This is a genomic window from Shimia aestuarii, from assembly GCF_900114635.1.
In the GTDB taxonomy this organism is placed as follows: domain Bacteria; phylum Pseudomonadota; class Alphaproteobacteria; order Rhodobacterales; family Rhodobacteraceae; genus Shimia; species Shimia aestuarii.
In genome coordinates this window covers 1,110,508-1,165,170 of record NZ_FOTQ01000001.1, presented here as the reverse complement: position 1 = coordinate 1,165,170, position 54,663 = coordinate 1,110,508, and the positions used below count along the sequence as shown (strand labels likewise).

The window sequence follows — 54,663 nt, the reverse complement described above, 5'->3', positions numbered from 1 at the left end:
TTGTAGAGGGTTTCGTTTGAGGCGCGTGCCTGTTTCGCGATGCCCGCCATGGAGGTCCCGCCATAGCCCTTGGTTTCCAGAACCGCGTAGGCGGCGGTTTCGATTTGTTGCTGACGGATCGAGCGTTTTTCGTCGCGCATTTTTTTCCCCGGCTTGTTGACAGAAACCGTAACGACAATTACGGATATGTGCAACCGTAATACAAAATACGCTTTTGAAGGAATCGATATGACAAAATTTGATCGTCACACCATCGCCGCGCTTGTGGCTCTGATCCTGTTGCAGCTCATCATGCTGTCGGCTCTCTATGCGGGCATCCGCCCGCATCCGCCCATTGCGACGCCGTTGTTCGGCATTGCGCCTTTCCTTGGGGCGGCGATGGCCATTGCGATTGGCGCGATTATCGTGGGGCCGTTGACGGACACGGCGGGGAGAGGTCTGAGCCTGCTGGCGGCGCTGATGGCGCTGGTGTCCTTTGGACCGCAGAAATACCTTGATGCACAGTTTCCGCTGATATGGCCCGCCGTGATCCTGGGGCAGATGGCCACGGTGGTGATCTTTGTGCGGGTTTTCATGGCGCGCCGTGGAGAAGCCACGCACGCAAACGAGGTGCGGGTGTAATGGCGCGCTTGCTGGTGGTCCTGTCGGTGCTTTCCCTGCTGTGCGTGGGGGGCATCTTCGGCTTTTTTTACGCGTGGGTCTGTTCGACCATGTGGGGGCTGGATGCGGGTGATCCGGGGGTGGCCATTGCCGCGATGCAGAGCATGAACGCGTCTGTGCGCAACCCTGTATTCTTTCCGATATTCTTTGGCACGCCGGTGGTCTTGGCCATCACGGCACGGGTGGCATTGCTTGATATCCGGAAGGTTTCGGCTCTCCTGCTTGCGCTGGCTACCGTCACTTATGTGCTCGGCGCGTTTCTGCCCACGGCGTTGATCAACGTGCCGATGAATGAAGCGCTGGCGCTGGTTGAAATCCCGCTGGATCAGGATGCAGCGCAGCGTATCTGGCAGGATTATTCGGGCCGCTGGCAGATGTGGAACATGATCCGAACCTGTTTCAGCGGCCTTGCATTGATGCTGACCGGCGTCGCCCTGATCAACCTCAACTCAATGCGGGCATGATGGAATTCACTCTTTTGACCTTTGCCGCGATGGCGCTTGTCGTGGTGGTAACACCGGGGCCGACGGTTCTGTTGGCCTTGTCCAACGGGACGCGCTTCGGGATGTTGCGCGCCGGGTATGGAATCATCGGCGCGGCCCTGTCCGATGCGGTTCTGATCGCGGCGGCGGGGGTAGGGCTTGGCTCTGTCCTAACGGCGTCTGCGTTCTGGTTCAGCGTGGTGAAGTGGGTCGGGGTGGCCTATCTCGTCTGGATCGGCAGTCAGATGTTGCGGTCTTCAGGGCTGGTTGCCACGAACGCCGCACCAGGGTGGGCGCGGGGCGGGCAGCTGGAGATCCTGCGAAAGAGTTTTGTCGTGGCGGTAATGAACCCGAAGGGGCTGTTGTTCTTTGCGGCGTTCTTTCCGCAGTTTCTGGACGTGGGCGCACCTATACTGGCGCAATATGTCACCTTGGGCGTGATTTTCATCGCGACGGATGTGGCCGTGATGGCCGCCTATGCTGCGCTTGGCAGCAAGGCGATGCACTATCTGAATGCGCGGGGTGCCTGCTGGATGGATCGCCTGTGCGGTGGCGTGCTGGTCGTGATGGCCGGGGCGCTGACCTTGGTGCGGCGCGGTGAGGTTTGAAACAGGAATCCGCCAGAAAAGGCAACGCCCCGCCATGAGTTTGACGGGGCGCTGTCGCTTCGCGAGTGGTCATTCTGTTGCGCCTCAGGCGTCGCGTTTGATTTCGACCGTGTGGGGATAGGGGATCGAGATGTTGGCCTTGTCGAAGGCTTCCTTGACACCTTGGGTCATGGCGAATTTCAGTTCCCAATAGTCGGCGGCGTTGCACCAGATGCGCGCGGTGATGTCGACCGAGCTGTCGCCCAGATTGGTGACGCGGACCCAGGGCGCGGGGTCTTTGAGCACACGTTCGTCTGCTTCGGCGGCAGCAAGGATCACGGCCTTGGCCTTGTCCGCGTCATCGCCATAGTCGATGCCAAAGACAAGATCGACGCGGCGTGTGTCATGGGCGGAGAAGTTGGTGATGATTGACCCCCAGGCCTGGCCATTGGGGACGATGATCTGCACGTTGTCCGGTGTCACCAGTTCGGTGACAAAAAGATTGAGGTCGACAACCGTGCCGGCGGTGCCGCCAATGTCGACATACTGGCCGATCTTGTAGGGGCGGAACAGGATCAGCATGAACCCTGCCGCGAGGTCTGAAAGCGTGCCTTGCAGGGCAAGGCCGATGGCCAGCGTGGCGGCCCCCAGCATGGCAACGAGCGATGTCGCTTCAATCCCGAAGAGCCCGAGAATCGCGACGAGTACAATCAGCAGGATCACCCAGCGCACGATGCTGGCCGCGAAATTGCCGAGAGTCTTGTCGATCTCGGGCGTGGCGTTCACGCGGCGGCGGACAAAGCCGCTGACGGCGCCTGCGACGATCCAGCCAAGGATCAGGACCACCAGCGCCTTGATCGTTGCGATCACCAGCGGGCCGAAAGCGCCTGCCTGTTCCATCATGATTTCCATTCTGCGTTTCCTTCGTTCTGTCTGTGCCGCGCGCCGCAGGGCCGGGCGGGGTTTCGTGCCAATAGTCCAGAGGGGAGGATGATTTTCAAGCGGTCTTTGCCGGTATCCTCGCACCCCTTTAACGGATGAGCTCTGCGATTCTGCAGGGGGTCATGTTGCGTTTTGCACGCTTTGGGCTCTGGTTGGATGGGAAAATTAACTTATCTTTCCCTCATAACAAGACAGGAGAGGAAGATGAGCTTTGTAACCGATCACCCGATCAACCGCAGGTGGCCCGCCGAGAACCCGGGTATCCTGCAGCTCTATTCTTTTCCCACGCCCAATGGTGTGAAGGCTGCGATCATGCTTGAGGAGATCGGGTTGCCCTATGAAGTGCACCGGGTCACGCTTGCGGATGCGGATGTGAAGAGCCCCGAGTTTCTTGCGCTCAACCCCAACAACAAGATCCCGGCCATCCTTGATCCGAATGGCCCTGACGGGACCGGAGTGGCGCTTTTTGAAAGCGGGGCGATCCTGAACTACCTGGCGGAAAAGACAGGCAAACTGTTGGGGAACACCGCGACCGACAGGGCGCAGATCCTCCAGTGGCTGATGTTCCAGATGGGCGGCGTCGGTCCGATGTTCGGGCAATTGGGATTCTTTTACAAGTTTGCCGGGGCGGAGATCGAAGACCCGCGCCCCCGCGCCCGTTATGTCGCCGAAGCGCGACGGCTTTTGAATGTGGTCAATACCGCGCTGGAAGGGCAAGACTGGATCGCCGGGGCCTATTCGATTGCGGATATCGCCCTTGGTCCATGGTTGGGCATGATTGCGTATTACGGCGCGGAAGAAGCCGTGGGCATGGAGGATTTCCCGAATGTGAGCGCCTATGTCGAGCGGTTCCGGGCGCGGCCTGCGGTGCAGAAGGGGCTGGTGACGCCACCGCGCGACTGAGTCGGTGATGGGGGCTGTCTGCCCCCGACCTTTGGCCTCCCCCCGAGGGTATTTCTGGCAAAAGGAAGGTGGGGGGCATTCGTTGGGGATCAGCCGGGCAGGGCTCCAGTCAGAACGTAGCGCAGAATCTCGACCACCTGGCGCGGTTCCTCGGCCACGGCGAGGGCGGCGGCGTGGATTTCCTTGAGGGCGTGTTGGTGTTCCGGCGGGTTGAGCACGATGACGGATTTGCCAAGGGCGGCGGCGTAACCAGCATCGAAAGCGGCGTTCCATTGCTTGTATTTCTCGCCAAAGCGCACGACGACGATGTCGGCATCGGAAATGCCCTTGCGGGTGCGGATCGCGTTCAGCTTGGCGCCCTTGTGGTCGTGCCAGAACTTGTTGGGTTCCGCGCCAAGGATCGCAACGCCGCAATCATCGCTCGCGTCGTGGTCGGTCACGGGGCTGTCAAAGGTGACATCCAGCCCGTCGGCGCCGTCGATGATCTGTTCGCGCCAGTCGGTGTGGATTTCGCCGGAAAGGTAGATTTTGAGGGTCATGATCGCTCCTGTCACTGTGTTTTCGCCTTGGTAACGTGAAAGCGGGGCCGGGGACTACCCCGGCCCGCGTGGAAGCCGTTTTTGGCAGGAGCGCATAATGTGGCTTAGTCGCGCCGTGCCACGAGGTAAGGGCGGCCTCCTTTGGCGGGGATCGACACCCGTTCGATCAGCTTGAACCCGGCGGCCTCGATCTTGCGTTCCAGTTGCGGCGTGCTCAGGTAGGCCACGAAAGGGGCCCGGCGGAACAGCTGCATGACCGGAATCATCACGCGGAACAGGCCGCGCATAAAGATGTTGCTGTCGCTGAGGCAGGGGGTTTTCGAGATCAGCACGCCGCCCGGTTTGAGAAGCGCATGGGCGCGGGCCAGAACCGCGTCGAGGTCTTCCACGAGATGCAAGACGTTCATGGCCATGATCACGTCGAACTGCTGACCGTCCAGCGCCGGGGAGTGAGCATCGCCGCACAGGAAATGCACGTTGTCGATGCCCTGATCCCGAGCATTGCGGCGCCCCACGTCGAGCATGCCATCGGAAATGTCCGAAGCCACGATCTGGCCGGTGGACCCGGCGAGAAGAAGCGCGGTTGATCCGGTCCCACAGCCGAGTTCCAGAACACTGTCATTAGGCGTTAGGTAAGAGCGGGTGCGCTCGAGCGTGTATTCATATCCCGCAATGTCCTTGATCGGGCTGCGGGCGTATTTCTCGGCGATGCCGTCCCAGAATTTTGCGTCACTCGTCATGTTACTCTCCTTTGAGGATGTATTAATTCATGCAGAGATATGTTGGGAATTGCCGAAATTTGCAGTTTGCTTATACATATTTGCATGAGTGCACCGCAGCTACCATTTGACTGGAACCATATCCGCGCCTTTCTGGCAACTGCTGAGGAGGGGTCGCTCTCGGCTGCGGCGCGGCGGCTGAAGCTGACCCAGCCAACGCTGGGGCGGCAGGTTGCAGCGCTTGAGGACGATCTGGGGCTGCTGCTGTTCGAGCGTGTCGGACGGTCTTTGTCGCTGACGGCGGCGGGGGCGGAGCTCTTGCAAGAGGTACGCGCGATGGGGGCGGCGGCGGACCGGGTGGCGCTGGTGGCGTCGGGGCAGTCGCAGTCGATCGAGGGGCGCGTGGCAATCACGGCCAGCGATGTCTACTCGGCGTATCTTTTGCCAGAGGCGTTGCGGGCGCTGCGGCTTCGGGCGCCGAAGCTGACGATTGACGTGGTGGCGGCAAACGACATTCGCGACCTGATGCGGCGCGAGGCGGATATTGCCATTCGCCATGTCCGCCCGGATCAACCCGATCTGATTGCACGCATGGTGCGCGAGGACACGGCGCATTTCTATGCGGCACGGCGCTATCTCGACCGGGCGGGGCGGCCCGAGAGCATGGCGGATCTGGCCGCGCATGACTTTGTGAATTTCGGAGATGTCGAGCGGACGTTGGAGTACCTTGTCCCGCTGGGTGTGCCGGTGACGGCAGACAATTTTCGGATTGGGTCGCAAAGCGGTTTGGCGGCGTGGGAACTGGTGCGGCAGGGGTTTGGCATCGCGCCAATGTCGGACAGCGTGGCCAAGGGGCAGGATGTAGAACGTGTTTTGCCCGACATGGACCCTTTCGTATTTCCGATCTGGCTGACGACCCATCGCGAGCTGCATACCAGCCGCCGGATACGGCTGGTATTCGACCTGTTGGCGAATCATCTGGCCATCAAGCCATGACACGCCCCGCGAGGCGCGGGACGTGTCGGTTTTTTAGATTTGCAGCCGCCAGAAGCTGTGCCCATGACGCTTCAGGGTGGCGAGGTCATGCCGCCGCGCCGGGGTCAGGAAGGCGGGCGCGTCCTCGCTTCTGGCAAAGCCGAACTTGCGCGGAAGATCGCGGTAGAGCGACACCGGCGGACCGCAGAACGGGTCCGTTTCCTGCAGCGCCCAGCCGGTCTCGGGGCTGTGCATGAACACGTCCCGGATGCCGAGATAGTCGCGCAGCACAATAAGCGCTGCGAGCATCAGAGCCTGCGACCAGATCCGGTCATAACGGGCGCGCAGAGCCGCATCATAGGCGCGGGTGACTTGCAGCGCGCGCGATTGCGGGCGCCGGTTTTCCAGCACCCTGATCTCGTCACGCACCAGCCGCAGCCAGTCGGTCTGGACCTCTTCGATCAGCGCCTGTCCCGTTGACAAATCCAAGTCGAGGCGGGACCAAGCGAGCGTCGGGCGACCTTCTTGCCGAACCGGGTGGCCGTAATCGAGGAACTCCTTGCGGACGTCCCCGGTCAGGTAGCGCCCCATCAATTCGGCGTGGTCCGACGGGAAACCCAGTTGCAGCACGAGGTTGCCCCCATCCCGTGACATCTGGGCCCAGTCATGCGGCTCGTCGATGCCCCAATGGGTGAAGGTCAGCTCGAAATCATGCCAGACCCCGGCCCAGATCGTGTCGATCTGGTGCCGTGCAGCACGCGACAGGTCGCGGAAAGCATAGGCCTCGGCGGCGTGGGCGACAGCTATGATATCGCGCTGGCGCAGGGTGCCTCCGGACCCAGCGACCAGCGGCTTGACCAGAGGGCGGTCAAGGAACCGGGCGAGCGGTGCGCCGCGCAGATCGCGCACGCAGGCGCGCCGGTCCATTTGCTGAGCCAGCAGCCACGGGCTTTCGCGGTCCGCGTAATAGGGGAAATGGATTTGCGCAGGCAGCAGGTGCCGCGCGTAGCGAATGTCTTCGGGGGTCATTTTGGAAATCCCAAACAGGTCAATCAGGCCTGCGGGATCACCACAGGCAACTAGAGAGAGCGGGCTATCTGTCGGCCATTTGGCCGTTCTGAGAATAAGGTCATGTCGATCCTCTGCCCGGATATCGGGCGTGTTGCTTTGGAGGGTGGATAGGCCGAGGCGGGGCACCGGCTCAAGTGACAATTGCAGTCATGTCCCGCGGAACGTGGCGCAAAAACCACGTAGCGCGCCGGGTCAGAGCGGGCGGTGCATCCTTACCCGCATTCCGTCGCGCGCCTGCTCTTTCCAGCCAAGATGCTGATACAAAGAGATATTCTCTGGAAGCTCGGTATGCGTGGCGAGCGCGATACCTGCGCAATTGGCGGCCTTGGCCAAGGAGATCGCGTGGGCGATCAGCGCGCCACCAATGCCCTTGCCCTGGCCTTCGGGCGCGACCGCGATGTTCATCAGATGGGCATCCGGCACGGAAAGGCGCAGCATAAGGACGCCCAGAATCTTGCCGTTTTCCGCGACCCAAACCTCGCCTGCGGCGATGGCTTCCGCGACGCCATCGCTCACATCCGGCAGGGCGATGCCCCGCGCGCGATAGGGTTCGTAGGCGGCATCAATGAGCCGCGCCAGTGCCTCGGCCTCATCAGCTTTGGCAAGGCGCGGTGTCATGGTCAGCCCCGCAGCGTGCCGCCGGTGGCCTTGGAGACCTTCTCGACGATCTTCGCAGCAACGGCTTCGATATCCGCTTCCTTGAGCGTCTTCTCGGTCGGTTGCAGGCGCACGGTCATGGCGATGGATTTCTTGCCTTCACCAAGGTTGCCGCCGACGAATTCGTCGAATACACGCACGTCTTCGATCAGCGCCTTGTCTGCCCCGGCGGCGGCGTTGACGAGGTTCAGGGCCTCGACATCCGCATCCACGACAAAAGCAAAGTCACGTTCGACCGCCTGCAGGTCGTTCATGGTCACGGCCCCGCGGCTTGCCGATTTCTTGCGCGGCATGGGGATCTCGGCAATGTGGATGGCAAAGGCCACAACCGGGCCCTTCACGTCCATCTCGGTCAATACCTTGGGGTGTAGCTCACCAAAGGCGCCCAGTACCTTTTTCGGGCCGAGACCCACCTTGGCGCTGCGACCCGGATGCCACCAGCCATTGGTGCCCCGGTTGTAGGTCAGCTTGGCCGGGGCGCCCAGCGCCTCCATGACCACTTCCATATCTGCCTTGGCATCATAAAGGTCCACGCCACGGCTCTCACCATGGATGTCCTTGCCCACGGTGCGGCCCACGAGAATACCGGTCAGAATGGTCTCCTGCTCACCCGGCTCACCGCCATGAAACACCGCGCCGCATTCAAACAGCGCCATGTCCATGAAGCCGCGCGCCTGATTGCGGGCGGCGGCCTGCAACAGCCCGGGCAACAGTGACGGACGCATGTGGGACATTTCCGAGCTGATCGGGTTTTCCAGCATGGTCGCGTCGTCACCACCGCCAAACAGCGTCGCGGATGCCTTGTCGATGAAGGAATAGGTGACACATTCGTTGTAGCCGAGCGCGGCCGTGGTGCGGCGCGCGATCTGCTCGCGTTTCTGCATCGGCGACAGGATCACTTCGGGCACGCCAGCGGTCGTGCGCGCCAGCGGTTTGCCCTCAAGCTTGGTGAGCGACGCGACGCGCGCAACCTCTTCAACAAGGTCGGCTTCGCCCTGTACGTCGGGACGCCAGCTTGGCACTTGCGCCATGTCGCCATCCATGACAAAGCCCAGCGCCGTCAGGGTCTTGACCTGTTCCTCGGCGGGGATTTCCATGCCGACGAGCGATTGCACGCGGTCGGTATCCAACTTGTAGGCGCGGCTCACGTCCGGCACTTCGCCTGCGACAACCACGTCACTCGGCTCACCGCCGCACAGTTCGATGATCATCTGTGTGGCGTCGTCCACGGCCTGCATATTGTAGGCCGGGTCAATGCCGCGTTCGTTGCGATAGCGCGCGTCCGAGTTGATCTTCAATCCACGGCCCGTATAGGCGATCTGGATATGGTCCCAGACTGCGGCCTCGACAAACACATTGGTGGTGTCCTCGGTGCAGCCGGTGGCAAGGCCGCCCATAATGCCGCCGATGGATTCGATGCCTTCGTCGTCGGAAATCACCACCATGCCTTTGCTGAAGGTGTATTCCTTTTCGTCCAGCCCCACGAGCGTCTCGCCGCCCTCGGCGCGGTGCACGCGCAGGTTGCCCTTGACCTTGTCGACGTCAAAGACGTGCAGCGGGCGGTTGCGGTCGAAGGTGAAGAAGTTGGTCACGTCCACCAGCGCCGAGATCGGGCGCAGGCCGATGGCCTTAAGGCGATCCTGAAGCCATTGCGGGCTTGGGCCGTTCTTTACACCCCGGATCAGGCGACCGGCAAAGACCTCGCAGCCGTCGGTGCGGGTGTCTTCGTCGATGGTCACGGTGATCGGGCAGGGGCCGTTGCCTTCGATGGCGGCAGTTTTGACGGGTTTCATCGTGCCAAGACCACGCGCGGCGAGATCAAGCGCGATGCCCCGCACACCCAGCGCATCGGGGCGGTTCGGGGTAATGGCGATCTCGATCACGGGATCGACCTTGGTCGGATCGTTCTCGGCCAGCCAGTCCACAAAGGTCTGACCCACCTCGCCCGAAGGCAGTTCGATGATGCCGTCATGTTCGTCGCTGAGTTCCAACTCACGCTCGGATGCCATCATTCCGTGGCTTTCGACGCCGCGAATCTTGCCCACGGACAAGGTGATGTCGATGCCCGGCACATAGTCGCCCGGTTTGCACAGCACTACCGTGATGCCGGCGCGCGCGTTGGGGGCGCCGCAGACGATCTGTTTGTCGCCTTCGTTGGTCTCAACGGTGCAGACGCGCAGGCGGTCGGCATCGGGGTGCTGTTCCGCGTGTTTCACCTTGGCCAGCGTAAAGGCCGACAGGCGGTCGGCAGGGTTGGACACCTCTTCCACCTCCAGCCCAAGGTCGGTCAGGGCATAGACGATCTCGTCTACGCTTGCGTCGGTTTCAAGGTGATCTTTCAGCCAGGAAAGGGTGAACTTCATTGCGCCATTCCACCAGTCAAATAGGGGTCAGACAGGCGTTTAACGGATATGGCGGACAGGGGAAACCCCGGATGCGAACGTGTGGGTAAATGGGGGCGCTGCCTCGGCCAAGAGATGGGCGTCTCCCCGGGCTAACCAAGCGCATCACGGGGCGCGAAAATGGTATTAAAGTATAGGCTCAGGCGCGACGCGCTTTGACATGTGCCAGCCAGTTGGACAGTTCCGTGGCGCGGGTTTCCAGTGCGAGCTGTTCGGTCGACGTGCCAAGGCGTCGCGCGGCTGCGTCGTCGGTGTCGGCGCTTGACAGGTCGGCTGTCAGATCGGTGCCACCCGAGAAAAGGCCGCGTCCGCCGGTTGATGCCGCGATGTCGGCCATGCGCATTTCCGGGTGGTATTGTGTGCCCCAGAAGTCCACGCCGCCCTTGCCATAGGTCATGGCCTGCACCGGGGAATGGGAGTTGCCGGCAATGAGAGTGGCCCCGTCCGGCAGGGTGCGAACCTCGTCGCGATGGACACAAGGTGCCGAGAAGCCGGATTCGCGGCCGGTCATCATGGGGTGGGCTGCGCCCTCCTTGGAAAGACGAATGTCGCGCGCGGGGCCGATTTCGAACCCGTTGGGAGAGGCGGCAACGGTTCCGCCCAGCACTACGGCAGCGAGTTGCAGCCCGTTACAGGAACCCCAGACCGGGAGGTTCTGTTCAAAGCTGCGCTCCATCTCGGCGCGCAGGGGGGCGGCTTCGGGCGCATCGGTGGCCCAGTTCACGCCGGAACCTGTGTAGATGATGCCGTCAACGCCGTCATAGATGTCTGCAGGCGGGGGGGCGGCATAGGGGCAGACAACCTTGAGCGTCAGCGAGGCGTCAAGGCCATGCAGGCTGCGCAGGAAGAAGGCGGATGCGGATTTGCCCCCGGCGAGAAGCTCGGGGGTGTTGCTTTCGATGATCAGGACAATGGTCATAGGGGCGCTCCTTCTTCAGTAAGAAGGGTAGCGCTCAAGGTCGCGAAGTCCCAACCAGCCGCGACATGTAGAGGTGCGTCCGCGTCCTTTGCGAGGCTCAAGCGATATTCAGAACACATGAGCAAGGCGTTCGAAAACGCCTTGCCTCAGGGATGTTAGCGGCTCAGCCCACCATGCAGCGTCGGCTGGTCCAGCGCGGCGAAGCCGTAGTGGCGCAGCCAGCGCAGGTCGCTGTCAAAGAAGGCACGCAGGTCGGGGATGCCGTATTTCAGCATCGCCAGACGGTCGATCCCGATGCCGAAGGCAAAGCCCTGGTATTCGTTCGGGTCGATCCCGCCCGCTTCGAGCACCTTGGGATGCACCATGCCCGAGCCAAGCACTTCGAGCCAGTCGTCGCCCTCGCCCACTTTCACAGTGCCGCCTTCCCAGCTGCACTGAATGTCCACTTCGGCGGAAGGTTCCGTGAAGGGGAAGTGCGAGGCACGGAAACGGGTTTCGACGTGGGTGCCGAAGAAGGCCGAGAAGAACTCTTCCAGAACCCACTTGAGGTTGGCCATCGAGATGTCCTTGCCCAACGCGAGCCCCTCTACCTGATGGAACATCGGGGTGTGGGTCTGGTCATAGTCGGCGCGGTAGACGCGGCCCGGGCAGATGATGCGGATCGGCGCGCCGGTTTTCTCCATCGAGCGGATCTGCACAGGAGAGGTATGGGTGCGCAGCACATGCGGCGGGCGGTTATCGCCTTCGGCGCGGTGCGTGTAGAACGTGTCCATCTCGGCCCGTGCGGGGTGGTGGCCGGGGATGTTCAGCGCATCAAAGTTGTACCAGTCGGTTTCGATCTGCGGGCCTTCGGCCACGGCAAAGCCCATATCGGCAAAAATCGCGGTGACTTCTTCCATCACCTGGCTGACCGGGTGGATCGAGCCGGTGCGACGGGCGCGGCCCGGCAGGGTTACGTCGAGCCATTCGGTCTTGAGGCGTTCGTCAAGCGCAGCGTCGGCCAGCGCGACCTTCTTGGCCGCCAGCGCGCTGTTGATCTCGTTCTTGAGCGCGTTCAGCGCGGGGCCGGCAACCTGCCGCTCTTCCGGAGTCATCTTGCCCAGCTCGCGCATCTTTAGCGCGACCTCGCCCTTTTTGCCCACGGCGGCAAGGCGGATCGCCTCAAGCGCGTCTTCGTCGGCGGCCTCGGAAATCTGGCCCAGGTATTTTGCCTTCAGATCGTCCATGACGTCCCTCAAATTCTGCTTGCGCCCTGCTACCACATGGACCGCTGAAAGCAAGGGGCGGGGCCACGGACAAGCGCGCCATATCCGGATTTGAGTGCTAATCGTTGATCGGAGGGGGCCGTCTTTCTAAACTGGATACCAGCAAAAACGAGGGTCTCGCCATGCAGCGCCGCCTGACAACCATCATGATCGCAGATGTGGTCGGCTACAGCCGGTTGATGGAGGTGGATGAGCAGGGCACCTACGACACGCTGCAAATGCACCTCAATGAGGCGGTGCTTCCCCGAGTTTCCGAGCACGATGGGGTCGTGATCAAGCAGATGGGCGACGGGCTTCTGGCCGAGTTCGCCAGTGTGGTCGATGCGGTCAATAGCGCGATAGCCATTCAGAGGGACATGGCGGACCGGGAGCGAGATGTTGCAGAAGATCGCCGGATCGTCCTGCGGATCGGAGTCCACCTGGGCGATGTTATCAGCGAAGGAGGCGATATTCACGGTGACGGGGTCAACGTGGCCGCGCGGCTAGAAACGCTTGCCGAGCCGGGCACGATCGCCATTTCACGAGCGGTGCTTGATCAGGTTGAAAATCGGATTGACGTTGGGCTGCGCGATTTGGGTCCGAGCCGGGTCAAGAACATCAGTCGCCCCATTCATGCCTACCTTCTGAACCCGTCCGAACCCGGCGCCGTTCGAAGTATGCCGCCGCGATCGCGCAGGCGTTTTGTCTTGCCTGTGCTGGCCGTACTGCTTTTGGCGCTTGGAGGGATCGCATTCTGGCAATTTGCTCCGCGCGATCAGGGGCGCGCTGACATTGCCATCGTCCGGCGGGAGGCTGACAGCCTGCCAGGGCTGGCGGTGTTGCCGTTCGAAAACCTGTCGGGGACCAGCGACCAAGATTATCTTGCCGATGGCATCACGCAGGATCTAATCACCGATTTGGCTAAGGTTTCCGGGCTGATCGTCATCTCGCGTGAATCGTCGTTTACTTTCAGGGATACGCAAAGCAACCCCACCCATGTGGCAGAGGATCTGGGTGTTCGCTATGTGGTCAAAGGAAGCCTTCGTCGCGCCGGCAACCGAATCCGTATCAACGCGCAGCTGATAGACAGCGAGACCGGCGCGCATATCTGGGCCGAACGCTATGATCGCGAGATGGAGGACATATTTGCTTTACAGGACGATGTGCGCACGAGGATCGTCGCCGCGCTGCAAGTCGAACTGACGCCGGAAGAGGCGGAAACCCTGGCAGATAGCCTGACCGACAATCCCGCAGCCTATGACGCCTATCTGCGCGCGCTGCAGCAGGAAAGCTATTTCACCAAGGAAGGCACCGAGGCTGCGATACGCTACTATCACGAAGCGCTTGCGCTTGACCCGGGGTTTACGGTGGCGCGCGCGCGTCTGGCAACCGTGTACACGGTTCTGGCGGATTTCAACTGGTCTCCGGATTTGCAGGCAACCCTTGAACTGGCGCTCAACCTTGCGCGTGAGGCGGTGGCGCAGAATGCAAACCTTCCGATTGCCCACTGGGCCATGGCGCGTGTCTATACCCGCGACGAATACTGGGACACGGACAAGGCGATTGCCAGTTTGCGTCGAGCCATTGAAATTGACCCGAACTACGCGGATGCATACGCGATGCTTGGCAACACTTTGCAATTTGCCGGACGCGCCGAGGAAGGCATAGAACAGGTCGAAACGGCCATGCGCCTGAACCCGCATTTCCCCTTTTGGTACCATTTCGCGCTGGGCGCCAACCAGTTTCAGCTGACCCGGTACGAGGCTGCAAAAACCAGTTTTGAAAACGCGATCGCACGGAACCCGAGTTGGCGCTCCAGCCACCGGTTTCTCATTTCAACGCTCGGACATCTTGGCGAACGCGATGATGCCGAGTGGCAATTGGAAGAACTCAGGGCGTTGGGATTTGAAGCGACACTTTCGACATGGCCATCGAAATATCAGGATGCGACCTATCGAGAGAGGTTTTTTGAGGGGCTTCGCAAGGCAGGAATCCCAGAAACCTAGTCAGGTTTCAGGCGCCATTTTCTGCGCGAAAGGCCCGCGCGTCCTCCAAGAGCCGAGTGACGCCTGGATCCTCGATACCCAGTTCTGCGAAATGCGCGGCGAGATTGGCGACATAGTCAAAGCTGCTGCCAAGCCATCCTTTGCCCGTGGCGCAAAAGCGGACCTGATCCGCGTGGCTCAGATCGGGGACGATCAGCTCGGCGTCGTGATTGGCAAGAAAGGCCAACGCCTCGACCGGGCCATGGTCGGTTTCGACTTTTATGAAATCGGAATGATACGCATGGCCGACCCGTTCCCGCCGCCAGAGCAGGCGGGTTTCTTCTTCGAGAGCAGTGTGCGCGATGCGAAAGGCCAACCCATGGCAGCCCGCACCCGGTTCCAGCGCAGCCATGACGCCGGGGGCATCACAGGTCCCCCGGCCGCCGAACTTGTCTCGCAGGATGAATCGGCGCTCAACTGCGGGGGCAAACCCGCGCCGGACCTCGGCGAAATGAATGCCCGGGTTCCACATCAGAGATCCGTAGGCAAAGACCCAAAGATCCCTCTCCCAGCGGTTTTCGAGCGTCTTTTGCCGGTCGGCCTCTCGTGCCTGATCGCTCAGCCGCCAATCTGCCGGGCCGCCATTCTCGCGCACGATGTCGTCCATCTTTTCGGGGTCGAAATCTCGAAAGCTCGACTCTTCGGGCGGCGTGATCAGGGTCGCGAGACGGGGGTGGTGGCGAAAAGGGTCGGACATGAGAGGGCCAGTTGGTTCAGGTTCGAAGATCAAGCCACGCGCGTGATGAAAAGGAAAGGGGGAACAGGTCATTCAGGGCGAAGGTGTGAGGATGGGCGGGCAGATCGAGCGCGCCGCCGGGACATGCCGGTCTCGGGACTAGGGCAGGTCCGTGAACGGCGTGGAATGATCGGCGCGACATGTGCGGTGGAGTCGTTGACCAGATACCTGGCCAGGGCAGGGCGAGTAGGATGCGGTGATTGGGAAACGCGAAATGTACCCGATGCGCACCAAGGGTGCCGGGGGCAAAGCGGATTGGTGCCAATGCGCTCGGGCCATACCTGCGGCTGCGCCCTCCAGCGCGAGGAGGTTCTGGTCGCTCTTGCGGTTGAAACTTTCGACCCTGATTCCAACTGTTTTTGGTGTTCAGCGTCTGCACGGCGACAATTGTGTGAGCGCTCGCGTCCTATTGCGAAAAACGGAATGTTGCTTAACTTGTCGACTTGCAATGCTAGGAAGGGACGGCCAAAACAGGCGTGGTATTCTTCAATCCCGGCGGTTGCCGGAGTCAAATTTCAAACAATCAAAGATCTTTGGAACAGATGAAGCAGAATTCAGTCAGCGCACAAGACTACGCCTCCAAGGCAAAGGCCCTCACAGTGCAGGGAGATCACGAAGCCGCCAAGGCAGTGCTGCTTGAAGGCATCTCAGAGCGACCAAAAAGCACGCTGTTGCACCTGGACATGGTTAGAAATGCGCTGGCATCCAATGACGCGGACCGCGCAGAAACCGCCCTTGAGGCTGCCAAGGACCTCGGCGCTGATGCCGAAAAAACTCTGGTTCTCGACCTTCGGTTGGCCATCGCACGTCAGGATTGGCACGCAACTGCGGATATTGCTCAGCAGTGTCTAGACCAGGGGATTCTTCCGGTTGGCACCGTCTTCAGGCAGGTTATTCGCAGTTTCCGCCAAACCGGGCAACCAGCCGCTGAAGAAGAATTCACACGCGCTTTTGCTGAGAAGAAGCCCGAGGTCGACTCCTTTGTCCTTGCCTACTATCAAGCCGTTTGCGCCAACCGGGCGATGGAAGACCTCCCTGCTTTTTTTGAAAAACGCATCTTCGCGGGGAATGGCGCGCCGCACGAGGTTCTTTCGATACTGGTGTACATGCGCGACCATGCCGGCTTTTCACCACAATTGAGTGAGCTTCTGGAACGGGCGCGCAAAAAATGGCCCGACCACCCCAGTGTCAAAAAGGTCTTGGCCGAGGTCGAGCGCTCAGGCTTCAAAGCGGGCGAAGCCGTCGTTATCTCGGTGCCTGAAGTCTCGCCGGTACAGTCGATCCCTTTGCTTTTTGCCGCCTACAAAGTCCAACTCGCAACGAGGGGAAGTTCAAAATCTCCGGAAGAGCTCAAATTGTTGCGCAAGGCCATGGAGGGGCAGTTTGCAGGCAAAGAGTTTCAGCGCCCCTTGTTGGTTGATGACGGGACAAACCCTGTGTTGGTTTCTCCTCCCGGTCCAAGCGGGAAAACGATTTTGATTTTCGGGGGGTTGCGCGGTGATGTTGGTTTCCCGCTGGCCATGCTGGACATGTATTTTGCTACCAGAGGTGTTACCACAGTCATGCTGCGCGATACGCATCGGGACATGTATCTTACAGGGGCAAGCCCAAATGGCGCGACCTATTCCGAATTCGTCACGTCGCTGAAAAACCTGATTGCCACACTGCCCGGCCATGAAGAACTCTATGTCATGGGTATCTCTGGCGGTGGGTTTGGTGCAATGAACGTCACGGCGGACCTTCAGGCAAAACACCTGCTCCTGTATTCGGCGGCAACAAATGCCACCGAGCCCTTCCTGAGAGAAATCGGCGATATCCGTGCCGCCGCCCTACAGCAACGACTGAAAAAGATACAACCAAAGGAACTGATTGATCCCAAAACGCGGATTATGAACGCCGGGCACAAACCACACATAAACTCCTACTATTCCGAGGGGCAGTACATCGACAAGCTGCACTCCGAAGACCTCTTGTCGCTTGAGAATGCCACGTCTGAAATGATCGAAGAATGCAAAGTGCATATCCCCTTCGATCACCTCATCAAATCGGACCTGTTTGACGCCCAGCTTGACGTGTTCTTTGCCTGAACGGCCCCGATTGCGCTGTCTTCAGCCGTGCGTTCCATGCTTGTGACTGGTGGTATCGAGCAGCGCTGCAACCGACAAAAAAAGGCCGCCCCAATCTGCGGCGGCCTCTCTATTCGGTGCTGTCAGGTGCTTAGGCTGCCAGAGCGCCTTTGGCCTGATCCACGATCGCAGCAAATGCTTCGGGCTCGTGCACGGCCAGGTCGGCCAGAACCTTGCGGTCCACTTCGATGCCAGCCAGGGTCAGGCCGTTGATGAAGCGCGAGTAAGTCAGTGCTTCGTCATGCGCACGCACGGCTGCGTTGATCCGCTGGATCCACAGCGCGCGGAAATTGCGCTTGCGGTTCTTGCGGTCGCGGGTTGCGTACTGGTTTGCCTTGTCGACGGCTTGACGCGCTACCTTGAAGGTATTCTTGCGACGGCCATAATAGCCTTTTGCGGCCTTGACGACTTTCTTGTGACGGGCGTGGGTTACGGTACCACCTTTAACGCGGGACATATCTCGATCTCCTCTTAGCGGTCGTAGGGCATGTAGCCCTTGACGATCTTGGCGTCGGGGGCGGACAGGGTCGTGTTGCCGCGGGCGTCACGAATGAATTTCTTGGTGCGTTTGATCATGCCGTGGCGCTTGCCGGCCTGACCGGCCAGAACTTTGCCGGTGGCAGTGACCTTGAAGCGCTTTTTGGCGCTCGACTTAGTCTTCATCTTAGGCATTTCCGTCTCCTTTAGTATTCGGTCGGTGACAAACGCGACTCGGCATGCCTTTCAGGCCGGTCGCGCGAATAGAGGCGCCGTATAGTCGGCAATCCCGTGCGGTGCAAGCGGTTAATGCAGGATGTCCGCGATCACCCGCACCACCACGTTGGGCATCTCGGCAACCGTGTAACGGCCCGGGTTCATGACAAAGGCCAGTACGATGACTGCCGCCGAAAGGATGAATGCTGCCATGGGGCCGCGCGGGAAACGCTCGTCGGCATAGGCCGAGAGCATGGCGGGGATGGAAAACAGGCCGATTACCATGCCAATGGTCATCACATAGTCGGCTGTCATCTGGTCAAGTCCCCGTCTGCCCGGAGACAGGTTTACTCGTTTTCCATGTTAAAAATCAAACGTTCATCGCAAGGCGCAACCCGGAGAATGTTCGTTGTGCCGGGGACGTTGAATGGCAATCCGGCGGTGACAACGATCTGATCGTCAGGTTGCGCATAGCCAAGGTCACGCGCCGCACGAGCCGAAGCAACCACGGCCATCTTGAAGCGGGACACCTCGCTCGACATCACGCAATTGGTGCCCCAGCTCAGGGCCAACCTGCGTGCGGTGCCGCGCAGCGAGGTCATGGCGATGATCGGCACACGCGGACGTTCGCGCGCGGTCAAAAGCGCGGTGGTGCCCGATTCGGTGAAACAGCAGATCGCGGCAACTTCGGTGGTTTCGGCAATCTCGCGGGCTGCAGCGACAATTGCGTCGGCCACGCTTGAGCGGGGGGCATTGCGCGATGCTTCTATGATCTCGCGATAGGTCGGATCGCTTTCGACCTCTTCAGCGACGGCATTCATCGTCGACACAGCCTCGATCGGATATTGACCAGCCGCGGATTCGGCAGACAGCATGATCGCGTCGGCGCCTTCATAGATGGCGTTCGAGACGTCGCTGACTTCGGCCCGTGTCGGCATCGGGCTTTCGATCATGCTTTCCAGCATTTGCGTCGCCACGATCACCGGTTTGGCGGCAAAACGGCATTTGCGTACCAGGCGTTTCTGGATCGGCGGCACGGCAGAGACGGGCAGCTCAACCCCGAGGTCCCCACGCGCGACCATGATGCCGTCGGAGGCGGCGAGGATGTCCTCGAAGCGCTCTACAGCGGCGGGTTTCTCGATCTTGGAGAGGACCGCGGCGCGCCCTTGGGCAAGGCCGCGCGCTTCCTCGACATCTTCGGGGCGCTGAACAAAGCTCAACGCCAACCAGTCGACTCCAAGGCCGCAGGCGAATTCGAGATCGTCCCGGTCCTTTTCGCTGAGCGCGGCGAGGGGCAGCACCACATCCGGTACGTTCACGCCCTTGCGGTTCGAGATCGTCCCGCCGACTGTCACGGTGCAATCGGCGAAATCCGGGCCGCACTTGTCGACGGTCAGACGGATCTTGCCATCGTTGACAAGAAGACGTGCGCCGGGCTCCAGCGCCTGGAAAATCTCGGGGTGGGGCAGGCAGACGCGGGTGGCGTCGCCGTCTACCGGGTCAAGATCTAGGCGGAAGGATGCGCCTTCTTCCAGCTCTTCCGCGTCGTTGGCAAAGACGCCGACGCGCAGTTTCGGCCCCTGCAGGTCGGCGAGGATTGCGATTGGGCTTTGCAGGTCCTTTTCGATCTGCCGGATGATGCGGTGCTTTTCGCGGATCTCGTCATGGGTGCCATGGCTCATGTTGAGCCGGAAAACATCGGCGCCCGCTTCGTGCAGGGCACGGATCATCTCATATGTTTCCGAAGACGGCCCAAGCGTGGCCACGATCTTTACATTTCTCAAACGTCGCATCGTCTTTTCATCCGTTCCGGGACGTCTGGTCGGACGCCCCTAAAATTGTGCCTCGTGCTAAATGTTACCGCTAACATTGTCAAGTTCGGGAAAAGTGCAATTCCCTTTTGCCTGCTTCTGGCCTAAGTGATTCCGGAAGGAAATGACAGGCCTATGACATATCAACCCTATTCCGTTTTTGGTGCCGACCGCCCGGCGCGGTGGCTGATCACATGCGATCATGCGTCGAACTTTGTCCCGCCCGAGATCAACGGTGGTGATCTGGGGATTGGTGCAGCGGATATGAACCGCCACATCGCCTATGACGTCGGGGCGCGGGGGACGTCGCTCATCCTTGGCGAGCTTCTGAACGCGCCGGTCATCTGCTCCAATTTCTCGCGGCTGGTGATTGACCCCAACCGTGGCATTGATGATCCCACGCTGGTGATGCGGCTCTATGACGGCACGATCATCCCGGCGAACCGTGGCGTGGATGACACCGAAGTCCAGCGCCGGATCGACACCTATTATCAGCCCTACCACGATGCGCTTGGCGCACTTGCCAGCGCGCGCGAGGATGTGATCGTCGTTGCGATGCATTCCTTTTCCCCCAAGCTCAACGGTCGTGCGCCGCGCCCGTGGGAGATCGGTATCCTGCATGCACCGCAGGAGGATCGGTTCGGGTTGGCGCTCATCGATCGCCTGCAGGAAGAAACGGACCTGACCGTGGGGGACAACGAGCCCTATGCCGGACATCTGCCGGGGGACAGCGTGGATCAGCACGCCTTGCGCCAGCGCCGCCTGAATGCCCTGATCGAGCTGCGACAGGACGTGATTGCCAGCGAAGAAGGGCAGGCGCATTGGGCCGAACGGCTGGCGACGGTGTTGACCGATACGCTGAACCGTACGGGGCTCTGACGCCGCGTCTCGACACATGATTTGATACACGTCATGGCGCTCTGGGCTGTGCGCGGATTATCGAGAGGTATTCTTGTAAAGCCATTGGAGAGCGCCATGAAAGTGCTCGTCGCCTATGCCACGAGCGAAGGGCATACCCGCAAGATTGCCCGACATGTTGCCGACCGGATGTTCGATGCAGGGCATGGTGTGGAACTGCTCGCGTTGACGGATGCGCAGGATCTGGACCTAGGACGCTTTAACCGCGTGATTCTTGCCGCCTCGCTGCATATCGGACATTACCAGCGCGCTCTGGCGGATTTTGCCGAAGCCAACGCCAAGGCGCTCACCTCCAAACCCTCGCTCTTGCTCTCTGTGTCGCTTGCCGCCGCTGGCCACGCAGCGGATGAATGGCGCGATCTCGAACGGATCGCGGAAGATTTCGAAGAGGCGACAGGCTGGAACGCGGACGAGGTTCTGCATGTAGCGGGCGCCTATATGCCGTCGCGCTATGATCTGGTCCGGCGACTGACCATGCGCCGGATCATCGCCAAGAAAGACCCCGAGGCCGACCTCTACTCCGACAAGGTCTATACCGACTGGGACGCGCTTGATGCCAAGGTCGATGCGTGGATGGGGAAACGCGAATAGGTGACGGCGGGGCAATTCTTGTCCGGGCAGGGCGCAGTGCATATCTTTTGACTGACCCTGAACGACGCGGAGGTTTGCGCCATGACTCTCGATACCCTTTCGGCCTTTTTCGGGTGGATGACCGTTTTTAACTTTGCGCTTCTGGCTGTGGCCGGGATTGCACTTATGGCAATGCGCGACTGGGCATCCGAGTTGCATGCGCGCATGTTCGGTCTGGAGGCGGCTGATGTGCGGATGTCCTATTTCCGCTGGCTTGCGACCTACAAGATTTTGGCGCTTGTCTTTGCCTTTGTGCCGTGGCTGGCGCTGCAGATGATCTGACGCGGTTGCCCGCGCGCGGTCCGGCTGGTAGCCATGGATCAACCCGATTTCGAGGAGCCGTAAAATGGACAAGCAGACACAGATCGAACTTGAGGCCGCTGCCTTTCGCACGCTGCGCGAACACCTGATGGAAAAGCGCACCGACGTTCAGAACATCGACATGATGAACCTGGCCGGGTTTTGCCGGAACTGTCTGTCGCGCTGGTATCAGGAAGCCGCCAATGCGCGCGGCATCGAAATGTCCAAGGAAGAGGCGCGCGAAATCTACTATGGAATGCCCTATTCCGAGTGGAAGGACAAACACCAGACCGAAGCGAATGCCGAGCAGAAAGCCGCTTTCAAGGTCGCGTTTGCCGAGAATGTGGGCGAGGACAAGGCCTGATCTAGTCGCCTGACACCAGCCGTGTCAGGTTGGCATAGGCCGGGTCCTCAGCCGGGGCCGTGGGCAGGCCGGCCTGTTTCAACCGGTCGAGCAATGTCAGTAGTATACCCGCATCGCTGAACAGTTCCTGGGTCTCGACATAGGCCGTGGACAGCGCCGGATCGTCCGCGAGCGCCTCTTGCACAAGTTGCTGTGCGCGTTCGACATCGCCGCGCGCCACACGCCCTGCCGCGCGGTACAGCCGCGACCGGCGGGTCTGGAAGTTCAGGCTGCGGGCCTCGTCGTTCATCTCGGCAAACTGTCCCAGCGCATAGAGGGCCGCCACGCGTTCCTCGATGATCCAGACCGGCAGGAACGGATCGAGGGTTTCGGCGTGGGTCAAAAGCTCCAGCGCGCGTTCGGCTTCTCCGACGAAAGTATAGAACGCCGCGCAGCGCCCCACGATATAGGCATCGTTCGGGGCCAGCCGCAGCGCGGTTTCGTGGTGGCGGCGGCTTGCCTCGTAATCCCGGTTCAGCTTGATCTGCACCACGCCGAAAATGCGGTGCAACTCGGGATCCGAGCCATCAAGCTCCATCGCCCGGTTCAAAAGCCGTGCTGCCGTGGGCAGGTCGAAATCCGGCAAATAGGACCAAGCACAGATTTCCATTGCGATGGGTCGGGCAAACCCCGGATCAGCGGCCTGCGATCGCTTGAACCATTCGCGTGCCTCATAGGCGTAATGATCGGCCACGCCCCCCATCCGGTGCTTTTCCAGCCCGCGCAGGTAGTATTCGTAGGCGCTCATGTTTTCGGGGCGCTTCTGGCGCGCGGCGCCGATTTCGGCGTGGTCGATCCGGCCGTAGACCGTCGCCGCCACCCGCGCGACGATATCCTCCATCGCGTCAAGCAATTCGTCAAAGGGGCGTTGGATGCGATCCGACCAAACAAGGCCGCCATCGGTGGTGTTGGACAGGCTTACATTCAGACGCACGCGTGGACCCAGTTTGCGCACCGCCCCGGTCAAAACGTAGCGCACGCCAAGCGCCTTGCCGATCTCGACCGGGTCTTCGGTGTTCAGCATGCTGGACGCCGTGCGCGAGCTGACAAAGAGCGAACGGATCATGCCAAGTTCGTGGATGATGTCTTCGCTCAGCCCCTCGGCCAGAAAGGTCTGGTCCTCGTCATCTGTCGGGCCGGTTCGAAAGGGCACAACGGCAATCGAGTTCGCACGAAATGCGGTCTGGGGCGCGGGGACGGTCGGTGCCTTCTGGAACACGTGACGGTCCATCGACGCGCTGACGCGCAAAACCTGTATCGGCTCGGATAGGCCTTTGAAGACCCGCTCGCCCAAGTCGGAAAATGTGCATGGAGATACTCTGCGCACGTGCTGGAACAGCGCCCCGGACACGTCGATCTCGCCCGGCTCCGCGCCTTGTTGCAACCGGGCCGCAATGTTCACCCCGTCGCCGCGCAGGTCATCATTCACGCAAACGACATCGGCCAAGTGGATACCAAAGCGCATGTCCCGTGGGGACAGACCCGGTGCCGAAGCCATGAGGGAGCGCGCCTCGATGGCCGACTTGAGGGCGTTCACAGGGCTGTCGAATTCGGCGAGGATGGCATCGCCCGCCGTGTTGAAAACCCGCCCACCGTGGCGTTGGACACAAGACGAAACCATTTCCAACCCAAGCACGACCCGTGCCAGGGCAGTCTCTTCATCGGCCTGCATCGCAGGGGTCGACCCGACGAAATCTCCGACCATGATCGTGGCGAGTTTTCTTTCCAAGGACCCGCTCCGCTGTTTGCGCAGGACCATGCTACTGCAATTTCCGTTTCAAACCAACGCTGGCCAGGGCGCCATGCAAAGTTGATCCACCTCATCGGATGCCATCCCATACCCTGCTAGACTTTGAGGAACGGCAAGGAGGTGCATATGCGTGCCATGGTTCTGGAGCAGCAGGGTCGGCCCTTGGCCCTACGTGACATTCCCTGTCCGGTACCCGGACCGGGACAGGTTCTGATCAGGGTCGAGGCGTGCGGTGTTTGTCGCACCGATCTGCATGTGGCTGACGGGGATCTTACATCACCCAAGCTGCCCCTTGTGCCGGGGCACGAGATTGTCGGGCGCATTGCTGCACTGGGGCCGGGTGTGGCTGGCTATGACGCAGGCCAGAGGGTAGGGGTGCCGTGGTTGGGCCATGCCTGCGGGACATGTGCCTATTGCGCGGAACACCGGGAAAACCTGTGCGACGCGCCATTGTTCACGGGATATACCTTTGACGGCGGCTATGCCGAATACTGCCTTGCCCATACCGATTTCACCTTTGCCTTGCCCGAAGACGGCGACCCGGTTGCCCTTGCCCCGCTGCTGTGTGCCGGGTTGATCGGGTATCGCAGCTTGTGCCTTGCCGGCGAGGGCAAGGTTCTGGGGCTGTATGGCTTTGGCGCGGCGGCGCATATCCTGTGTCAGATTGCCGTCTGGCAGGGCCGCAAAGTGCTGGCCTTCACGAGTGACGGCGACCGGGAGGCGCAGGATTTTGCGTTGCGCCTTGGCGCGGCATGGGCTGGGGCGTCGACCACGCCAAGCCCTGAGCCGTTGGACGCGGCGATCCTGTTTGCGCCGGTAGGGGCGCTCATTCCCAAGGCGCTCAAGGACGTCCGCAAGGGCGGGCGCGTTGTGTCTGGGGGCATCCACATGAGCGACATCCCGGCCTTCCCCTATGCGGATCTGTGGGAAGAACGCGAAATCCGCTCTGTGGCAAACCTGACCCGCGCGGATGGGGAGGCGTTCTTTCCGCTGGCCGCGGTGGCGGGGGTTCAAACCGAGACGACGGCCTATCCGCTGGAGGACGCGAACAGGGCGCTCGACGATTTGCGGGCGGGGCGGTTGCAGGGAGCGGCGGTGCTGGTGCCCTGAGCTGCTTCGCGCAAATTCGCACATACCCTGTGTCATCTTTTGCCTTTTGTGCGTTGGTGGCGGGGCTATCTTGGCGGTAGTATCGTAACCAAGGAGAGTCACCATGAACACGCGCCTGCCAACTTATTTCATCTCGCATGGTGGGGGACCGTGGCCATGGATTCCCGAGATGGCCGCCGAGTTTGCGCCATTGGCCGAGTCGCTGGCCAGAATGCCCGAGGAAATCGCCACCCGCCCCAAGGCCGTGCTGATGATCTCTGGCCATTGGGAGGGGAATGAATACGCAGTCATGTCCTCGCCCCGCCCGCCGATGGTGTACGATTACTATAACTTCCCGCCTCACACTTACGAGATCAGTTATCCCGCCCCGGGTGCGCCCGATTTGGCCGAAGAGATCGCGCAGTTGATTTCGGATGCGGGGCTTCCTACCCGGCTTGATGCCGCACAGGGGTTTGATCATGGCACGTTCGTGCCGATGGCGGTCATGTACCCAAAGGCCGATGTGCCCCTTTTGCAGGTTTCGATGCGCGAGTCCTATGACCCGGCAGAGCATTTTGCACTTGGACGCGCGCTGGCCCCCTTGCGCGATCAGGGGGTGCTGATCGTGGGGTCGGGGCTGAGCTTTCACAACCTGCGGCTTTTCAATCCCTCAGCCAAGGAGCCGTCGGAGAAATTCGACGCCTGGCTTGGTGAGGTTCTCAAACGATCCCCCACCGAGCGCACCGCGCAGTTGCTTGACTGGGAACAGGGTCCATTTGCCCGCGTATGTCACAAGGAAGAAGATCATCTCGTGCCGCTGTTCGTGGCCCTCGGGGCCGCCGAGGCCGATGCCGCAAGCCGCGTCTATCATCAGGAGAACATCCGGGGCGGCGTGACGGCATCAAGCTATCGCTTTGGATAGGGGTGGCGACAAAGGCAAAGACCCTTGAGCAATGGCGCGCTGACCGTTAGACACCTCGAAGATTTTCAGGAGCCCGCCCGCCCATGTCGATGAACAGCTTTGGCCATCTTTTCCGCGTCACCACCTGGGGCGAGAGCCATGGGCCCGCGCTTGGTGCAACGGTGGATGGCTGTCCTCCGGGCGTGCCGATCGAGGCGGAGATGCTTCAGCACTGGCTCGACAAGCGGCGCCCCGGTCAGAACAAGAACACGACCCAGCGCAACGAACCGGACGCGGTGAAGATTCTGTCCGGCGTTTTCGAGGGCCAGTCCACCGGGACACCGATCCAGCTGATGATCGAAAACACCGATCAGCGCAGCAAGGATTACGGTGACATTTCCGAGACCTTCCGGCCGGGTCATGCCGATATCACCTATTGGCAGAAATACGGCATCCGTGACTATCGCGGCGGTGGACGCAGTTCCGCGCGCGAGACGGCCGCGCGGGTTGCCGCCGGGGGCGTGGCGCGCGAGGCGATCAAGGCGCTGGCTCCGAATGTCGAAATCACCGGCTACATGGTGGCGATGGGCGATCTCGAGATTGACCGCAGCACGTTTGACTGGGACGCCATCGGGCAGAATGATTTCTGGATCCCGCAAGGCCCCGAAGTGGCGCAGGAATGGGAAGCCTATCTTCTGGCCCTGCGCAAGGCGCATGACTCGGTTGGTGCCATTGTCGAGGTCGTGGCGCGCAACGTGCCCGCCGGTCTGGGCGCGCCTGTCTATGGCAAACTCGACACCGATCTGGCCGCCGCGATGATGTCGATCAACGCGGTCAAAGGCGTGGAGATCGGGGAAGGCATGGCTGCGGCGCGTCTCAGGGGCACCGAGAATGCCGACGAGATCACCATGGGCGAGAATGGCCCGGAATACAGTTCCAACCACGCCGGGGGCATTCTTGGCGGGATTTCCACCGGGCAGGACGTCGTTGTTCGGTTTGCGGTGAAGCCCACGTCGTCGATCCTGTCTCCGCGCAAGTCGATCCGCAAGGACGGCAGCCCGATCGACGTGATTACCAAGGGCCGTCACGATCCCTGCGTGGGCATTCGTGCCGTCCCGGTCGGGGAAGCGATGATGGCCTGCGTGATCCTCGACCACATGCTCTTGCATCGTGGGCAGGTCGGAGAAAACCGCGGCAAGATCGGCTGACATGCAGGGCTTGCGGGATCAGCTACGCCGGGTCGCCTCCGAGCATATGGCTACTGACCCTGCCCATGATCTTGCTCATCTTGACCGTGTCTGGGCCAATGCCCAGCGGATTGCAGCGGACATAACCAACGTGGACAAGCCGGTTTTGCTGGCGGCCTGTTACCTGCACGATCTTGTCAACCTGCCCAAGGATGCGCCCAACCGCGCCAAGGCGTCGACTCTGGCGGCGGACGCGGCGGGTCCGATCCTTTACGCACTGGGCTTTGCGCCGGAAGCGATTGCAGCGGCACGCCATGCTATCAAGGCGCACAGTTTTTCGGCTGGTATTCCTCCAAAGACACCCGAATCCCGTATCCTGCGCGATGCGGATCGTCTCGATGCGCTGGGTGCGATTGGGATTGCCCGTTGCTTTGCCGTCTCCGGTGCACTGGGGCGCACGTTTTACGATCCGGGTGATCCTTTTGCCTCGGGCAGGGAGCTGGATGACACGGCGTTTGCGCTCGATCATTGGCCTGCCAAGCTTTTGCGCCTGCCGGAAGATATGCTCACAGAGGCGGGGCGCGCCCTAGCGCAAGAACGCTGCGCCCGGATGCTGCGCTTTATCGACGGGCTGGCTGAGGAGATCGGTACAACCGGGCCTCGGGGTTGGGCCGATCCGACATGACCCAGATCCTTGCCATCACCTTTCCGATCTATGCCGCCATCGCGATTGGCTACCTGATCGTCTGGCGCGGGTGGTTCAAACCCGCCGATCTGCGTGTGCTGGGCAAATACGTGATGGATATCGCGCTGCCTGCCTTGATCTTTCACGCCGTGGCAAGCCGCAATCTGTCTGAGGTCATACGGCCCGACTACATGCTGGTATTCCTTGTGGGCGGCGTTCTGACACTCGGATTGAGTTTCGCATGGTTCAGCCTCACCGCCGCCGACCGCCCGCGGCGCGCGATCGCCGTGATGGGGTCGACCTGTCCCAATTCCGGCTTCGTGGGCTATCCGACCATGCTTTTGGTGTTCCCCGATCTGGCCGGGGTGATCCTTGCCCTCAATATGCTGGTGGAAAACGTGGTCCTGATCCCGCTCTGCCTGATGTTGATGGAGCTGGCCAAGGATCAGCCGGGCCTTTCGCCGATGCGGTTGATCGGCAAGGTGCTTTGGGGCGTGCTGCGCCGTCCGATGGTGATCGGCCTGCTATTGGGTCTGTTGGTGTCCCTGCTGCAAATCCCGCTGCCCGGTCCCGCCGCGCGCCTGTTCCAGATGCTTGCGGCCTCGGCGTCGGCCCTGTCGCTGATCGTGATCGGGGGATCGCTGGTGGGCCTGCCGATGAAGGGCAACTGGAAGATGGCCGTGCAAATTGCCTTGGGCAAGCTGATCCTGCACCCCGTTCTGGTCGCCCTGAGCGCGGCGGCGCTGATGGCATTGGGCTGGGTGGTGCTGCCTGCTGATCTGCACGTGGCGGTGATCCTGTCGGCGGCGATGCCGATGTTTGGCATCTACACGGTTCTGGCTCAGGAACAGGGGCTGGAAGGAGCCGCGTCCATCGCGATGCTGATGGCCACCTCGGGCGCCTTTGTCACGCTTTCGGTGCTGCTTTTCCTGTTGGTCTGAGGCCTTACCACGCGACCGGCACGCGCAAGGGGCCGCGAAACGCCCATCCACCAAAGGGTGCCGCGCCATCAAGGTGAAGACCCGGCAGCGTGTCGAAGATCATCGGCAAGGCCACCTCGGCAATCAGACAGCGCGCCGCCCATGCCCCGGCACAGAAATGCGGGCCTGCGCCAAAGCTGATCGCCGGGCCGCAATCCTGTGTGATGTCAAAGACATCCGGGCGGGCAAAGACCGCTTCATCCCGATTGCCCGAGCCGAACATCAGGAACACGCGGTCCTCCGGCTCAAAACGCACGCCTTGGGTCTCATAGGGTTGAGCCACCCGGCGCGGCGACATGCCAATGGGGGAAATCCAGCGGGCGTATTCCTCGAACACCTGCTGCCACGTGGCCGCGCCGTCGCGCACCAGCGCAAGCTGGTCAGGGTGAGTCAGCAGCGCCCAAACCGCCCCGGCAATCGCGTCGCGCGGTTCATTCTGCCCACCGCTGATCGCCAGTTTCACATTGGCGCGGATTGCTTCCATCGGCAGGCCCGCCTCCAGCATGACCGACAAAAGCGAAGGATCCGGCGCAGCCCTGAGCGCGGGCAGGCGCGCGTCGATATGGGCGTCAATCGAGGCGGTGCAGTCATGGCAATGGGCCTCGACCTTGGGGTCGCCTGCATAATTTGCGCAGCCATCGATCATGCCCTGGCTGACGCGGTCCATCTCCTGCCACGCCATATTTGTGAGCCCCGTCATCGCCTTGAGCGCCTCACCTGAAATGGGGCGTGCGATCTCGGCCACCAGATCGGTCGCACCCAGCGGTCGGACCCGTTCAAGCACATCCCGCGTCGCCGCTTCGAACTGGGCCTTCCAGACGTCCCGCACGGTCTTGGGCGATACGGTGGGGAAGATCGCCTTGCGCTCGGCCGCATGGTCTGCGCCGTCCTTGCGCATCATATTCTGACCCATCAGCACGGTCATCAACCCGTCCGGCTGATCCGACGAAAACACCTCGATCTTCTTTTCGTTCTCAAAAATCGCATCGCGCCGCGTGATCAGCGTCGCGCCCAGTTGCGGAACATAGGCGATCGGCGCCTCGGCCCGCATCCGCTTGAGCGTGGGGTAGGGGTCTTGCCAGAAAGCCTGCGGGTCAATCTCGAACATGGGGGCGTTAGACATGGGGCGGGTCTCCTCCGCCCGCCAGTCTTTCAGCCCCTGTCACCAAGGGCAAGCGTTGCGCGTTATTGGAACAGGTTGGCGTAGGTTTCGCGCAGCGCCTTTTTCTGCACTTTGCCCATGGTGTTGCGCGGCAGTTCAGACAGGAAGATCACGCTCTTGGGCTGCTTGAACTTGGCCAATTGCGCCGCCAGCGGTTCGGTGATCGCCTCGGGGGCCGGGGCGTCGCCCTCGGGCACGACAACCGCCACCACCGCTTCGCCAAAGTCGGGGTGGGGCACGCCGATCACAGCGCTTTCCTTGATGCCAGGCAGGTCATCAATCAGGCTCTCGACCTCTTTGGGATAGACGTTGAAGCCGCCGGTGATCACCAGATCCTTGTCCCGCCCAACGATGGTGACATAGCCATCCGCGTCCATCTTGGCCAAATCGCCGGTGATGAACCAGCCATCGGGCAACAGCTCTTCTGCGGTCTTTTCCGGCATCTGCCAATAGCCTTGAAACACGTTTGGACCGCGCACTTCCAGAACGCCAATCTCGCCTTGGGCGACCTCTTCGCCCTTCAGACGGATGCGCGCCTCGACACGGGGCAAGGGGAACCCCACCGTCCCGGCGCGTCGTTCCCCCTCATAGGGGTTCGACGTGCTCATGTTGGTTTCAGTCATGCCATAACGTTCGAGAATCCGATGCCCGGTGCGGGCCTCCCATTTCTCATGCGTGTCCACCAGAAGCGGCGCAGAGCCTGAAATGAACAGGCGCATGTTGGCGGCGCGCGTCCTGTCGAGGCGCGGATCGTCCAGAAGCCGTGTGTAGAAGGTCGGCACCCCCATCAGGCTGGTCGCCCGCGGCATCGCCTCAAGAATGGCATCGGCGTCGAACTTGGCAAGAAACACCACCGAAGCCCCGGCCAGAAGCGCAACATTGGTGGCCACGAAAAGCCCGTGCGTGTGAAAGATCGGCAGGGCGTGGATCAGCACATCCCTGTCGGTAAAGCGCCACGTGTCGCGCAAAGTTTCCGAGTTGGAAGACAGATTGTCATGGCTGAGCATCGCGCCCTTGGAGCGGCCTGTGGTGCCCGAGGTATAGAGGATCGCGGCGAGATCATCCGCGGCGCGCGCCACGGGTAAGAACCCGGTCTGAGCGCTTGCGGCGTCGGCCATGCTGCCTGAACCGTTCGCATCCAGCGTCATGACCTTTGCATCCCCGGTGATCCCGGCAATGTCGGCCTCTCGCGCCGGGTCGCAGACCACGACGCGCGGTGTGGCATCCCCAAGGAAATAGGCGACCTCGGGCGTGGTATAGGCGGTGTTGAGCGGCAGGAAGACCCCGCCGGCCATGACCGTGCCCAGATATAGCTGGATCGCTTCGATGGTTTTTTCGACCTGCACCGCCACCCGGTCGCCCGGTTCAACGCCCAGCGTCTGCAAGGCTGCGGCCATGCACTCCGCCCCGGCAAAAAGCGCGCCAAAAGAGATCGGGGCACACCCCGGACTCTCGGCAAACACCCGGTCATCCTGTCCCAGAGATGCCGCGCGCAGTCGCGCAATCAGGTGGTTTTGCTCATACATGCGGGAGGCCTCCTTTGAACGTGTCCATGTCTTCGCGCCCTGTCAGGCAAAGATCAAGGGGGAGGTTTCCACGAGGCGATGAAGCTGTTAACAAAATGGTGTTTCGATCGACAGGGTGTCGCCATGAATCCGGCCCGTGGAATTCTCTATATGCTTGTTGCCGTGGGCCTGTTTTCGGTCATGGCTGCGTTCATCAAGGCGACGGCGGGCCACGTTCCAACCGGGCAGGCGGTGTTTTTTCGTTCAGCGATCGCTCTGCCTGTGATTGTGGCCTGGCTCTGGCAACGCGGAGATCTCGCGACAGGGTTCAGGGTCAAGAACCCGATGGGTCATTTCTGGCGCGGTCTGATCGGTACGACGGCCATGGCGCTGGGCTTTGCGTCGCTGGGGTATCTGCCGCTGCCCGAGGTGACCGCCATCGGGTTCACCGCGCCGCTCTTGACGGTGATTTTTGCCGCGATGTTCCTCGGGGAAACCGTGCGCGCCTTTCGCCTCACCGCCGTGGCGATTGGCTTGGCAGGAGTCATGATCGTACTTTGGCCGCGCCTGACGATCTTTGGCGGAGGGGCAGCGACAGACGCGGCTGCGTTGGGTGTGATGCTGGTTCTTGGGTCCGCGGTTTTTCGCGCGCTGGCGCAGATTCACATCCGCAAGCTGGTGCAATCGGAAGAGACCTCCGCCATCGTGTTCTACTTCTCGCTCACCGCGACCGGCCTGTCGCTTTTGACGCTGCCCTTTGGCTGGGTGATCCCGACGGGGTGGGAAATGCTGCTGTTGATCGGCGCCGGGTTGCTGGGCGGCATTGCCCAGATTTTTCTGACAACAAGCTACCGATATGCCCCGGCTTCAACCGTGGCGCCGTTCGACTACTCGGCGATCCTGTTCGCGTTGGTGATCGGCTATGTCTGGTTTGATGAAGTGCCCACTCCGTTCATGCTCGTCGGCGCCGCGATCATCATTTTTGCCGGGGTTCTGATCATTTGGCGCGAACGTCAGCTCGGCCTGAAACGCTCGGCGCGCAAGACCATGACACCGCAAGGCTGACCGCGTGATCTTTCTTTTTCTCAAAATACCCCCGGGGTGAATTGCCCCGGCGGGGCAAGAGGGGGCAGCGCCCCCTTCCACCGATCTCAGATCAGATCGCCGACAGATCGGGATCAAGTGTCACCGACCACAGTTCGGTATCCGCACGGTCCATGAGACGCACGGTCATCTGCTGCGTGGCGCCGTCAATGTCGACGAGACCGAAGAACTGAAGTCCCATGCTCGGTGGTAGGTTGACCCCTTGCTCCTTGGTCGGCGCCTTGACGTATTTCACCTCTGGTCCGAACGTCATGTCGAGCGCGTTGGGGCCAAAGGTCCCGGCGTGCAGCGGGCCGGATACGAATTCCCAGAAGGGATCGAAATCCTGGAAGACCGCCTTGTCGGGGTTGTAGTAATGCGCTGCGGTGTAATGCACATCCGCCGTGAACCAGACCGTGTTCCGGATGCCTTCGGTCTTGATGAATTTCAGCACATCCGCCAGCTCCAGCTCGCGCCCCTTGGCCGGGCCATTATCGCCATTGGCGATGGCTTCGACGCCCGACCGGGTTTTCCACTGGTCCCAGACCACCAGTCCGATCGGCATGTCACAGGCGATCACTTTCCACGTGGCCTTCGAGGCGGCCAATGACCGCTTCAGCCAAGCCAGCTGCTCGGCCCCCAACAGCACCGTTTCCGGCCCCATCTCGGTTTGCATCCCGTCATTGTTCCCAGCGCGGTAGCTGCGCAGGTCAAGGAAGAACACGTCCAGCATCGGACCATAAGAGATCTTGCGATAGACCCGGCCCGGCTCGGCCGGGGTATGGCGGATCGGTGTCATTTCGTGGAACGCCCGACCTGCGCGGGCGACCAGCACATGCACGGATTTCTCCGAATAGCGGTCATCGCCCATCAGGTTGCGGGTTGGCGACCAGTTGTTGACGACCTCGTGGTCATCCCATTGGTAAAAGGTCGGACAGATGGCATTAATGGCCTGAACATGGGCATCCATCATGTTGTATTTCCATTGGCCCCGGAATTCGTCCAGTGTCTCGGCCACCTTGCGTTTTTCGTCGATCAGGGTGGTGTTCTTCCAGATCACCTCTCCGTTCTTTTCGACCGTGTCCTGCATCGGGCCGTCGGCATAGATCGTGTCGCCCGAGTGGATGAAAAAGTCGGGGCGGTGCTTGGCCATGGTGGCATAGGTCGCCATGCCCTGATCATCAATGCCCCAGCCCTGACCGGCGGTATCACCCGACCAGGCAAAGCGGATATCACGCTTCTCGGTCGGGGCGGTGCGGAATTGACCCACAATGGGTTCGCTCACGGCATTGACGTCGTTGAGATCCGCCGCGACAAAGCGATAGAAGATGTCCTGATCGGCGGGCAGATCGTCGGCCAGCCGCTTCACAGCCAGGTCGCTTTCGGGCAGCGCGTTCGTCGGGGGCAGGGTGCGGGCATTGGAGAAGCTCTCGGTGGTCGAGACTTCCATCATCACGCGTGCGGGCCGATCAGTGCGGGTCCAGATCATGCCCGAGGCGGCATCAGCATCACCTGACTGAACGCCATGGGTAAAAACGGGGCGCGACGCGGCGCGGCTGAGTGATGGCAGGGCCAGTGTGGCGGCAAAGGCGGTGCCGCCTGCCAGAAGGGCTCGGCGGGTCGGTGTGAGAAGCTTGGTCATCAGTTTCCCTCGCGCTTTCCAAATGGGATGGGTTCACGCAAACACCTCAAGGGGAAAGGGTAACACGGCCCCGTCAGTTTTTTGAATTTTTGGTCAAGATCTTATGACAGGTCCCTATCCGGCGGGGCATGGCCGCCAAGACACTCTGCACGCGCGACGGGATCACGCCATGCGGATTGTGTCGATCGTCTCGCCGTTTGGACCTTCGCATTCCGCAATGACACGGCCCGCCCCACGCCCCGTAGGGGTGGTCTCCCCGGCCATCCGGCGTAGCTCTGAAAGGGAGGTGAGCGGCAATCCGGCCCGCCGCGCCCGCTCTACGAGGTCGGGGCGTGTGGGGTGAATGGCGATCCCCGCCTCGGTCACAACCGCGCCGATGGTGGTGCCGGGTGTGGTCAGGCAGGTCAGCGCTTCCACAAGCTTCGCATGTCCGCCTGCCCGCAAGGTCGTGGTTACGATCGGCAGCTTCGCCCCGGCGGCGGTGTCGGCATGTCCGCCCGATCCGCCAATGATGCGCCCGTCACTGGCACAGGTCACGTTGACGTTGAAATCCGCATCGACCTCGGCAGCACCAAGGATCATAACGTCCAGTTGGCGTGCAATGCTGTCGAGGCGATCCGGGCTGGCATAAAGCTCTGCCGACATGGGCAGATGTGCCGGGTCCTCGCCATAGGATCGTACTGCGGCAAGGTCGAAGGCCTGAACATCCCAAAGCTTGCGAAACAGGCCGGCGTGCAGCATGTCGACCAGCGCGCCGGTGATCCCGCCTGCCGCGAAATCCCCTGTCACACCGCAGTCCGACATGAGCGGAGCGAGCGCTCGGGCGACTGCCAGTGAGGTCGCCCCGGCCCCGGTTTGAAACGAAAAACCGTCCTGCAACAGGCCCGAACAGGCAATCAGGCGTGCGGTCAGGTCGGCGATGATCCGACCATTTTCGGAGGGCGCGCGCCCTGTGGTGCCTGACGCGATCTGGCGTGAATCGCCGATGTGGTCCACACCGACGATCCGGTCGACCTGATCGGCCGGAATGCAGATGCGCGGGAGGGTTTCACGGCGGTGGTCGGTCAGCGCGATGACATGTGCGGCGTGCGCCGCGTCGACCATGGCATAGCCCAGCGGGCCGCAGGCCGATGGCCCGACCGCGCCGGACAGGTTGCCCAGCTCATCCACAGCGGGGGCCGCGATAAAAGCCGCGTCGATTGTCAGGCGCCCGGACGCAATCGCCGCTGCCCGCCCGCCGTGGCTTTGCAGGCGCACGGGGTGGGGCAGGGCACCTGCCTTGACGGCGTCGGCCAGCGGGCCGGTCATGTAGGAGGTGGTGATCCGGCTGACGGTGTCATTTTCCACGAAGGGGACAAGCGCGCCATGCACCGGAAAAAGCGAGGATGGCGCGATATGCAGATCGCGCAGCCCCATTTCGCAACAAGTGACAAGCACCTGTCGCATCACGTTGTCGCCATTGCGCAGGTGATGGTGAAAGGACAGCGTGGCGCCGTCCTTTACCCCGGCCTGTTCAATGGCGGCGCGCAGGCCCGCCATCAGCTGCGGACAAGCTTCTCATAGGCTTCGGCGATCTCGCGGGTCAGGTCGCCGACTTCGAACGTGTAGTCCCCGATCTGGCCAACCGGGGTCACTTCGGCAGCGGTGCCGGTCAGCCAGCACTGTTCGAATCCTTCCATCTCCTCGGGCAGGATGTGGCGCTCGTGCACGGTGACACCGCGCTCTTTCAGCATCCCGATCACGGTCTGACGGGTCAGGCCGTTGAGGAAGCAATCTGGCAGCGGGGTGTGCACTTCGCCGTCCTTGACGAAGAAGATATTGGCGCCGGTCGCCTCGGCCACGTAGCCGCGATAATCCATGAACAGTGCGTCGGAACAGCCCTTGGCCTCGGCCTTGTGCTTGGAGATGGTGCAGATCATGTAAAGCCCGGCAGCCTTGGCATGCACCGGGATCGTTTCCGGCGAGGGGCGTTTGTATTCCGCGATGTCGAGCTTGGCGCCTTGCATCTTGGCGTCGCCGTAATAGGCACCCCACCCCCAGACCGCGACGGCCATACGTACCGGGTTTCTGGCCGAGGCCACACCCATATCTTCGCCCGAGCCGCGCCAGACAAGCGCGCGGACATAGGCATCCTGCAGGCCGGACGCCTTGAGCGCCTCTTCCTTGGCGGCTTCAATGTCGTCCACGGACCATTTCATCGGCATGTCCAGCGCCTCGGCGCTGGCGATCAGACGTTCGGAATGCTCGCGGCTTTTGAAAATCTTGCCGTTGTAGGCACGTTCGCCCTCGAATACTGACGAGGCATAGTGCATTGCATGGGTCAGGATATGCACCTTGGCATCCCGCCACGGGACCAGTTCGCCGTCCATCCAGATCACGCCGTCACGATCATCATATGCTGCGCCCGCCATGGCCGCTTCCTTTCCTTACGTCGATTTTCATTTGTTGCGCGGAAAATGGCCGAAACGGTCACAAAGTTGCGCAAAATCTGCGAGTCGCTACCAGTTGACGCTTGGAGTGTCAACAAAGCTGACGTATTGTGGCACAATAACAGGCAAAAATGAACACCGGAGGGGGCGATGGGCGACGCTACCAGCAGCAGCGAGAGCCTGCTTTTTCTCACCGACGAGCAGCTGAGGCAAGGCATCGAGGCGATGTATTTCGCCTATCGCGGCTTTACCGCGGACCCGGATCGCATTCTGGCGACCATGGCCTATGGACGGGCGCATCACCGGGCGATCCACTTCATCAAGCGTGCGCCGGGGACGACTGTTACCAATCTTCTGGCCATTCTTGGTGTGACCAAGCAGTCGCTGAACCGGGTGTTGCGCACCCTGATTGAGGATGGACTGGTCGAGAGCCGCGTCGGCACCACAGACCGGCGCGAACGTAACCTTTACCTGACCGAGGCAGGCGAGGCGCTGGAAAACCGCCTGTCGGATGCGCAGCGCGCGCGCATGCGGTCGGCCTATCGTGATGCCGGTCCAGAGGCTGTGGCTGGTTTTCGTCGGGTGCTTGAGGCGATGATGGACGGCGAGTTGCAGCGCCAGTACCTGTCACTACGCGAAACCGGACAATAGGGGGCATCATGAACGACGTTGCGCCTCATCTTTTGATTGTCGATGACGACGAACGCATTCGCGGCCTGTTACGCAAGTTCCTCATGCGGCATGGGTTTCTTGTCACGGCGGCGCGCGATGCCGCCCACGCGCGGCGTATTCTGTCGGGTCTGGATTTCGACCTGATCGTTCTGGACGTGATGATGCCGGGTGAAGACGGCATGAGCCTGACCCGGGCCATTCGGGAAACGTCGATGACGCCGGTCCTACTCTTAACGGCAAAGGGAGAGACCGAAGACCGGATTGCCGGGCTTGAGGCGGGGGCGGATGATTATCTTGCCAAGCCGTTCGAACCCAAGGAATTGCTCCTGCGGATCAACGCGATCCTGCGGAGGATGCCGGAGCCGGACGAGGCCGACACGGTGCCTAAGGTGCTGCATCTTGGGTCGATCCGTTATGACATCGACCGGGGCGAGATGTGGCAGGGCGACGCGCCGGTGCGGCTTACCGCGACCGAGGCCCAGCTCATGCGGATCTTTTCAGCAAGCCCGGGCGAACCGATCACGCGCGCCAAGCTGGTCGAAGACCTTGGGCGCGACAAGGGGCAGGCGCAGGAGCGCGCCGTGGATGTGCAGATCACGCGATTGCGTCGCAAGATCGAAGAGGACCCCAAGCAGCCGCGATATCTGCAGACAGTGCGGGGCGCGGGCTATATGCTGGCGCCCGACTGACGCCGCGCCGCCCGTGATGGCCGTTGGAAGTTGAGTATTTTGGGCAAAATGAAAGAGGGACGATGACAACAGCCTTGTTCACCCATCCCGATTGCATGCAGCATATCACCCCATCGGGCCATCCCGAGCAGGTGGCGCGGCTGGAACACATCTATGGCGCTTTGTCGGCGCCGCAGTTTCAGGCGCTGGATCGTCGTGAGGCGACGCTGGCCAGCGATGAAGACCTGACCTTGTGCCATCCGCAGAGCCATATTGACGCCATCGCCGCAGCCGAGCCCGAAACCGGGGCAGTACCGTTGGATGGCGATACATGGATGTCTTCCGGTTCCATGCAGGCAGCGCGGCGCGCGGCGGGGGCTTGTATTGCGGCGGTGGACGCGGTTCTGGACGAAGAGGTGGGCAACGCCTTTGTCGCGTGTCGCCCGCCGGGACACCATGCCGAGCAAAGCACGCCGATGGGCTTCTGTCTTTTCGGTAATGCGGCGATTGCTGCAAAACACGCACTTGAGCGGCATGGGCTGTCGCGTGTAGCGGTGGTGGATTTCGACGTGCATCACGGCAACGGGACGCAGGCGCTTTTGTGGGACGAGCCGCGCAGCTATTTCATCTCTTCGCATCAGAACCCGCTATGGCCCGGAACCGGCATGGCCGAGGACACGGGTGTGAGCGGCAACATCCACAACCTGCCCCTGCCACCGCATAGTGACGGCCGCCTGATGCGCGCCACCTACGAAGCAGAGGCATTTCCGGCACTGGAGCGGTTCAAGCCGGAACTCCTGATCATCTCGGCTGGCTTTGATGCCCATGCCGCCGATCCGCTGGCGCAGTTGAACTGGACCACCGACGATTTCGCATGGATCACCGGGCGGTTGTGTGACCTGGCCGATACCCATTGCGGCGGACGGATCGTCTCGACTCTGGAAGGCGGATATGATCTGAACGCGCTGGCGGCTTCGGTCGCGGCCCACGTGAGTGTCTTGATGGAGAGAGCGGGATGAGTGACACGCCAGTCAGTGAGTTGAGCTTTGAAGCGGCCATGGCCGAGCTGGAAAAGGTTGTTAGCCAACTGGAACGCGGTGACGTGGCGCTTGAGGATTCCATCAAGCTTTATGAGCGCGGCGCGGAATTGAAGAAGCGGTGCGAAGCCAAGCTCAAGGAAGCCGAGGAAAAGGTCGCGGCGATCACGCTGGACGGCGACGGCAACCCGGCTGGGCTCAAGCCCGTTGATGGTCTCTGACGCGCGAACCGACAGGGGCTGATACGTGTTCCAATCCCACCTGAGAGACGCCGCCCAGCGGGTTGAGGCGCATTTGCAAACCGTCATGGCTTCGATGGACGATCTGCCGGTTGTCGAGGCCATGCGCTATGCCAGCGCGGGCGGCAAACGGTTGCGGGCCTTTCTCGTGCTGGAAAGCGCGCGCCTTCACGGAATCGACCCGGATCAAGCGATTTGGCCCGCGACCGCGATCGAAGCCATTCACGCCTATAGCCTTGTGCATGATGACCTGCCCTGCATGGACGATGACGCGTTGCGCCGCGGCCTGCCCACGGTGCATGTCAAATGGGACGAATGCACGGCCGTCTTGGCGGGCGATGCGCTGCATACGTTGGGGTTTGAATGTGTCAGCCGTCCGGAATGCCACCCTGATCCGGCCGTGCGTGCGGCCCTGACCGTGACGCTGGCGCGTGCTGCGGGGGCGCAGGGCATGGTGCTGGGTCAGGCGCTCGACATCGCGGCGGAAACGGCCCCCGAGCCCCTGTCCCTTGAGGAAATCACCCGGTTGCAGGCGGGCAAGACCGGCGCGCTGATCGCGTGGTCGGCCTGTGTCGGCGCGGTGATGGCCAGGGCAGATACCGCTCCGCTGCAGCGCTATGCCGAAGATCTCGGGCTGGCGTTCCAGATTGCGGATGACATTCTGGACGTCGAGGGCGACGCCGCCAAGGTGGGCAAGGCCGTGGGCAAGGATGCCGAGGCCGGGAAAGCCACTTTCGTATCCCTCATGGGGCTGGAAGGCGCGCGGGATCGTGCCGAAGCGCTGGTTGAAGACGCCTGCGAGGCGCTTTCGCCGTATGGAAACAAGGCCGATGCCTTGCGGGAAGCCGCCCGTTTCGTTATCTCGCGAGACAGCTAACAAAAAGGCGAGGCCATGTCAGCCAGACCCGATACCCCCCTGCTCGACCGGGTGCAGAGCCCGGCAGACCTGAAACAGTTCTCGGATGCCGAGTTGACTCAGGTGGCAAAGGAATTGCGTTCGGAAACCATTTCCGCCGTTTCCGAAACCGGCGGACACCTTGGCGCCGGGCTTGGCGTGGTTGAGCTGACCGTGGCGCTGCATGCGGTGTTCGACACGCCACGTGACAAGCTGATCTGGGATGTGGGACACCAGTGTTACCCACACAAGATCCTGACCGGACGGCGAGATCGCATCCGCACACTGCGTCAGGAAGGCGGGCTGAGTGGTTTCACCAAGCGCTCCGAGAGCGTCTATGATCCGTTTGGTGCGGCGCATTCCTCGACCTCGATTTCCGCGGCGCTTGGCTTTGCCGTGGCGCGTGATCTGGGCGGGCAATGCGAAGGCGGTCTGGGCGATGCGATTGCCGTGATCGGGGATGGGTCGATCTCGGCGGGGATGGCATATGAGGCGATGAACAACGCCGGGCATCTCGACAAGCGCCTGTTCGTGATTCTGAACGACAACGACATGTCGATTGCACCGCCGGTGGGGGCGATGTCGTCCTACCTTTCGCGGCTTTACGCAGGCGAACCGTTCCAGGAATTCAAGGCGGCTGCCAAGGGCGCTGTCTCGCTGTTGCCCGAACCGTTCCGCGAAGGCGCCAAGCGCGCCAAGGAAATGATCAAGGGCATGGCGGTTGGCGGCACGCTTTTCGAGGAGCTTGGGTTCTCTTACGTGGGGCCCATAGACGGGCATGACATGGATCAGCTCTTGCCTTTGCTGCGCACCTTGCGCCAGCGGGCGACCGGGCCTGTGATGCTCCATATCATCACCAAGAAGGGCAAGGGCTATGCCCCGGCCGAGGCGGCGCGGGACCGGGGGCACGCGACCGCCCGTTTTGATGTTGTGACAGGCAAGCAGTTCAAGGCGCCCTCGAATGCGCCGTCCTATACCGCGACCTTCGGCAAGGCGCTGGTGGACGAGGCTGCGCGGGATGATCGGATTTGCGCCGTGACCGCCGCAATGCCGGATGGTACCGGTTTGAACCTTATGGCGGAGCGTTATCCTAGCCGCTGTTTTGACGTCGCGATTGCCGAGCAGCATGGCGTGACCTTTGCCGCCGCGCTGGCGGCGGGTGGAATGAAGCCATTCTGCGCGATGTATTCGACATTCCTGCAGCGTGGCTATGATCAGGTTGTGCATGACGTTGCGATCCAGCGCCTGCCGGTGCGCTTTGCGATTGACCGCGCCGGGTTGGTTGGCGCGGATGGGGCGACCCATGCCGGATCGTTCGACATTGCCTATATGGCTAACCTGCCCGGCATGGTGGTCATGGCCGCCGCCGATGAGGCGGAACTGGTCCATATGGTCGCCACCGCTGCTGCGCATGACGAGGGGCCGATTGCCTTCCGCTACCCGCGTGGAGAGGGTGTGGGCGTTGACCTGCCCGAGCGCGGAGAGGTGCTTGAGATCGGTAAGGGCCGGATGATCCAGCAAGGCAAGCGCGTGGCGCTGTTGTCGCTGGGCACGCGTCTGGAAGAGGTGCGCAAAGCCGCCGAGGCGCTTTCGGCCAGGGGGATCACGCCCACGATTGCCGATGCGCGATTTGCCAAGCCGCTGGATGAAGCGATGATCCTTGACCTTGCCGCCAATCACGAAGCGCTGATCACCATCGAGGAAGGTGCGATCGGCGGCTTTGGCAGCCATGTCGCGCAGCTTCTGGCAGAAAACGGCGTGTTTGATGATGGGCTGAAATACCGCTCGATGGTGCTGCCCGATACGTTCATTGATCAGGCCAGCCCGAAGGCAATGTATGACGTCGCGGCGATGAATGCCGAGCAGATCGAGGCCAAGGTGCTGGATGTGCTGGGGATTGCGACGCTGGGCACCCGCCGCGCCTGAGATTTTTCGGCAGGCGCTCCCGCCCCTTTGACACGCAGACAAGCTGCGCCCCAAAGCGTTGGGTCGGGCGGCGCTGCCCCGTGCCGGGGCAGCGCCGTTTCGCTTAGCTCTTGAGCGCGAGGCTGGGGGAGATCACGTCGAGTCCCAGCGCCTTGCCCACGGCATAATAGGTCAGTTGACCGGCATGCACGTTCAGGCCGTTGAGCAGGTGCGGATCGTCTTCGCAGGCCTGACGCCAGCCCTTGTTGGCAAGGTTCAGCATGAACGGCAGGGTCGCGTTGCCAAGCGCCTGGGTCGAAGTGCGGGCCACGGCGCCGGGCATGTTGGCGACGCAGTAATGCATGATGCCGTCGACTTCGTAGATCGGGTCGGCATGGGTGGTCGCCTTGGAGGTTTCAAAGCAGCCGCCCTGGTCGATGGCCACGTCCACGAGGGCCGCGCCGGGCTTCATTTCGCTGAGCTGTGCACGGCTAACCAGTTTCGGAGCCGCAGCACCGGGGATCAGAACCGCGCCGATTACCATGTCGGCTTCACGCACCAGATCGGCAGTCGCACCGGCGGTGGAGTACTGGTTCTTGAAGGTGCCGCCAAAGACGTCGTCAAGATAGCGCAGACGCGGCAGCGAACGGTCGAGAACGGTCACATCCGCGCCCATGCCCGCGGCGATCTTGGCCGCGTGGGTGCCAACGACACCGCCGCCGATCACGACCACTTTGGCCGGGGCCACGCCGGGAACACCGCCCATCAGAACGCCACGGCCACCATTGGCCTTTTGCAAGGTCCATGCGCCAACCTGCGGCGCGAGACGGCCTGCAACTTCAGACATCGGGGCGAGCAGTGGCAGGCCGCCACGATCGTCGGTCACGGTTTCATAGGCAATCGCGGTACAGCCGGATTCGAGCAGGTCTTTGGTTTGCTCGGGATCGGGTGCCAGGTGCAGGTAGGTGAACAGAAGCTGGCCTTCGCGCAGCATATTGCGTTCGACGGCCTGCGGTTCCTTGACCTTGACGATCATGTCGGCGGTGGCAAAGATTTCCTCTGCCGTGTCGATGATCGCGGCACCCGCCGAAACATAGTCTTCGTCGGTGAAACCTGCGCCCATACCGGCGCCTTTCTGGATCAGGACGTCGTGGCCGTTGTTGACCGCTTCGCGGGCGGCGTCCGGGGTCATACCGACGCGGAATTCCTGGGGTTTGATTTCGGTGGGGCAACCGATCTTCATTTTGCGAGTCTCCCTGAGAGCAATTATTTTACTCTCTCCAATGTGGCGGCTCCGAGGCAGAATTTGCTTGTTTTTTGTGCAGTTTGAAAACTCGCTATTCGAAGAATATTCGAGTACTCTGAGAAAAATCGCAAGGAATGATCGTAAAATGTCATTGGATCAGACAGATCAACGGATTCTGAGGGTGCTTCAGAAACAGGGGCGCATCTCGAATGCAGAGCTTTCGGAAAAGGTGAACCTGTCGCCTTCGGCCTGTCATCGGCGGGTGCATCGGCTGGAAGCAGAAGGGTATGTGCGCGACTATGTTGCCTTGCTTGATCCGCGGCGGATGAACCTACCCACGACTGTGTTTGTGGAAATCACCCTGTCAGGGCAGGCCGACGAAGTGCTGGAAGCCTTTGAAAAGGCCGTAGCGCGGGTGCCGCATGTGCTCGAATGTCACCTGATGGCGGGCACGGCGGATTACATTCTCAAGGTGGTGGCCGAGGACACCGAGGATTTTGCGCGCATTCACCGGCAACACCTTGCGCGCTTGCCGGGCGTGGCACAGATGCAGTCGTCCTTTGCGCTGCGGACCGTGTTCAAGACCACGGCCTTGCCGGTCTGATTTCACATCGGTTGTCACAAAACCAATTGCTGTCTCGTCTTGGATTAAACAACCAAGGAGATTGCACATGACACGAACGATCCTTTACGGGCTGGGCGCCTATTTCATCTGCAATGGCGCGATAATGTGGACGGCGCCATTGCCTTGGTACAACAGCGTCCCCGGCGTTGCAGCGACCGGCGGGTTCAACGCGCATTTCATCCGCGATGTCGCGATTGCCTTTGCGGTCTCCGGCGCGGGGCTCGTGGTGGCGGCACGCACCGACAACCGGCCGTTGGCCCTGTTCGCTGCTGGCTTTCCAGTGCTGCATGCGGCATTCCACCTTTGGATTTGGGGTCTGCACCGTGGCGCAGCGCTTGATTTGGTGGCCTTCGTGAACCTTGTCGGGATCCAACTTCCTGCGTGGCTTGCCCTGATCGCAGCGGGTCGGCTTGGCAACACGGAGGCGAGGGCATGATACGGGCTCTCTTGCACCGGGGCGCGCGCGTTTTTGGCCGCCGCTATGACTATAACGTGGACTATATGCATCACGTGATCGACACCTCGGCGGCGGCAGGCTTGGCGCTGTCTCTTTTGCCGCTCGTGTCCCAATACAAGGGGCCAAAGGCCGCGCGCGGTGTCTGGGCCGGGGCGCTTCTGGCTTCGACATTGGACGGTGATTGCGGACCTTGCGCACAGTTGGTTGTCGATTTCGCGTTGGAAAACAGAGTGGATGAAAACGCGCTTCTGGCTGCGGTCGAGGGGCGGTTGGACGAGGCTGGCGACGTCGGGCTTGGCGTCCAATTTGCCCGATCCGCGATTTCGCGCTCCTATGAACCCAACGAATTTGCCGATACGATAAGGGCACGTTTTGGAGAACAGGCGTTGGTCGCGGCGAGCTTTGCAGCCGCGTCCGGGCGGTTTTACCCGGTCTTCAAACGCGGACTGGGAAGTGGACATGCTTGCCAGCAGATCGAGGTGCTGGGCCGGGTCGGGAAAGTGGCGGTGTAAGCGATGAAGGACCTTGTGGACCTGTTCGAGGCGGAGCGACCGGCGCTTTTGTCGATTTCCTATCGCATGCTGGGCGAACGCAGCGCCGCCGAAGACGTGGTGCAGGAGGTCTGGCTGCGGTTCGCAGCCGGGCGTGCGATTGAAAATCCGCGTGCCTGGTTGCGCCGCGTGGCAACCAACGTGGCGATCGATACCTTGCGTTCTGCCCAGAAACGCCGCGAGACCTATGTTGGCCCGTGGCTGCCGGAGCCGCTGATTTCGGCCCATGAACCGTCGACAGAAACCGGGTTTGAACTGGCGCAGGAATGTGAGTTGGCGCTGCTCTGGGCGATGGAACGTCTTGCCCCGGTGGAACGCGCGGCCTTTGTTCTGCGCGAGGCGTTTGATGCGGATTACGCCGAGATTGCCGCCATTCTTGAACGTTCTGAGGCCAGTTGCCGCCAGATGGTGAGCCGCGCGCATAAGCGCCTGCAATCCGAGGGGCCACGTTTCGATGTGTCGCGAGAAGAGGCGGCAGAGGCGTTGGAGCGGTTTTTTTTGGCCGCCACTCAGGATCACGCGGCGGCACTGGAAATGCTGGCGAGTGACGCGATGGCCATTTCGGACGGGGGCGGCAAGGCTTCGGCTGCGCTGCGTGTATTGCATGGACCGCAGGACATCATGACGGTCCTGACCGCAGTGATGAGCCGTGAGAAGGACATCCCGGGCATGCGGTTCGCGATGGTGCGCGCCAACAATGCCCCGGCCATTGCCCGGTACCACGATGATGTGCTCGATGCGGTGACCACGCTTGTTCCCAATGCGCAAGGTGAGGTTCAATGGCTCTATATCATGCGCAACCCGGACAAGCTGGGCAGGGCGCTTTCGACCGATTGACAATCCCGTCCTCGGGTCGTCTCCTTCGATCAATCGAAAGGGGACGTGATGGACTGGGATCATATTGTCGTCGGCGCCGGAAGCGCCGGTTGCGTGGTGGCCAACCGGTTGAGCAAGGCGGGGCGCAAGGTGTTGCTGCTCGAAGCCGGGGGGCGGGACAATTACCACTGGATCCACATCCCGATGGGGTATCTCTATTGCATCGGCAATCCGCGCACAGATTGGATGTACAGGACCGAAGCTGACAAAGGGTTAAACGGACGGTCGTTGATCTATCCGAGGGGCAAGGTGCTGGGCGGCTGTTCCTCGATCAACGGGATGCTTTACCTGCGTGGACAGGCGGCGGATTACGATGGCTGGCGGCAGATGGGCAATCCCGGCTGGGGCTGGGAGGACGTGTTGCCACTGTTCAAACGGGTCGAGGATTACATGGACGGCCCGTCGGAGATGCATGGTGCGGGCGGGGAATGGCATGTCGACAATCAGCGCCTGCATTGGGATGTGCTGGACGATTGGATGGCAGCCGCCGAGGCGGCGGGCATTCCGCGCACGGATGATTTCAACACAGGTAACAACGAGGGCGTGGGCTATTTCAAGGTCAACCAGAACCGGGGCTGGCGGCTGAATACGGCCAAGGCGTTTTTGCGCCCTTTGAAGGATGTGAAACTCAAGATCGAAACCCATGCCCAGACCGAGCGGCTTTTGATCGAAGGGGGCCGGGTTGCGGGTGTGTCATATCGTCAGAATGGTGAGTTGAAAGAGGCGCGGTGCGGCGGGGATGTGGTGCTTTGTGCCGGGGCGATCAACTCGCCGCAGATCCTGCAGCTTTCGGGGATCGGGCCGGGGGCCCTGTTGAAGGAGCACGGCATCGATGTGGTGCACGAGGTGGCGCAGGTTGGGGAGAACCTGCAGGACCATTTGCAATTGCGCTGTGCCTGGAAGCTGGATGGGGCCAAGACGTTGAACACCATGGCAAATTCGCTGGTGGGCAAGGCCAAGATCGGGCTGGAATATCTGTTGAAACGCACCGGGCCGATGTCGATGGCGCCAAGCCAGCTGGGGGCCTTTACCAAGTCGCGCCCCGATCTTGCGACGCCCGATCTGGAGTATCACGTGCAGCCCCTGACGTTGGAGGCGTTTGGCCAGCCTTTGCATGATTTTCCGGCGATGACGGCGAGCGTGTGCAACCTGCGCCCCGAAAGCCGCGGGCATGTGCGGATCACGTCGCCCAATCCGGGTGATGCCCCGGCGATTACGCCGAACTACCTGTCGACCGAAGGGGATCGGGCCGTGGCGGTGGCGGCGATCCGGCAGGCAAGGGCAATCATGGCGCAGGCACCGATGGCGAAATATGCGCCCGAGGAGATGAAACCGGGGATCACGGCGCAGGATGAGGCGGAACTGGCCAAGGCGGCAGGTGACATTGGCACGACGATCTTTCATCCGGTGAGCACGGTGCGGATGGGGGCGGATGAGGCCGCACCGCTGGACCCGCAGTTGCGGATGAAGGGGATTGGCGGGCTGCGGGTGGCGGATGCGTCGATCATGCCGACCATCACCAGCGGCAATACCAACTCGCCCACGATCATGATCGGAGAGAAGGCGGCGGAGATGATCCTCGCCGGAGCCTAGCGCCGTTGGTTAACAAACTCTGGCGCGTGCGCTCGGGGCTTGTGGCCGGAAGGCGCGCGAATCGGTGTGAGTTGCCTTGGGTTAATGGGCAAAACCCCGGTCTGTATCGCGTCGGTGTCATGTCGGTATTACGTCGGTATTTGTCCGCAGGATGCGAAACGTTCATGGAACGTGCGGTATGTTGACGAAAAAATGCCCCGGATGTGATCCGGGGCTGCTCTCTTGATAGATTGTCGAAAAGCGGATCAGCTTTCCTCGTCCTTGGGGCCGATCTTGTCCCATGTCTGGGTGTCGAAATCACCCGCGTCGTGGCGTTCGCGCAGCTGGCTCGCCGGATCGCCAAAGGCACGGTTCACCATGCGGCCACGCTGAACCGCGGGGCGGGCGTCGATCTCTTTGGCCCAGCGCAGCACGTTCTTGTAGCTCTCCACGTCAAGGAACTCGGCAGCGTCATAGAGCCGGCCCAGCACAAGCTGCCCGTACCATGCCCAGATTGCCATGTCGGCAATTGTGTAGGTGTCGCCTGAAATGAAGGCGTTGTCGGCAAGCTGGCGATCCAGCACGTCAAGCTGACGTTTGGTCTCCATGGCAAAGCGGTCGATCGGGTATTGCCACTTTTCGGGGGCGTAGGCATAGAAATGGCCAAAGCCGCCGCCAAGATAGGGCGCGCTGCCCATCTGCCAGAACAGCCAGCTCAGCATTTCCGAGCGATTTTCCTGTGGCCCAAGGAAGGCGTCGAACTTTTCCGCCAGATGCATGAGGATGGCCGCCGATTCAAACACGCGGACAGGCTTGTCGCCGCTATGGTCCATCAGGGCCGGGATTTTCGAGTTGGGGTTCACGTCCACAAAGCCCGAGCCGAACTGTTCGCCTTCGCCGATGTTGATCAGCCACGCGTCATAGTCGGCATCCTTGTGTCCAGCGGCCAGCAATTCCTCGAACATCACAGTGACTTTGACGCCGTTGGGTGTGGCCAGCGAGTAAAGCTGGAACGGGTGTTTGCCGACGGGCAATTCCTTGTCATGGGTGGGGCCGGCGATGGGACGGTTGATGCTGGCAAAGCGGCCGCCGCTTTCCTGATCCCAGGTCCAGACTTTCGGGGGGGTATAGGTATCGGTCATGTATCTCGCGCCCTGTTTGTCATGTCATTCGGGCCAACTTAAGCTTTGTTGCGCGAATGTGCAGGGGGGCACATAAAATCAGGGCAAATTTCCGGCTCCGGGCCTGCGCAAGGCAGCCATGCGTTTTGCAGTGCTATACAAACACGAACAAATGCCCTACACGCGCGTCTTCATTGCTCTGAAATGACGCGAAGGGTGAACAACGGCGAAAGGCCGGGTTCGAAGGGTGCGTTGAAAAGGGGCATACCCTTTGAAAAGAGACCCAGCCGTGAAACAAGCTCTTCGTGACGCGCTCGATGCGCGTGGATATGACAAACTGACCCCCGTTCAAGAAGCAGTTCTGAACCCCGATTATGAGGGCAAGGACCTTCTGGTGTCGGCCCAGACCGGATCGGGCAAGACCGTGGGCTTTGGCCTGAGCATCGCGCCGACCCTGTTGGGCGACGACGAGGCATTTGGAGAGGCGGGCGCACCGCTTGCGTTGGTCATCGCGCCGACGCGTGAACTTGCGTTGCAGGTGAAGCGCGAGCTTCAGTGGCTTTATGCGGCAGCGGGCGCGCGGATGGCGTCTTGCGTGGGTGGCATGGACATGCGGGATGAACGCCGCGCATTGGAGCGTGGAGCGCACATCGTTGTGGCCACGCCGGGGCGTTTGCGCGATCACATCACGCGCGGGTCGATCGACCTTGGCCAGTTGCGCGCGGTGGTGCTGGACGAGGCGGATGAAATGCTTGACCTCGGGTTCCGCGAGGATCTTGAGTTCATCCTGAGCGAAGCGCCCGAAGACCGTCAGACCCTTCTGTTTTCCGCCACGGTGCCGAACACGATCACCCATCTTGCCAAGAGCTATCAGCGCGACGCCATTCGCGTCGTCACGAAATCCGAAGAGGGCCAGCACGCGGATATCGAATACCGCGCCATGCTGGTGGCCGAACGCGATGCCGACAACGCGGTGATCAACACTTTGCGCTTTTACGAGGCGCCCAACGCTATCGTCTTTGCCAACACCCGCGCGATGGTGAACCGCCTGACAACGCGGCTTTCGAACCGGGGCTTTCAGGTTGTGGCCCTGTCGGGGGAACTGTCGCAGGCCGAGCGCACCCATGCGCTTCAGGCGATGCGGGATGGCCGCGCACAGGTCTGCGTGGCGACCGACGTGGCCGCGCGCGGGATCGATCTGCCCAACCTTGATCTGGTGGTCCATGCCGAACTGCCGTCGAACCACGAGACCCTGCTGCACCGTTCGGGCCGCACGGGGCGTGCGGGCCGCAAGGGTGTGAGTGCGCTGATCGTGACCAACAAGTCGCGCAAGAAAGCCGAGCGCGTTCTGCGCTGGGCCAAATTGAACGCGGAATGGACCGGCGCGCCCTCGGCGGAACAGGTTCTGGCACGGGACGAAGAGCGCATGCTGGCCGATCCTGTCTGGCAGGAGCCGGCGCAGGACAGCGATGTTCCCACCATCGAAAAGCTGGTGGCGCAGTTTTCACCCGAGCAGATTGCGACCGCTTATGTCAGTCTCTATCGTGCCGCCCACACCGCGCCCGAAGAGCTGAGCAGCATGGATGCCAAGCCGATGCCGCGCAAGGAGTTCGGGCCGTCGGTCTGGTTCTCGCTGACGGGCGGGCGCGCGGCGAATGCCGAACCGCGCCGTATCCTGCCGATGCTATGCAAGGCGGGGGATCTCTCCAAGGACGACATCGGCGCCATCCGCATTCAGCAAACCGAGTCCTTTTTCCAGATACGGGAAGGCAGCGTGGATCGCTTCCTCAAGGCGCTTGGGTCGGACATGACGGTCGAAGGCAACGCGGTTGTTTCGAAACTGGCCGAGGCCCCGACGTTTGATCATGCGCCGCGCCCCGGTGGCAAGGCTCCGGGCAAGCCGCATCATCGCGGAAAACGCCCGGAAAAGCCGTCTTTCGACAAGCCCGCCCCCAAGGCGCCTGCCCCGAAGAAACCTTCTTCCGCGCCGATTGACTGGAACGACGATCCGGTCCCGCGCCAGAAGAAGCCGAAATCCTCGGACAAGACGCAAGGCAAAAAGCCGCGTCACGGCGACGAGACCAAGCGCAAGAATGATGGCGGCTACGGTCCCGCCAAACGGCGCAAACCCAGCGACAAGCCCAAGGGCCCGCCCCCGCCCAAGGGCAAACCCAACAGCAAGAAGAACAAGGCGCGTGCCGCGGCCGCCAAGGCCGCCCGCAAAGGCGGGAGCAAACGCTAGGCGGCGCTCTCCACCTGTGCGCTGGGCCGGAGCGTCAGGAGGCGCGTGGTGTGGCTGTGGCCGCGCAGGGTTTCCTCGCCGATCTCTGACAAGGCCAGCGGCTTTGGCACGGTCATGAGCCCGGCGGTCTGATCATCGATCAGAACCGCCGTGCCATAGACCTTGCAAGCCTCCTGCAGGCGCTTGGCGCGGTTGATCGTGTCGCCGATATAGATCACTTGCGGCTTTTCCCAGCCGCATTCGCCCACCGCGACATGCCCGCCTGAAATCCCGATACGCAGATTTGGCGCCACCCCGTAGCGCTCCTGGTAATGCGCGCCCCGTGTTTGCGCGATGTCCAGGATCTCGGCAACACAGGCCAGCACCCGCCCATTGCGCTCTGCGCTGTCGCGCGGCCAGCTGATGACCACCTCGTCCCCGACATAGGCATGAATCTCGCCGCCATGGCGGTGAATGCTCGGGTCGATATCCAGAAAGAACCGTGCAATCAGCGCAAGGGCGCTTTCATCGCCCAGCTGTTCGGCCATGCCAGTGGACCCGACCATGTCGGCCAGCACGAAAATGCGCTGTTCATGGGTAGGCCGCTTGTAACGGCCCAGCACAAAATTGCGTAGCGTGCGCCCGCCGATCAGGCGGCGCGCGGTCAGCAGAACCTGGATCAGCATTGCCACGCCCATCACGATCAGAAAGTCGCGGGGCAACCCGTGTTTCAACCAGTTGGCATATACGTCGGGGTCGCGAATCAACACGAGGTGCGATCCGGACAGGGCCGTGAACAGGATCACCGTGGTAACCACGATCCGCATGGCCAGAGACGGCGCAAAAGACAGGCGGCGCAACCATCGGCCCACGATCCCGGTGCTCACCCAGAGTTCCAGAGCAACGGCGACGGATGCCACGGCAACGCCCCGGATACCGCCCCGGACCAAGGCCAACGCGCCATAACCGTGATCCTGTAACTGGTCGATGAACACACCATAAAGCGCGCCCATCACGCCCCCGAGGACAATCACGATCAGAATGGTGCTGGTAATGCGGCTCATGGGTGTGCCTCCCGTTGCGACAATGATACGTCGCATGACGTATTTCCCGTCGTGCGGGCGCCTTTTCTCAATCAGTTTTGCGGGCAGCTTTCAACCACCAAGTCTCCAGCGCTCCGATCCCCTTGATCTCCACCAAGCCACGGGGCGTGAAGGCGTAGTCGCCCATCAGGGCGTCGCGCGCCGCGGCAGTCACCTGAATGCGACCCGGTTCGCCGTGGCTCTCCATGCGGCTGGCAGTGTTCACCGTGTCGCCCCAGACGTCGTAGAACAGTTTCTGATGTCCGATCACCCCGGCCACGACCGGCCCGGCATGGATGCCGATTCGGACTTCGACCGTGTCGCCGATCTCGTCTGAGAAGTCTTGCATGGCGGTGAGCATGTCAAAGGCCATCTCTGCCACGCGCTGCACGGGCTGGTCGACGGGCTGGGGCAATCCGGCGGCGACCATGTAGGCGTCGCCGATGGTCTTGATTTTTTCCAGCCCGTGTTTCTCGGCCAGCATGTCGAAGGTTGAGAAGATGCGGTTGAGAAACTTGACCAACTCTTCTGGCGTCATCCGGGCAGAGCGGGGCGTGAAGCCGACAATATCGGCAAACAGGATCGCGGTGTGATCAAGGTTATCCGCGATGGTCTTGCCGGGGGCTTCCTTGAGCCGGGTGGCAATTTCGGTGGGCAGGAGATTGTAGAGCAGCGCCTCGGAGCGGGCGTGTTCCGCTTCGAGGGCGTCTTCGGCGCGTTCGGCGCGTAGAAAGCCGACATATCCGGGGATTATGACCAGCCAGAGAGCGGATGTAGTCGACACCAACATTAGACCTGTCTGTAGCACGGGATCGTTGGCCGCAGGTAGAGCAGGGTCGCCTATCAAAACAACGGCCAAGGAAACCGTGAGGGTTGAGACAAGCAAAGACGCGAGCAAAAGGTGCCAGCGCAGAGGGCCGAAAATGACCAGAACTGCGGCGGGGGCGACAAACATCAACAAGTGAATGCCGGACCCTATCCCCATCAGGTATGTGAGCAACAGAAAGCTGATGCAGCTAAGAATGGCGCCGACAAAGAAGCCGAAAATCTCGTGTTTCCGATAGATGAATGGCAGGCTGCCAAAGATGATGGCGTTGGAAGTTGCCCCTATTGCGCCGGGCCAGAGGCTTGAGTCGAAGAGAAAATAAACCGCTGCATATGTCAGGGAGGTGATAACAGCGAAAATCGAAATGATGTTAAGGGCAAAAAGCCTGCGTCGTTGGCGCGTATTCTTACCTCCCAACCCATAGCTCAGATACCACGCCAACCAGCGTGGCAGTCGGGACAGGATATCGGGCGGGTCCATCGCCAAATTGGGCGTCTCCATTGGTGAATGCGGCCAGCTTAGCGTCTTTTTCCCTCCCCACAAAAGACAAACCCCCGAGGCGGGGCCACGGGGGTCGTCCATTCCATGTGTCCAAAGCTGGAACAAAGGCGCTTAGAGCAAACCTTCGCGCTGGGCTTTCTTGCGTGCCAGTTTACGGGCACGGCGGATCGCTTCAGCTTTCTCGCGCGCTTTTTTCTCGGACGGCTTCTCGAAATGTTGCTTGAGCTTCATCTCGCGGAAGACACCCTCACGCTGCAGCTTCTTCTTCAGGGCACGAAGCGCCTGATCGACGTTGTTGTCGCGAACACTAACCTGCATGTGGTTTTCACCACCTTTCTAAGTTTGAGTTGCAAGGAATTGCAGGAGCCCGCGCTATAGCAAAGCCTGCCAACTATGTCTAGTATGTCGCTCGCAAAGGAGCCCGTCATGACCCACGCCCCCGATGATGACCTGAAATCCCGCCTGCTGGAGGCCGCCGAGATGCATGTGCCGTTCGATGGCTGGTCCCGGGAAACCTTCGATGCGGCCGTGATGGATACCGGCATCGACCCGGTTGTGGCCAAGGCGCTTTTCCCGCGCGGGGCGGTGGATCTGGCGGTGGCCTTTCACAAGAAGGGTGACGCACAGATGGTGGCGAAACTGGCTGCTGAAGACCTGTCGGACATGAAGATTCGCGAAAAAATTACCCATGCGGTACGAACCCGGCTCGAGATCTGTCACGACAAGGAAGTCGTCCGGCGCGGGACGGCGCTGTTTTCGCTGCCGCAATACGCACCCACCGGGGCCGAGCTGATCTGGGGCAGCTGCGACGCGATCTGGACCGCAATCGGGGACACGTCCGAAGATGTGAACTGGTACACCAAGCGCGCCACGCTTTCCGGTGTCTACAGTGCCACCGTGCTCTATTGGCTGGGTGATGACAGCGAAGGCCACGAGGCGACATGGGCCTTTCTCGACCGGCGCATCGAAAACGTGATGCAGTTCGAGAAATTCAAGGCAAAGGTGCGCAAGGGACCGCTGGGCAAGCTCATGGCCGCGCCGCTGGAGGCGCTCGGCCGGATTCGCGCACCGGGCACAAACCACGACATGCCTGGCCAATGGCGCGACCCCGCCTCCTGAGCCTGTTCTTTCTTTTTCCCAAAATACCCCGGGGGTGAATTGCGCCGATGGCGCAAGAGGGGGCAGCGCCCCCTTCCCCTTCAAAGCAAAACCGCTTGCCACAAGTCCCGCCCACGCCTAAATAACGCCTTACCTCGGGGTGCCTCCGCGCGATGCGGCGGCTGAGATGCATGATGCGAACCCGTTGAACCTGAACCGGTTAAGACCGGCGGAGGGAAGGTACGGACAATGGCTCCGACTTGCTCCGCCCGTCGCAATAAGGAGGATGCAATGAAGTATCTGAGCATTGCCGCGGGACTGTTTGCTGCCACATCTGCTGTGGCCGACACTCCAGTTCTCACCATCTACACCTATGACAGCTTCGTTTCCGACTGGGGCCCCGGCCCGGCGGTGGAAAAAGCCTTCGAGGAAACCTGTGGCTGCGACCTCAAATTCGTTGGTGCGGGTGACGGCGCCGCGCTTCTGGCACGCGTGAAGCTGGAAGGTGCGCGCACCGAGGCTGACATCGTGCTGGGTCTCGACACCAACCTGACCGCTGCTGCACGTGAAACCGGCCTGTTTGCCGATCACAGCGTCACGGCAGAGTACGCCTTCCCGATGGGCTGGAACGATGCGCAGTTCGTGCCCTTTGACTGGGGCGTCTTTGCCTTCGTCAAGAACGCTGATCTCGATGCGCCGACCAACTTCCGTGATCTCGGCGCGTCGGATCTCAAGATCGTCATTCAGGATCCGCGCTCTTCGACGCCGGGTCTGGGCCTCCTGATGTGGGTGAAAACCGCCTATGGCGACGAGGCTCCGGCGATCTGGGAAGGGCTGGCGGACAATATCGTCACCGTGACCAAGGGCTGGTCGGAATCCTATGGCATGTTCATCGA

At 61.4% G+C, this 54,663-nt stretch carries 56 protein-coding genes and 1 riboswitch (2 of these 57 cut by a window edge); of the genes, 31 read left to right on the top strand and 25 right to left on the bottom strand.

All coding sequences use genetic code 11. The annotated features are described in order from the left end of the window. Positions 1-140, bottom strand: partial view of a TetR/AcrR family transcriptional regulator gene (locus BMZ35_RS05865; protein WP_093091765.1) — the beginning only. Its footprint begins 469 nt before the window's first position; only the first 140 of its 609 coding nucleotides appear in the window; its start codon is at positions 138-140; its stop codon lies beyond the left edge, outside the window. An 88-nt stretch (positions 141-228) separates the two neighbouring features. On the opposite strand from BMZ35_RS05865, the gene BMZ35_RS05860 reads away from it, so the two are divergent. From BMZ35_RS05860 to BMZ35_RS05850, 3 genes are read left to right on the top strand one after another with little or no spacing between them, the layout of a single operon-like run. Then, positions 229-621, top strand: coding sequence for a hypothetical protein (locus BMZ35_RS05860; protein WP_093091763.1), 393 nt, complete (start codon positions 229-231; stop codon positions 619-621). Next, the gene (locus tag BMZ35_RS05855) at positions 621-1,124 is read left to right on the top strand and encodes an anthrone oxygenase family protein (RefSeq protein ID WP_093091761.1); all 504 of its coding nucleotides are present in this window, start codon (positions 621-623) and stop codon (positions 1,122-1,124) included. The genes BMZ35_RS05860 and BMZ35_RS05855 overlap by 1 nt, the downstream gene beginning before the upstream one ends. Then, the gene (locus BMZ35_RS05850) at positions 1,121-1,750 is read left to right on the top strand and encodes a LysE family translocator (protein WP_093091759.1); all 630 of its coding nucleotides are present in this window, start codon (positions 1,121-1,123) and stop codon (positions 1,748-1,750) included. Before BMZ35_RS05855 ends, BMZ35_RS05850 begins: the two co-directional genes overlap by 4 nt. A gap of 84 nt (positions 1,751-1,834) precedes the next feature. Here the strand turns inward: BMZ35_RS05850 and BMZ35_RS05845 are convergent, their stop codons facing one another. Next, the gene (locus BMZ35_RS05845; protein WP_093091757.1) at positions 1,835-2,641 is read right to left on the bottom strand and encodes a mechanosensitive ion channel family protein; all 807 of its coding nucleotides are present in this window, start codon (positions 2,639-2,641) and stop codon (positions 1,835-1,837) included. 234 nt (positions 2,642-2,875) lie between these two features. On the opposite strand from BMZ35_RS05845, the gene BMZ35_RS05840 reads away from it, so the two are divergent. Next, the gene (locus BMZ35_RS05840; protein WP_093091755.1) at positions 2,876-3,574 is read left to right on the top strand and encodes a glutathione S-transferase family protein; all 699 of its coding nucleotides are present in this window, start codon (positions 2,876-2,878) and stop codon (positions 3,572-3,574) included. An 89-nt stretch (positions 3,575-3,663) separates the two neighbouring features. Here the strand turns inward: BMZ35_RS05840 and BMZ35_RS05835 are convergent, their stop codons facing one another. Together BMZ35_RS05835 and BMZ35_RS05830 are read right to left on the bottom strand one after the other, a co-directional pair. Continuing rightward, on the bottom strand, positions 3,664-4,113 hold the full coding sequence (locus BMZ35_RS05835) for a YtoQ family protein (protein WP_093091753.1): 450 nt from the start codon (positions 4,111-4,113) through the stop codon (positions 3,664-3,666). A 104-nt stretch (positions 4,114-4,217) separates the two neighbouring features. Next, positions 4,218-4,853: a class I SAM-dependent methyltransferase gene (locus BMZ35_RS05830; protein WP_093091751.1), complete on the bottom strand. Its 636-nt coding sequence runs from the start codon at positions 4,851-4,853 to the stop codon at positions 4,218-4,220. Between the two features lie 84 nt (positions 4,854-4,937). Between BMZ35_RS05830 and BMZ35_RS05825 the strand changes: the two genes are divergently transcribed. Then, on the top strand, positions 4,938-5,828 hold the full coding sequence (locus tag BMZ35_RS05825) for a LysR family transcriptional regulator (RefSeq protein ID WP_093091749.1): 891 nt from the start codon (positions 4,938-4,940) through the stop codon (positions 5,826-5,828). A gap of 33 nt (positions 5,829-5,861) precedes the next feature. On the opposite strand, the gene BMZ35_RS05820 is transcribed toward BMZ35_RS05825, so the two are convergent. The 5 genes from BMZ35_RS05820 to pheS all read right to left on the bottom strand — a co-directional run bounded on the left by BMZ35_RS05820 (position 5,862) and on the right by pheS (position 12,082). Continuing rightward, positions 5,862-6,836 (bottom strand): hypothetical protein, encoded by a 975-nt coding sequence (locus tag BMZ35_RS05820; protein ID WP_093091748.1) that lies wholly within the window; start codon positions 6,834-6,836, stop codon positions 5,862-5,864. Between the two features lie 234 nt (positions 6,837-7,070). Beyond that, entirely contained in the window at positions 7,071-7,496 is a 426-nt protein-coding gene (locus tag BMZ35_RS05815) for a GNAT family N-acetyltransferase (protein WP_093091746.1), read from the bottom strand. Between the two features lie 2 nt (positions 7,497-7,498). Next, positions 7,499-9,898 carry a phenylalanine--tRNA ligase subunit beta gene (gene pheT / locus BMZ35_RS05810; protein ID WP_093091744.1) on the bottom strand — a complete coding sequence of 800 codons (2,400 nt, stop codon included), beginning with the start codon at positions 9,896-9,898 and terminating at the stop codon, positions 7,499-7,501. A gap of 178 nt (positions 9,899-10,076) precedes the next feature. After that, positions 10,077-10,856 carry a type 1 glutamine amidotransferase gene (locus tag BMZ35_RS05805; protein ID WP_093091742.1) on the bottom strand — a complete coding sequence of 260 codons (780 nt, stop codon included), beginning with the start codon at positions 10,854-10,856 and terminating at the stop codon, positions 10,077-10,079. A 155-nt stretch (positions 10,857-11,011) separates the two neighbouring features. Then, the gene (gene pheS, locus BMZ35_RS05800; protein ID WP_093091740.1) at positions 11,012-12,082 is read right to left on the bottom strand and encodes a phenylalanine--tRNA ligase subunit alpha; all 1,071 of its coding nucleotides are present in this window, start codon (positions 12,080-12,082) and stop codon (positions 11,012-11,014) included. A gap of 161 nt (positions 12,083-12,243) precedes the next feature. On the opposite strand from pheS, the gene BMZ35_RS05795 reads away from it, so the two are divergent. Beyond that, on the top strand, positions 12,244-14,106 hold the full coding sequence (locus BMZ35_RS05795) for an adenylate/guanylate cyclase domain-containing protein (protein WP_093091738.1): 1,863 nt from the start codon (positions 12,244-12,246) through the stop codon (positions 14,104-14,106). Between the two features lie 7 nt (positions 14,107-14,113). Here the strand turns inward: BMZ35_RS05795 and BMZ35_RS05790 are convergent, their stop codons facing one another. Further along, complete coding sequence (locus BMZ35_RS05790) at positions 14,114-14,842, bottom strand: gamma-glutamylcyclotransferase (protein ID WP_165610009.1); 729 nt, start codon at positions 14,840-14,842, stop codon at positions 14,114-14,116. Positions 14,843-15,357: 515 nt separating this feature from the next. Here BMZ35_RS05790 and BMZ35_RS05785 point away from each other — a divergent pair. Beyond that, the gene (locus tag BMZ35_RS05785; protein ID WP_131814333.1) at positions 15,358-16,968 is read left to right on the top strand and encodes a tetratricopeptide repeat protein; all 1,611 of its coding nucleotides are present in this window, start codon (positions 15,358-15,360) and stop codon (positions 16,966-16,968) included. 130 nt (positions 16,969-17,098) lie between these two features. On the opposite strand, the gene rplT is transcribed toward BMZ35_RS05785, so the two are convergent. The 4 genes from rplT to pyk all read right to left on the bottom strand — a co-directional run bounded on the left by rplT (position 17,099) and on the right by pyk (position 19,493). Next, positions 17,099-17,464, bottom strand: coding sequence for a 50S ribosomal protein L20 (gene rplT, locus BMZ35_RS05780; RefSeq protein WP_093091732.1), 366 nt, complete (start codon positions 17,462-17,464; stop codon positions 17,099-17,101). 14 nt (positions 17,465-17,478) lie between these two features. Next, positions 17,479-17,679, bottom strand: a complete 201-nt coding sequence (rpmI, locus tag BMZ35_RS05775) for a 50S ribosomal protein L35 (RefSeq protein WP_010443552.1) — start codon at positions 17,677-17,679, stop codon at positions 17,479-17,481. A 111-nt stretch (positions 17,680-17,790) separates the two neighbouring features. After that, on the bottom strand, positions 17,791-18,015 hold the full coding sequence (locus tag BMZ35_RS05770; protein WP_093091730.1) for a hypothetical protein: 225 nt from the start codon (positions 18,013-18,015) through the stop codon (positions 17,791-17,793). 32 nt (positions 18,016-18,047) lie between these two features. Further along, entirely contained in the window at positions 18,048-19,493 is a 1,446-nt protein-coding gene (pyk, locus tag BMZ35_RS05765; RefSeq protein WP_093091728.1) for a pyruvate kinase, read from the bottom strand. A gap of 153 nt (positions 19,494-19,646) precedes the next feature. Here pyk and BMZ35_RS05760 point away from each other — a divergent pair, with 153 nt between their 5' ends. The 4 genes from BMZ35_RS05760 to BMZ35_RS05745 all read left to right on the top strand — a co-directional run bounded on the left by BMZ35_RS05760 (position 19,647) and on the right by BMZ35_RS05745 (position 21,723). Continuing rightward, positions 19,647-20,390: an N-formylglutamate amidohydrolase gene (locus BMZ35_RS05760; protein ID WP_093091726.1), complete on the top strand. Its 744-nt coding sequence runs from the start codon at positions 19,647-19,649 to the stop codon at positions 20,388-20,390. A 96-nt stretch (positions 20,391-20,486) separates the two neighbouring features. Then, the gene (locus BMZ35_RS05755) at positions 20,487-21,020 is read left to right on the top strand and encodes a flavodoxin domain-containing protein (RefSeq protein ID WP_093091724.1); all 534 of its coding nucleotides are present in this window, start codon (positions 20,487-20,489) and stop codon (positions 21,018-21,020) included. A gap of 81 nt (positions 21,021-21,101) precedes the next feature. Beyond that, positions 21,102-21,341 carry a DUF6868 family protein gene (locus tag BMZ35_RS05750; protein WP_093091722.1) on the top strand — a complete coding sequence of 80 codons (240 nt, stop codon included), beginning with the start codon at positions 21,102-21,104 and terminating at the stop codon, positions 21,339-21,341. A gap of 64 nt (positions 21,342-21,405) precedes the next feature. After that, positions 21,406-21,723 (top strand): DUF1244 domain-containing protein, encoded by a 318-nt coding sequence (locus BMZ35_RS05745; RefSeq protein WP_093091720.1) that lies wholly within the window; start codon positions 21,406-21,408, stop codon positions 21,721-21,723. A 1-nt stretch (position 21,724) separates the two neighbouring features. Here BMZ35_RS05745 and BMZ35_RS05740 read toward each other — a convergent pair whose 3' ends face one another. Continuing rightward, positions 21,725-23,491 carry an adenylate/guanylate cyclase domain-containing protein gene (locus tag BMZ35_RS05740; protein WP_093092602.1) on the bottom strand — a complete coding sequence of 589 codons (1,767 nt, stop codon included), beginning with the start codon at positions 23,489-23,491 and terminating at the stop codon, positions 21,725-21,727. A 147-nt stretch (positions 23,492-23,638) separates the two neighbouring features. Between BMZ35_RS05740 and BMZ35_RS05735 the strand changes: the two genes are divergently transcribed. The 5 genes from BMZ35_RS05735 to BMZ35_RS05715 all read left to right on the top strand — a co-directional run bounded on the left by BMZ35_RS05735 (position 23,639) and on the right by BMZ35_RS05715 (position 28,315). Beyond that, entirely contained in the window at positions 23,639-24,622 is a 984-nt protein-coding gene (locus BMZ35_RS05735; RefSeq protein ID WP_093091718.1) for a zinc-dependent alcohol dehydrogenase family protein, read from the top strand. Positions 24,623-24,725: 103 nt separating this feature from the next. Next, complete coding sequence (locus BMZ35_RS05730; RefSeq protein WP_093091716.1) at positions 24,726-25,523, top strand: DODA-type extradiol aromatic ring-opening family dioxygenase; 798 nt, start codon at positions 24,726-24,728, stop codon at positions 25,521-25,523. A gap of 83 nt (positions 25,524-25,606) precedes the next feature. Then, the gene (aroC, locus tag BMZ35_RS05725) at positions 25,607-26,710 is read left to right on the top strand and encodes a chorismate synthase (RefSeq protein ID WP_093091714.1); all 1,104 of its coding nucleotides are present in this window, start codon (positions 25,607-25,609) and stop codon (positions 26,708-26,710) included. Positions 26,711-26,756: 46 nt separating this feature from the next. Then, positions 26,757-27,374, top strand: a complete 618-nt coding sequence (locus tag BMZ35_RS05720) for an HD domain-containing protein (protein ID WP_242654699.1) — start codon at positions 26,757-26,759, stop codon at positions 27,372-27,374. After that, a complete protein-coding gene (locus BMZ35_RS05715; RefSeq protein ID WP_093091710.1) occupies positions 27,371-28,315 on the top strand; it encodes an AEC family transporter in 945 nt (314 codons plus the stop codon). Before BMZ35_RS05720 ends, BMZ35_RS05715 begins: the two co-directional genes overlap by 4 nt. Before the next feature lie 4 nt (positions 28,316-28,319). Here the strand turns inward: BMZ35_RS05715 and BMZ35_RS05710 are convergent, their stop codons facing one another. After that, complete coding sequence (locus BMZ35_RS05710) at positions 28,320-29,477, bottom strand: cytochrome P450 (RefSeq protein ID WP_093091708.1); 1,158 nt, start codon at positions 29,475-29,477, stop codon at positions 28,320-28,322. 62 nt (positions 29,478-29,539) lie between these two features. Beyond that, complete coding sequence (locus BMZ35_RS05705) at positions 29,540-31,042, bottom strand: malonate--CoA ligase (RefSeq protein ID WP_093091706.1); 1,503 nt, start codon at positions 31,040-31,042, stop codon at positions 29,540-29,542. A gap of 123 nt (positions 31,043-31,165) precedes the next feature. Between BMZ35_RS05705 and BMZ35_RS05700 the strand changes: the two genes are divergently transcribed. Further along, the gene (locus BMZ35_RS05700) at positions 31,166-32,086 is read left to right on the top strand and encodes a DMT family transporter (RefSeq protein ID WP_093091704.1); all 921 of its coding nucleotides are present in this window, start codon (positions 31,166-31,168) and stop codon (positions 32,084-32,086) included. Positions 32,087-32,177: 91 nt separating this feature from the next. On the opposite strand, the gene BMZ35_RS05695 is transcribed toward BMZ35_RS05700, so the two are convergent. The 3 genes from BMZ35_RS05695 to BMZ35_RS05685 all read right to left on the bottom strand — a co-directional run bounded on the left by BMZ35_RS05695 (position 32,178) and on the right by BMZ35_RS05685 (position 36,157). Further along, positions 32,178-33,746, bottom strand: a complete 1,569-nt coding sequence (locus tag BMZ35_RS05695) for an alkaline phosphatase D family protein (RefSeq protein WP_093091702.1) — start codon at positions 33,744-33,746, stop codon at positions 32,178-32,180. Positions 33,747-33,908: 162 nt separating this feature from the next. Beyond that, a complete protein-coding gene (locus BMZ35_RS05690; RefSeq protein WP_093091700.1) occupies positions 33,909-35,285 on the bottom strand; it encodes a citrate lyase subunit alpha in 1,377 nt (458 codons plus the stop codon). Next, positions 35,285-36,157, bottom strand: coding sequence for a branched-chain amino acid aminotransferase (locus BMZ35_RS05685; RefSeq protein ID WP_093091698.1), 873 nt, complete (start codon positions 36,155-36,157; stop codon positions 35,285-35,287). The genes BMZ35_RS05690 and BMZ35_RS05685 overlap by 1 nt, the downstream gene beginning before the upstream one ends. Positions 36,158-36,325: 168 nt before the next feature. On the opposite strand from BMZ35_RS05685, the gene BMZ35_RS05680 reads away from it, so the two are divergent. The 6 genes from BMZ35_RS05680 (at position 36,326) to dxs (ending at position 41,612) form a co-directional block, all read left to right on the top strand. Beyond that, positions 36,326-36,826: a MarR family winged helix-turn-helix transcriptional regulator gene (locus BMZ35_RS05680; RefSeq protein WP_093091696.1), complete on the top strand. Its 501-nt coding sequence runs from the start codon at positions 36,326-36,328 to the stop codon at positions 36,824-36,826. Between the two features lie 8 nt (positions 36,827-36,834). Continuing rightward, positions 36,835-37,536: a response regulator gene (locus tag BMZ35_RS05675; RefSeq protein ID WP_093091694.1), complete on the top strand. Its 702-nt coding sequence runs from the start codon at positions 36,835-36,837 to the stop codon at positions 37,534-37,536. Positions 37,537-37,598: 62 nt separating this feature from the next. Beyond that, positions 37,599-38,534, top strand: coding sequence for a histone deacetylase family protein (locus BMZ35_RS05670; protein WP_093091692.1), 936 nt, complete (start codon positions 37,599-37,601; stop codon positions 38,532-38,534). Continuing rightward, on the top strand, positions 38,531-38,773 hold the full coding sequence (locus tag BMZ35_RS05665) for an exodeoxyribonuclease VII small subunit (RefSeq protein WP_093091690.1): 243 nt from the start codon (positions 38,531-38,533) through the stop codon (positions 38,771-38,773). Before BMZ35_RS05670 ends, BMZ35_RS05665 begins: the two co-directional genes overlap by 4 nt. A gap of 25 nt (positions 38,774-38,798) precedes the next feature. Continuing rightward, complete coding sequence (locus tag BMZ35_RS05660; protein ID WP_341350620.1) at positions 38,799-39,668, top strand: polyprenyl synthetase family protein; 870 nt, start codon at positions 38,799-38,801, stop codon at positions 39,666-39,668. A gap of 15 nt (positions 39,669-39,683) precedes the next feature. After that, positions 39,684-41,612, top strand: a complete 1,929-nt coding sequence (gene dxs, locus BMZ35_RS05655; protein WP_093091686.1) for a 1-deoxy-D-xylulose-5-phosphate synthase — start codon at positions 39,684-39,686, stop codon at positions 41,610-41,612. Positions 41,613-41,715: 103 nt separating this feature from the next. Here the strand turns inward: dxs and ald are convergent, their stop codons facing one another. After that, complete coding sequence (gene ald, locus BMZ35_RS05650; protein WP_093091684.1) at positions 41,716-42,834, bottom strand: alanine dehydrogenase; 1,119 nt, start codon at positions 42,832-42,834, stop codon at positions 41,716-41,718. Positions 42,835-42,982: 148 nt separating this feature from the next. On the opposite strand from ald, the gene BMZ35_RS05645 reads away from it, so the two are divergent. From BMZ35_RS05645 to BMZ35_RS05625, 5 genes are all read left to right on the top strand, one after another. Continuing rightward, positions 42,983-43,441: an Lrp/AsnC family transcriptional regulator gene (locus BMZ35_RS05645; RefSeq protein WP_093091682.1), complete on the top strand. Its 459-nt coding sequence runs from the start codon at positions 42,983-42,985 to the stop codon at positions 43,439-43,441. Positions 43,442-43,508: 67 nt separating this feature from the next. Then, positions 43,509-43,898 carry a hypothetical protein gene (locus tag BMZ35_RS05640; protein WP_093091680.1) on the top strand — a complete coding sequence of 130 codons (390 nt, stop codon included), beginning with the start codon at positions 43,509-43,511 and terminating at the stop codon, positions 43,896-43,898. Then, positions 43,895-44,431 (top strand): hypothetical protein, encoded by a 537-nt coding sequence (locus BMZ35_RS05635; RefSeq protein ID WP_093091678.1) that lies wholly within the window; start codon positions 43,895-43,897, stop codon positions 44,429-44,431. The genes BMZ35_RS05640 and BMZ35_RS05635 overlap by 4 nt, the downstream gene beginning before the upstream one ends. A gap of 3 nt (positions 44,432-44,434) precedes the next feature. Next, positions 44,435-45,307, top strand: a complete 873-nt coding sequence (sigJ, locus tag BMZ35_RS05630) for an RNA polymerase sigma factor SigJ (protein WP_093091676.1) — start codon at positions 44,435-44,437, stop codon at positions 45,305-45,307. A 48-nt stretch (positions 45,308-45,355) separates the two neighbouring features. Beyond that, positions 45,356-46,939 carry a GMC family oxidoreductase gene (locus tag BMZ35_RS05625; RefSeq protein WP_093091674.1) on the top strand — a complete coding sequence of 528 codons (1,584 nt, stop codon included), beginning with the start codon at positions 45,356-45,358 and terminating at the stop codon, positions 46,937-46,939. Positions 46,940-47,184: 245 nt separating this feature from the next. Here the strand turns inward: BMZ35_RS05625 and yghU are convergent, their stop codons facing one another. Further along, a complete protein-coding gene (yghU, locus tag BMZ35_RS05620) occupies positions 47,185-48,060 on the bottom strand; it encodes a glutathione-dependent disulfide-bond oxidoreductase (RefSeq protein WP_093091672.1) in 876 nt (291 codons plus the stop codon). A 268-nt stretch (positions 48,061-48,328) separates the two neighbouring features. Between yghU and BMZ35_RS05615 the strand changes: the two genes are divergently transcribed. Continuing rightward, positions 48,329-50,281 carry a DEAD/DEAH box helicase gene (locus tag BMZ35_RS05615; protein WP_093091670.1) on the top strand — a complete coding sequence of 651 codons (1,953 nt, stop codon included), beginning with the start codon at positions 48,329-48,331 and terminating at the stop codon, positions 50,279-50,281. On the opposite strand, the gene BMZ35_RS05610 is transcribed toward BMZ35_RS05615, so the two are convergent. The 3 genes from BMZ35_RS05610 to rpsU all read right to left on the bottom strand — a co-directional run bounded on the left by BMZ35_RS05610 (position 50,278) and on the right by rpsU (position 52,987). Beyond that, entirely contained in the window at positions 50,278-51,360 is a 1,083-nt protein-coding gene (locus BMZ35_RS05610) for an adenylate/guanylate cyclase domain-containing protein (RefSeq protein ID WP_093091668.1), read from the bottom strand. The genes BMZ35_RS05615 and BMZ35_RS05610 overlap by 4 nt on opposite strands. A 31-nt stretch (positions 51,361-51,391) precedes the next feature. Beyond that, entirely contained in the window at positions 51,392-52,669 is a 1,278-nt protein-coding gene (locus BMZ35_RS05605; RefSeq protein WP_165610008.1) for an adenylate/guanylate cyclase domain-containing protein, read from the bottom strand. A gap of 111 nt (positions 52,670-52,780) precedes the next feature. Beyond that, positions 52,781-52,987, bottom strand: a complete 207-nt coding sequence (gene rpsU, locus BMZ35_RS05600; RefSeq protein ID WP_005614280.1) for a 30S ribosomal protein S21 — start codon at positions 52,985-52,987, stop codon at positions 52,781-52,783. A gap of 108 nt (positions 52,988-53,095) precedes the next feature. On the opposite strand from rpsU, the gene BMZ35_RS05595 reads away from it, so the two are divergent. Then, on the top strand, positions 53,096-53,788 hold the full coding sequence (locus BMZ35_RS05595; protein WP_093092600.1) for a COQ9 family protein: 693 nt from the start codon (positions 53,096-53,098) through the stop codon (positions 53,786-53,788). A gap of 125 nt (positions 53,789-53,913) precedes the next feature. Then, a riboswitch (TPP riboswitch) is annotated at positions 53,914-54,022 on the top strand. Between the two features lie 36 nt (positions 54,023-54,058). Beyond that, positions 54,059-54,663: the 5' portion of a thiamine ABC transporter substrate binding subunit gene (thiB, locus tag BMZ35_RS05590; RefSeq protein ID WP_093091664.1), read on the top strand. 373 nt of this gene lie beyond the right edge of the window; only the first 605 of its 978 coding nucleotides appear in the window; it begins with the start codon at positions 54,059-54,061; the stop codon falls past the right edge of the window.

Bases quoted from the DNA above. Each gene is read 5' to 3' on its own strand.
- BMZ35_RS05710 (WP_093091708.1), bottom strand. From the start codon at position 29,477: ATGTCTAACGCCCCCATGTTCGAGATTGACCCGCAGGCTTTCTGGCAA.
- BMZ35_RS05680 (WP_093091696.1), top strand. From the start codon at position 36,326: ATGGGCGACGCTACCAGCAGCAGCGAGAGCCTGCTTTTTCTCACCGAC.
- BMZ35_RS05610 (WP_093091668.1), bottom strand. From the start codon at position 51,360: ATGCGACGTATCATTGTCGCAACGGGAGGCACACCCATGAGCCGCATT.
- rpsU (WP_005614280.1), bottom strand. From the start codon at position 52,987: ATGCAGGTTAGTGTTCGCGACAACAACGTCGATCAGGCGCTTCGTGCC.
- BMZ35_RS05685 (WP_093091698.1), bottom strand. From the start codon at position 36,157: ATGGCGGGCGCAGCATATGATGATCGTGACGGCGTGATCTGGATGGAC.
- BMZ35_RS05665 (WP_093091690.1), top strand. From the start codon at position 38,531: ATGAGTGACACGCCAGTCAGTGAGTTGAGCTTTGAAGCGGCCATGGCC.
- BMZ35_RS05635 (WP_093091678.1), top strand. From the start codon at position 43,895: ATGATACGGGCTCTCTTGCACCGGGGCGCGCGCGTTTTTGGCCGCCGC.
- pheS (WP_093091740.1), bottom strand. From the start codon at position 12,082: ATGGACGATCTGAAGGCAAAATACCTGGGCCAGATTTCCGAGGCCGCC.
- BMZ35_RS05835 (WP_093091753.1), bottom strand. From the start codon at position 4,113: ATGACCCTCAAAATCTACCTTTCCGGCGAAATCCACACCGACTGGCGC.
- BMZ35_RS05855 (WP_093091761.1), top strand. From the start codon at position 621: ATGGCGCGCTTGCTGGTGGTCCTGTCGGTGCTTTCCCTGCTGTGCGTG.
- aroC (WP_093091714.1), top strand. From the start codon at position 25,607: ATGTCGATGAACAGCTTTGGCCATCTTTTCCGCGTCACCACCTGGGGC.
- BMZ35_RS05670 (WP_093091692.1), top strand. From the start codon at position 37,599: ATGACAACAGCCTTGTTCACCCATCCCGATTGCATGCAGCATATCACC.
- BMZ35_RS05790 (WP_165610009.1), bottom strand. From the start codon at position 14,842: ATGTCCGACCCTTTTCGCCACCACCCCCGTCTCGCGACCCTGATCACG.
- BMZ35_RS05705 (WP_093091706.1), bottom strand. From the start codon at position 31,042: ATGTATGAGCAAAACCACCTGATTGCGCGACTGCGCGCGGCATCTCTG.
- BMZ35_RS05805 (WP_093091742.1), bottom strand. From the start codon at position 10,856: ATGACCATTGTCCTGATCATCGAAAGCAACACCCCCGAGCTTCTCGCC.
- BMZ35_RS05755 (WP_093091724.1), top strand. From the start codon at position 20,487: ATGAAAGTGCTCGTCGCCTATGCCACGAGCGAAGGGCATACCCGCAAG.
- BMZ35_RS05815 (WP_093091746.1), bottom strand. From the start codon at position 7,496: ATGACACCGCGCCTTGCCAAAGCTGATGAGGCCGAGGCACTGGCGCGG.
- BMZ35_RS05850 (WP_093091759.1), top strand. From the start codon at position 1,121: ATGATGGAATTCACTCTTTTGACCTTTGCCGCGATGGCGCTTGTCGTG.
- pheT (WP_093091744.1), bottom strand. From the start codon at position 9,898: ATGAAGTTCACCCTTTCCTGGCTGAAAGATCACCTTGAAACCGACGCA.
- BMZ35_RS05820 (WP_093091748.1), bottom strand. From the start codon at position 6,836: ATGACCCCCGAAGACATTCGCTACGCGCGGCACCTGCTGCCTGCGCAA.
- BMZ35_RS05605 (WP_165610008.1), bottom strand. From the start codon at position 52,669: ATGGAGACGCCCAATTTGGCGATGGACCCGCCCGATATCCTGTCCCGA.
- BMZ35_RS05700 (WP_093091704.1), top strand. From the start codon at position 31,166: ATGAATCCGGCCCGTGGAATTCTCTATATGCTTGTTGCCGTGGGCCTG.
- BMZ35_RS05690 (WP_093091700.1), bottom strand. From the start codon at position 35,285: ATGGCGGGCCTGCGCGCCGCCATTGAACAGGCCGGGGTAAAGGACGGC.
- BMZ35_RS05595 (WP_093092600.1), top strand. From the start codon at position 53,096: ATGACCCACGCCCCCGATGATGACCTGAAATCCCGCCTGCTGGAGGCC.
- BMZ35_RS05695 (WP_093091702.1), bottom strand. From the start codon at position 33,746: ATGACCAAGCTTCTCACACCGACCCGCCGAGCCCTTCTGGCAGGCGGC.
- yghU (WP_093091672.1), bottom strand. From the start codon at position 48,060: ATGACCGATACCTATACCCCCCCGAAAGTCTGGACCTGGGATCAGGAA.
- dxs (WP_093091686.1), top strand. From the start codon at position 39,684: ATGTCAGCCAGACCCGATACCCCCCTGCTCGACCGGGTGCAGAGCCCG.
- BMZ35_RS05720 (WP_242654699.1), top strand. From the start codon at position 26,757: ATGGCTACTGACCCTGCCCATGATCTTGCTCATCTTGACCGTGTCTGG.
- BMZ35_RS05735 (WP_093091718.1), top strand. From the start codon at position 23,639: ATGCGTGCCATGGTTCTGGAGCAGCAGGGTCGGCCCTTGGCCCTACGT.
- BMZ35_RS05830 (WP_093091751.1), bottom strand. From the start codon at position 4,853: ATGACGAGTGACGCAAAATTCTGGGACGGCATCGCCGAGAAATACGCC.
- BMZ35_RS05640 (WP_093091680.1), top strand. From the start codon at position 43,509: ATGACACGAACGATCCTTTACGGGCTGGGCGCCTATTTCATCTGCAAT.
- BMZ35_RS05760 (WP_093091726.1), top strand. From the start codon at position 19,647: ATGACATATCAACCCTATTCCGTTTTTGGTGCCGACCGCCCGGCGCGG.
- BMZ35_RS05730 (WP_093091716.1), top strand. From the start codon at position 24,726: ATGAACACGCGCCTGCCAACTTATTTCATCTCGCATGGTGGGGGACCG.
- sigJ (WP_093091676.1), top strand. From the start codon at position 44,435: ATGAAGGACCTTGTGGACCTGTTCGAGGCGGAGCGACCGGCGCTTTTG.
- BMZ35_RS05750 (WP_093091722.1), top strand. From the start codon at position 21,102: ATGACTCTCGATACCCTTTCGGCCTTTTTCGGGTGGATGACCGTTTTT.
- BMZ35_RS05675 (WP_093091694.1), top strand. From the start codon at position 36,835: ATGAACGACGTTGCGCCTCATCTTTTGATTGTCGATGACGACGAACGC.
- BMZ35_RS05645 (WP_093091682.1), top strand. From the start codon at position 42,983: ATGTCATTGGATCAGACAGATCAACGGATTCTGAGGGTGCTTCAGAAA.
- BMZ35_RS05840 (WP_093091755.1), top strand. From the start codon at position 2,876: ATGAGCTTTGTAACCGATCACCCGATCAACCGCAGGTGGCCCGCCGAG.
- BMZ35_RS05795 (WP_093091738.1), top strand. From the start codon at position 12,244: ATGCAGCGCCGCCTGACAACCATCATGATCGCAGATGTGGTCGGCTAC.
- BMZ35_RS05845 (WP_093091757.1), bottom strand. From the start codon at position 2,641: ATGGAAATCATGATGGAACAGGCAGGCGCTTTCGGCCCGCTGGTGATC.
- pyk (WP_093091728.1), bottom strand. From the start codon at position 19,493: ATGCGACGTTTGAGAAATGTAAAGATCGTGGCCACGCTTGGGCCGTCT.
- ald (WP_093091684.1), bottom strand. From the start codon at position 42,834: ATGAAGATCGGTTGCCCCACCGAAATCAAACCCCAGGAATTCCGCGTC.
- BMZ35_RS05745 (WP_093091720.1), top strand. From the start codon at position 21,406: ATGGACAAGCAGACACAGATCGAACTTGAGGCCGCTGCCTTTCGCACG.
- BMZ35_RS05625 (WP_093091674.1), top strand. From the start codon at position 45,356: ATGGACTGGGATCATATTGTCGTCGGCGCCGGAAGCGCCGGTTGCGTG.
- BMZ35_RS05825 (WP_093091749.1), top strand. From the start codon at position 4,938: ATGAGTGCACCGCAGCTACCATTTGACTGGAACCATATCCGCGCCTTT.
- BMZ35_RS05770 (WP_093091730.1), bottom strand. From the start codon at position 18,015: ATGACAGCCGACTATGTGATGACCATTGGCATGGTAATCGGCCTGTTT.
- BMZ35_RS05715 (WP_093091710.1), top strand. From the start codon at position 27,371: ATGACCCAGATCCTTGCCATCACCTTTCCGATCTATGCCGCCATCGCG.
- rpmI (WP_010443552.1), bottom strand. From the start codon at position 17,679: ATGCCTAAGATGAAGACTAAGTCGAGCGCCAAAAAGCGCTTCAAGGTC.
- rplT (WP_093091732.1), bottom strand. From the start codon at position 17,464: ATGTCCCGCGTTAAAGGTGGTACCGTAACCCACGCCCGTCACAAGAAA.
- BMZ35_RS05860 (WP_093091763.1), top strand. From the start codon at position 229: ATGACAAAATTTGATCGTCACACCATCGCCGCGCTTGTGGCTCTGATC.